This window comes from Streptomyces sp. So13.3 (genome assembly GCF_005860785.2).
Lineage (GTDB): Bacteria > Actinomycetota > Actinomycetes > Streptomycetales > Streptomycetaceae > Actinacidiphila > Actinacidiphila fildesensis.
Window position 1 is genome coordinate 3,831,028 of record NZ_CP048835.1, and the last position, 57,671, is coordinate 3,888,698.

40 protein-coding genes and 1 pseudogene (2 of these 41 only partly in view) are annotated in these 57,671 nt (G+C 72.1%); 28 read left to right on the forward strand and 13 right to left on the reverse strand.

Annotated features, from left to right (window positions below):
- The 3 genes from pepN (C8250_RS17370) to C8250_RS17380 form a co-directional block, all read left to right on the forward strand.
- A protein-coding gene (pepN, locus tag C8250_RS17370; RefSeq protein WP_138357654.1) for an aminopeptidase N crosses the window boundary here: on the forward strand, nt 1-967 show its end. Its footprint begins 1,610 nt before the window's first position; only the last 967 of its 2,577 coding nucleotides appear in the window; the start codon falls outside the window, past its left edge; its stop codon occupies nt 965-967.
- A 248-nt stretch (nt 968-1,215) separates the two neighbouring features.
- Nucleotides 1,216-2,223, forward strand: a complete 1,008-nt coding sequence (locus C8250_RS17375) for a hypothetical protein (RefSeq protein ID WP_138357655.1) — start codon at nt 1,216-1,218, stop codon at nt 2,221-2,223.
- Between the two features lie 155 nt (nt 2,224-2,378).
- Nucleotides 2,379-5,696, forward strand: coding sequence for a S8 family serine peptidase (locus C8250_RS17380; protein ID WP_232484966.1), 3,318 nt, complete (start codon nt 2,379-2,381; stop codon nt 5,694-5,696).
- 80 nt (nt 5,697-5,776) lie between these two features.
- On the opposite strand, the gene C8250_RS17385 is transcribed toward C8250_RS17380, so the two are convergent.
- Nucleotides 5,777-8,305 carry an FtsX-like permease family protein gene (locus C8250_RS17385; protein ID WP_244809176.1) on the reverse strand — a complete coding sequence of 843 codons (2,529 nt, stop codon included), beginning with the start codon at nt 8,303-8,305 and terminating at the stop codon, nt 5,777-5,779.
- The gene (locus C8250_RS17390) at nt 8,302-9,171 is read right to left on the reverse strand and encodes an ABC transporter ATP-binding protein (protein WP_138357657.1); all 870 of its coding nucleotides are present in this window, start codon (nt 9,169-9,171) and stop codon (nt 8,302-8,304) included. The genes C8250_RS17385 and C8250_RS17390 overlap by 4 nt, the downstream gene beginning before the upstream one ends.
- A gap of 185 nt (nt 9,172-9,356) precedes the next feature.
- Between C8250_RS17390 and pepN (C8250_RS17395) the strand changes: the two genes are divergently transcribed.
- Together pepN (C8250_RS17395) and C8250_RS17400 are read left to right on the forward strand one after the other, a co-directional pair.
- Nucleotides 9,357-11,936, forward strand: coding sequence for an aminopeptidase N (gene pepN, locus C8250_RS17395; protein WP_138357658.1), 2,580 nt, complete (start codon nt 9,357-9,359; stop codon nt 11,934-11,936).
- A 134-nt stretch (nt 11,937-12,070) separates the two neighbouring features.
- The gene (locus C8250_RS17400) at nt 12,071-13,492 is read left to right on the forward strand and encodes a DUF234 domain-containing protein (protein WP_138357659.1); all 1,422 of its coding nucleotides are present in this window, start codon (nt 12,071-12,073) and stop codon (nt 13,490-13,492) included.
- Here C8250_RS17400 and C8250_RS17405 read toward each other — a convergent pair.
- Nucleotides 13,476-14,417 (reverse strand): DMT family transporter, encoded by a 942-nt coding sequence (locus C8250_RS17405; protein ID WP_138357660.1) that lies wholly within the window; start codon nt 14,415-14,417, stop codon nt 13,476-13,478. The two genes, C8250_RS17400 and C8250_RS17405, sit on opposite strands and share 17 nt — an antisense overlap.
- Nucleotides 14,418-14,513: 96 nt before the next feature.
- On the opposite strand from C8250_RS17405, the gene C8250_RS17410 reads away from it, so the two are divergent.
- Nucleotides 14,514-15,188 carry a class I SAM-dependent methyltransferase gene (locus tag C8250_RS17410; RefSeq protein WP_203218435.1) on the forward strand — a complete coding sequence of 225 codons (675 nt, stop codon included), beginning with the start codon at nt 14,514-14,516 and terminating at the stop codon, nt 15,186-15,188.
- Between the two features lie 658 nt (nt 15,189-15,846).
- Here C8250_RS17410 and C8250_RS17415 read toward each other — a convergent pair.
- The 3 genes from C8250_RS17415 to C8250_RS17425 are packed head-to-tail and all read right to left on the reverse strand — an operon-like array spanning nt 15,847 to nt 17,125.
- Complete coding sequence (locus C8250_RS17415) at nt 15,847-16,047, reverse strand: DUF397 domain-containing protein (RefSeq protein ID WP_138357661.1); 201 nt, start codon at nt 16,045-16,047, stop codon at nt 15,847-15,849.
- A 9-nt stretch (nt 16,048-16,056) separates the two neighbouring features.
- The gene (locus tag C8250_RS17420; RefSeq protein ID WP_187144880.1) at nt 16,057-16,263 is read right to left on the reverse strand and encodes a DUF397 domain-containing protein; all 207 of its coding nucleotides are present in this window, start codon (nt 16,261-16,263) and stop codon (nt 16,057-16,059) included.
- A 10-nt stretch (nt 16,264-16,273) separates the two neighbouring features.
- On the reverse strand, nt 16,274-17,125 hold the full coding sequence (locus C8250_RS17425; protein ID WP_187144881.1) for a helix-turn-helix transcriptional regulator: 852 nt from the start codon (nt 17,123-17,125) through the stop codon (nt 16,274-16,276).
- 263 nt (nt 17,126-17,388) lie between these two features.
- Between C8250_RS17425 and C8250_RS17430 the strand changes: the two genes are divergently transcribed.
- Nucleotides 17,389-17,787 (forward strand): ATP-binding protein, encoded by a 399-nt coding sequence (locus C8250_RS17430; protein WP_346268802.1) that lies wholly within the window; start codon nt 17,389-17,391, stop codon nt 17,785-17,787.
- Here C8250_RS17430 and C8250_RS17435 read toward each other — a convergent pair.
- Both C8250_RS17435 and C8250_RS17440 read right to left on the reverse strand, forming a co-directional pair.
- The gene (locus C8250_RS17435) at nt 17,673-18,629 is read right to left on the reverse strand and encodes an EamA family transporter (protein ID WP_138357664.1); all 957 of its coding nucleotides are present in this window, start codon (nt 18,627-18,629) and stop codon (nt 17,673-17,675) included. The genes C8250_RS17430 and C8250_RS17435 overlap by 115 nt on opposite strands.
- 219 nt (nt 18,630-18,848) lie before the next feature.
- Nucleotides 18,849-20,144, reverse strand: coding sequence for an MFS transporter (locus tag C8250_RS17440; protein ID WP_138357665.1), 1,296 nt, complete (start codon nt 20,142-20,144; stop codon nt 18,849-18,851).
- A 116-nt stretch (nt 20,145-20,260) separates the two neighbouring features.
- Here C8250_RS17440 and C8250_RS17445 point away from each other — a divergent pair, with 116 nt between their 5' ends.
- Nucleotides 20,261-20,815, forward strand: coding sequence for a MarR family winged helix-turn-helix transcriptional regulator (locus tag C8250_RS17445; protein ID WP_138357666.1), 555 nt, complete (start codon nt 20,261-20,263; stop codon nt 20,813-20,815).
- 45 nt (nt 20,816-20,860) lie between these two features.
- On the opposite strand, the gene C8250_RS17450 is transcribed toward C8250_RS17445, so the two are convergent.
- From C8250_RS17450 to C8250_RS17460, 3 genes are all read right to left on the reverse strand, one after another.
- Complete coding sequence (locus tag C8250_RS17450) at nt 20,861-21,109, reverse strand: hypothetical protein (protein ID WP_138357667.1); 249 nt, start codon at nt 21,107-21,109, stop codon at nt 20,861-20,863.
- Between the two features lie 116 nt (nt 21,110-21,225).
- On the reverse strand, nt 21,226-23,292 hold the full coding sequence (malQ, locus tag C8250_RS17455; RefSeq protein ID WP_138357668.1) for a 4-alpha-glucanotransferase: 2,067 nt from the start codon (nt 23,290-23,292) through the stop codon (nt 21,226-21,228).
- 91 nt (nt 23,293-23,383) lie between these two features.
- Nucleotides 23,384-24,790 (reverse strand): amidase, encoded by a 1,407-nt coding sequence (locus tag C8250_RS17460; RefSeq protein ID WP_187144882.1) that lies wholly within the window; start codon nt 24,788-24,790, stop codon nt 23,384-23,386.
- 422 nt (nt 24,791-25,212) lie between these two features.
- On the opposite strand from C8250_RS17460, the pseudogene C8250_RS43550 reads away from it, so the two are divergent.
- Nucleotides 25,213-25,752: pseudogene (locus C8250_RS43550) on the forward strand (discoidin domain-containing protein); the annotation flags it as partial.
- A gap of 145 nt (nt 25,753-25,897) precedes the next feature.
- On the opposite strand, the gene C8250_RS17470 reads toward C8250_RS43550, so the two are convergent.
- Nucleotides 25,898-26,434 carry an HNH endonuclease gene (locus C8250_RS17470; RefSeq protein WP_138355113.1) on the reverse strand — a complete coding sequence of 179 codons (537 nt, stop codon included), beginning with the start codon at nt 26,432-26,434 and terminating at the stop codon, nt 25,898-25,900.
- Between the two features lie 233 nt (nt 26,435-26,667).
- Here C8250_RS17470 and C8250_RS17475 point away from each other — a divergent pair, with 233 nt between their 5' ends.
- The 15 genes from C8250_RS17475 to C8250_RS17545 all read left to right on the forward strand — a co-directional run bounded on the left by C8250_RS17475 (nt 26,668) and on the right by C8250_RS17545 (nt 48,595).
- Nucleotides 26,668-27,735, forward strand: a complete 1,068-nt coding sequence (locus tag C8250_RS17475; protein ID WP_138355112.1) for a mechanosensitive ion channel family protein — start codon at nt 26,668-26,670, stop codon at nt 27,733-27,735.
- 200 nt (nt 27,736-27,935) lie between these two features.
- On the forward strand, nt 27,936-29,174 hold the full coding sequence (locus tag C8250_RS17480; protein WP_138355111.1) for an ROK family transcriptional regulator: 1,239 nt from the start codon (nt 27,936-27,938) through the stop codon (nt 29,172-29,174).
- 157 nt (nt 29,175-29,331) lie between these two features.
- Complete coding sequence (locus tag C8250_RS17485; protein ID WP_138355110.1) at nt 29,332-30,660, forward strand: extracellular solute-binding protein; 1,329 nt, start codon at nt 29,332-29,334, stop codon at nt 30,658-30,660.
- Nucleotides 30,660-31,607, forward strand: a complete 948-nt coding sequence (locus C8250_RS17490) for a sugar ABC transporter permease (protein ID WP_138355109.1) — start codon at nt 30,660-30,662, stop codon at nt 31,605-31,607. Before C8250_RS17485 ends, C8250_RS17490 begins: the two co-directional genes overlap by 1 nt.
- Before the next feature lie 5 nt (nt 31,608-31,612).
- Nucleotides 31,613-32,518, forward strand: a complete 906-nt coding sequence (locus C8250_RS17495; RefSeq protein WP_138355108.1) for a carbohydrate ABC transporter permease — start codon at nt 31,613-31,615, stop codon at nt 32,516-32,518.
- Nucleotides 32,515-33,777: a 6-phospho-beta-glucosidase gene (locus tag C8250_RS17500; RefSeq protein WP_138355107.1), complete on the forward strand. Its 1,263-nt coding sequence runs from the start codon at nt 32,515-32,517 to the stop codon at nt 33,775-33,777. The genes C8250_RS17495 and C8250_RS17500 overlap by 4 nt, the downstream gene beginning before the upstream one ends.
- The gene (locus tag C8250_RS17505) at nt 33,768-34,766 is read left to right on the forward strand and encodes a BadF/BadG/BcrA/BcrD ATPase family protein (protein WP_138355106.1); all 999 of its coding nucleotides are present in this window, start codon (nt 33,768-33,770) and stop codon (nt 34,764-34,766) included. The genes C8250_RS17500 and C8250_RS17505 overlap by 10 nt, the downstream gene beginning before the upstream one ends.
- Before the next feature lie 245 nt (nt 34,767-35,011).
- Nucleotides 35,012-36,472, forward strand: a complete 1,461-nt coding sequence (locus tag C8250_RS17510) for a hypothetical protein (protein WP_244809177.1) — start codon at nt 35,012-35,014, stop codon at nt 36,470-36,472.
- Between the two features lie 38 nt (nt 36,473-36,510).
- Entirely contained in the window at nt 36,511-37,518 is a 1,008-nt protein-coding gene (locus tag C8250_RS17515) for a glutamate ABC transporter substrate-binding protein (RefSeq protein ID WP_138355104.1), read from the forward strand.
- 89 nt (nt 37,519-37,607) lie between these two features.
- A complete protein-coding gene (locus C8250_RS17520) occupies nt 37,608-38,927 on the forward strand; it encodes a hypothetical protein (RefSeq protein WP_138355103.1) in 1,320 nt (439 codons plus the stop codon).
- 142 nt (nt 38,928-39,069) lie between these two features.
- Complete coding sequence (locus tag C8250_RS17525; RefSeq protein ID WP_232485005.1) at nt 39,070-41,667, forward strand: serine/threonine-protein kinase; 2,598 nt, start codon at nt 39,070-39,072, stop codon at nt 41,665-41,667.
- 4 nt (nt 41,668-41,671) lie between these two features.
- Nucleotides 41,672-42,949 (forward strand): protein phosphatase 2C domain-containing protein, encoded by a 1,278-nt coding sequence (locus tag C8250_RS17530; protein ID WP_138355101.1) that lies wholly within the window; start codon nt 41,672-41,674, stop codon nt 42,947-42,949.
- 58 nt (nt 42,950-43,007) lie between these two features.
- A complete protein-coding gene (locus C8250_RS17535; RefSeq protein ID WP_138355100.1) occupies nt 43,008-44,351 on the forward strand; it encodes a VWA domain-containing protein in 1,344 nt (447 codons plus the stop codon).
- 32 nt (nt 44,352-44,383) lie between these two features.
- On the forward strand, nt 44,384-45,283 hold the full coding sequence (locus C8250_RS17540) for an FHA domain-containing protein (protein WP_138355099.1): 900 nt from the start codon (nt 44,384-44,386) through the stop codon (nt 45,281-45,283).
- 345 nt (nt 45,284-45,628) lie between these two features.
- Nucleotides 45,629-48,595 (forward strand): S53 family peptidase, encoded by a 2,967-nt coding sequence (locus C8250_RS17545; protein WP_187144884.1) that lies wholly within the window; start codon nt 45,629-45,631, stop codon nt 48,593-48,595.
- A 148-nt stretch (nt 48,596-48,743) separates the two neighbouring features.
- On the opposite strand, the gene C8250_RS17550 is transcribed toward C8250_RS17545, so the two are convergent.
- Nucleotides 48,744-49,907 (reverse strand): methyltransferase domain-containing protein, encoded by a 1,164-nt coding sequence (locus C8250_RS17550; RefSeq protein ID WP_138355097.1) that lies wholly within the window; start codon nt 49,905-49,907, stop codon nt 48,744-48,746.
- A gap of 255 nt (nt 49,908-50,162) precedes the next feature.
- Between C8250_RS17550 and C8250_RS17555 the strand changes: the two genes are divergently transcribed.
- The 4 genes from C8250_RS17555 to C8250_RS17570 form a co-directional block, all read left to right on the forward strand.
- Nucleotides 50,163-50,567: a globin gene (locus C8250_RS17555; protein ID WP_138355096.1), complete on the forward strand. Its 405-nt coding sequence runs from the start codon at nt 50,163-50,165 to the stop codon at nt 50,565-50,567.
- 157 nt (nt 50,568-50,724) lie between these two features.
- A complete protein-coding gene (locus C8250_RS17560; RefSeq protein ID WP_138355095.1) occupies nt 50,725-54,051 on the forward strand; it encodes an FtsX-like permease family protein in 3,327 nt (1,108 codons plus the stop codon).
- 1 nt (nt 54,052) lies between these two features.
- On the forward strand, nt 54,053-56,851 hold the full coding sequence (locus tag C8250_RS17565; protein WP_138355094.1) for an FtsX-like permease family protein: 2,799 nt from the start codon (nt 54,053-54,055) through the stop codon (nt 56,849-56,851).
- On the forward strand, nt 56,848-57,671 hold the 5' portion of the coding sequence (locus C8250_RS17570; protein WP_138355093.1) for an ABC transporter ATP-binding protein. Its footprint extends 172 nt past the window's final position; 824 of the gene's 996 nt are visible here — the first part of the coding sequence; it begins with the start codon at nt 56,848-56,850; the stop codon falls past the right edge of the window. Before C8250_RS17565 ends, C8250_RS17570 begins: the two co-directional genes overlap by 4 nt.

Consider the following 57,671-nt stretch of genomic DNA (forward strand, 5'->3'; position numbering starts at 1 on the left):
TCTGATCCTGGTCAACGACGAGGACCTGACGTACTGCAAGATCCGCTTCGACCCGGACTCCCTCGACACCCTGCGCAAGCACCTGGGCGACCTGTCCGACCCCATGGCGCGGGCGCTGGCCTGGTCGGCGGTGTGGAACATGACCCGGGACGCGCTGATGCCGGCCCGTGACTACCTCGGGCTCGTGCTGCGGTTCGCCGGACAGGAGTCCGACATCGGGGTGCTGCAGTCGCTGCACCAGCAGGCGCAGACCGCGCTGCACCAGTACGCGTCGCCGAAGTGGCGCGCCGAGGGCGCCAAGGCGCTGGCCGACGGGGCGCTGACCGAGCTGCGGCAGGCCGAGCCGGGCAGCGGGCACCAGCTCGCCTGGGCACGCTTCTTCGCCTCGGTGGCGTCGTCGGCGGCCGATCTCCAGCTGCTGAGCGGGCTGCTCGAAGGCAGCGCCAAGATCGACGGTCTGGAGGTCGACCAGGAGCTGCGCTGGTCGTTCCTGGAGCCGCTGGCCGCCGCGGGCGAGGTCGACGAGGCCGTGATCGCGGCCGAACTGGCGCGCGACGACACCGCCTCCGGGCGACGGCACCAGGTGCGCTGCCTCGCCGCCCGGCCGTCGGCCGCGGTCAAGGCACAGGTGTGGGCGTCGGTCGTGGAATCCGACACCCTCTCGAACGCGCTGGTCGAGGCGAGCATCGCCGGGTTCGACCAGCCGGGCCAGGAGGAGCTGCTCGCGCCCTACGCCGACCGGTACTTCGCCGTGATCGAGCGGATCTGGTCGCAGCGTTCGATCGAGATCGGCATGGCGATCGTGCGGGGCCTCTTCCCGAGGTACCGGATCGCCCAGGAGACCGTCGACGCGGCCGGCGCCTGGCTCGACGCGCACGCGGACGCGGCGCCCGCGCTGCGCCGGCTCGTCCTGGAGGCCAGCGACGACCTGTCCCGCGCGCTGCGTGCCCAGGCGACCGACGGCTGACCCCCATCCCGGCGCACATCCCGGACCCCGCCGCGTCACCCCATCGAACGGTGACGCGGCGGGGTTCCGCCGTGTCATGGGCAGACTTCGACCGCTCGCCCACCGCACGGCTGCGGGATCGTCATCCGAATAGGTGAAAACCGCCCATCGGCATCCGAACGCCTGAACTTTAGTGCGGAGTTGTCCCGGTTTGTCGACGGCTGTGTAACAGCGGTTAGCGGGCGGTCCGGCGGCGGAACCAACCCGACATGAACCACAACGCACCGCACACCCCGCGCCCCCTGGACCACCTCTCCCGCACCCAGCAAAGGATCTTGACGACACGTCAGCTGCGCGAGCACGGCGTGACCGCGAGCACCCTGGCGGAACGCTGCCGGCCCGGCGGCCCGTGGCAGCAGCTGCTGCCGCAGGTGTTCCTGCTGCACGCCGGACCGCCCACCAGTGACGAACGGCTGCGGGCGGCGCTGCTGTACGCGGGCTGCGAGCCGGGCGGCACGGGCGGTCCGGGCGACGGCGAGGCGATGGTCACCGGGCTGGCGGCGCTGGCCCTGCACCGGTTCTCCTCGGTGCCGCCGCTGCTGGGGATCGACCGGATCGACGTCCTGGTGCCGCGCCAGCGGCGGCTGCGGGACGCCGGGGACGTGGCGATCCACCGGGCGCACACGCTGCCCCGGCCGCAGCAGGTGACCGGACTGCCGTGCGCCCCGGTGCCGCGTGCGCTCGCCGACGCGGTGGCGGACCTCGACGACGCCGAAACCGTACGGCGGCTGCTGACCGAGGCGGTGCGCGGCGGGCACTGCGAAGCCGCCGCGGTGGTCCGGGAGCTGAGCCGGGCCCGGCTGCTGTCCCGGCCGCACGTGGTGGACGCGGTGGACGCGCTGCTGGCGGAGGGACGGGCGCTCGCCGAGGGCCGGCTGTACGAGATGGTGACCTGCTACGGCCTGCCGGACCCGGTGTGGCACGTCGATCTGCGGCTGCCCGGCGGGCCGTCGCTGGGCGGCGTGGACGCGTACTGGCCGGAGCACGCGGTGGCGCTGGAGATCGACGCGCGCGGACCCCGCCAGGACGACGACGCCCTGTGGTCGCAGTACGCGCAGAAGCGCGAGCACCTGGAGGGACTCGGCATCACCGTCGTCCACCTCACCCCGAAGAAACTGCGGGACGCTCTCGAGCAGCAGGCGACCGTCGTGCGCACCGCGCTGATGGCTTCGTCGGACCGGACTCCGGCCGCTTACGTGGTCGTGACCCCGAGTTGACCGGCGCTTTACTCCTTTACGCGTGCTTTGCCGGTCATGGCGTATGGCGGAAATACGTCATGTCCACATCCTGCCTCGGACAACTCTCCACAAACACCGGTCGCTTACGTGACTCTTAGCGGTCAACCGGCACCGTTTTCCGAACAAGGATGCCCATGCCTCTCGATCACATACGCGCCAAGAGACGCGTGGCCCGCGTCGCGCTCGCCGCGGGCCTGGTGGCCGCACTGGCCGCGACCGGGTCCGCCACCGCGTTCGCCGACAACACCCCCAGCGGCACTCCGACCGGCGGCCCCGCTTCCGCCCCGGTCAAGGCTTCCACCGACAAGCTCGGTTCTGCCGACGCGGAGCTCCTGGCCAAGGCCAAGTCCGACGGCGACAAGACCGTGACGATGATGATCGCCACCGCTCCCGGCACCACCAAGCAGGTCGTCGACCAGCTCGGTGCCTCCGGTGCCTCGGTGGGGAGCACCTACGACAAGCTCGGCTACGTGCGGGCGACCGTCCCGACCGCCAAGGCGGACGCGGCGATCGCCAAGGCGCAGAAGCTGACCTCGGTCCACGGCATCGACCTCAAGCAGGAGATCGCGCTCGACGACCCGACGCCCGTGGCGGACACCGCCAAGGGCGCGAAGGCCAAGGGCAAGGCCGCAGCGAAGACCTACCCCGGTCCCAGCGCGAGCACCCCGGTGAAGAACCCGTACCAGCCCGCTTTCGAGACCGGCGCGGTGGACTTCGTCAAGAACCAGCCCAAGGCCGACGGCCGCGGCGTGACCATCGGCATCCTGGACTCCGGTGTCGACCTCGGTCACCCGGCGCTGCAGAAGACCACCACCGGCGAGCGCAAGATCGTCGACTGGGTCACCGCGACCGACCCGATAACCGACGGCGACGCCACCTGGCGCCGCATGACGGCAGCGGTCTCCGGCCCCACCTTCACCATCGCGGGCCGCACCTGGACCGCGCCGGCCGGTTCGTACATGTTCAACACGTTCTCCGAGGCCGCGACGGTCGGCGGCGACATGGCGGGCGACCTCAACCGTGACGGCGACACCACCGATGTCTGGGGCGTGCTCTACGACGCCGCCGCCGGCACCGTGCGCGTCGACCTGAACAACAACGGTGACTTCAGCGACGACGAGGCGCTCAAGCCGTACAAGAACGGCTTCCAGATCGCGCACTTCGGGACGGACAACCCGGCGACCGCCATCTCAGAGTCGATCCCGTTCGTCGTCCAGATCCGCAAGGACGTCCCGACGGACCCGTACGGCGGCGACTGGGTCGGCAAGAAGGCCGACTTCGTCAACATCGGCCTCGTCCAGTCCGAGCACGGCACCCACGTCGCGGGCATCACCTCCGCGAACGGCCTGTTCGGCGGCAAGATGAGCGGTGCGGCTCCCGGCGCGAAGATCGTCTCCTCGCGCGCCTGCACCTGGAGCGGCGGCTGCACCAACGTCGCGCTCACCGAGGGCATGATCGACCTCGTCGTGAACCACGGCGTGGACATCGTCAACATGTCCATCGGCGGCCTGCCCGCGCTGAACGACGCCAACAACGCGCGCGCCGAGCTGTACACGCGCCTCATCGACACCTACGGCGTCCAGCTGGTCATCTCGGCCGGCAACAGCGGCCCGGGTGCCAACACCATCGGTGACCCCGGCCTGGCCGACAAGGTCCTGAGCGTCGGTGCGTCGATCTCCAAGGACACCTGGGCGGCCAACTACGGCTCGCAGGTGGACAAGGCGTACCAGATGATGCCGTTCTCCTCGCGCGGCCCGCGTGAGGACGGTGGCTTCACGCCGACCATCACCGCGCCCGGCGCGTCGATCAACACGGTCCCGACCTGGGAGGCCGGCAGCCCGGTCGCCGAGGCCGGCTACAGCCTGCCGCCCGGCTACGCGATGCTGCAGGGCACCTCGATGGCCTCCCCGCAGGCCGCGGGGGCCAGCGCACTGCTGATCTCCGCCGCGAAGCAGAAGAACATCGCCCTGAACCCGGCCGCCCTGCGGACCGCGCTGACGAGCTCCGCGAAGCACATCGCGGGCACGCAGGCGTACGAAGAGGGCTCCGGTCTGATCGACATCAACGGCGCCTGGAACCTGATCAAGGCGGGTGTCTCGGCCAACGAGTACACCGTCAAGGCTCCGGTCGACACCGCGCTGTCGGCGTTCCTGAAGACCCCGGGCTTCGGCACCGGCATCTACGACCGGGAGGGCGGCCTCAAGACCGGCCAGACCCGGACGTACGACGTCACGATCACCCGCACCACCGGCTCCGACCGTCCGGTCAAGCACGCGCTGGCGCTGGTGAACAACGACGGCACCTTCAAGCTCGCCGGCAGCAGCGAGGTCTCGCTGCCGCTGAACGTGCCGGTCACCGTCAAGGTCACCGCGAAGGCGAAGACCACCGGTCTGCACAGCGTCATCCTGACCGTGGACGACAAGCGCACCAAGGGCACCGACCAGCAGATCCTGGCCACCGTCGTGGTCTCGAAGCCGCTGGCCAAGCCCGCCTTCTCCACCAAGGAGTCGGGCGTGGTGCAGCGCAACAGCACCACCTCGTACTTCCTGAACGTGCCGGCCGGCGCCAAGTCCCTGGAGATCGCCCTCGGCGGCATCCAGGCGACCAGCCAGACCCGGTTCATCGCGATCAACCCGTACGGCGTTCCGATGGACGACACGTCCACCCCGTCGTGCTACCTCAACTACGTGAACCCGAACAACAAGTGCCGTCCGGACCTGCGGTCGTACACCGACCCGCTGCCGGGCGTCTGGGAGATCGAGGTCGAGGCGCGCCGTACCTCGCCGCTGCTGAACAACCCGTACGCCGTCACGGCGTCGGTGCTGGGTGTGTCCTTCGACCCGGCCGTGCAGACCCTCGACGAGGCCACGGTCGGTACCCCCGCCGCGGTCAACTGGAAGGTCACCAACGGCTTCGCCGCCCTTGACGGCAAGCTGAAGGGCGGCGCCCTCGGCTCCGCGCTGACCGCCCGCCCGACCATCGCGCAGGGCGAGACGAAGGAGACGACGCTGGTCGTCGGCCCCGGCGCCTCCCGGCTCGACGTGGCGATCGGTTCCACCTCGGACACCGGCGCCGACCTCGACCTCGAGGTCTACCTCGGTTCCACCAAGGTCGGTTCGTCCGCGGACGGCGACTCCGAGGAAGCGGTCAGCGTCGCCAACCCGGCGGCCGGTACGTACACCGTCGTCGTGACCGGCTACTCGGTCCCGGCGGGCACCACGGAGTACAACTACAAGGACGTGTACTTCGCCGCCTCGCTCGGCCAGGTCAAGGTCGACGAGACCAAGACCGTCTCGCTGGCGAACGGCGCCTCGGCGTCCTTCTCCGCGCAGGTCGTGGCCGCGTCCCCAGCCCCCGAAGGACGTCAGTTCTTCGGTGAGGTGCAGCTGCTGAACTCCCGCGGCACCATCGCCGGAACCGGCAGCGTCATCATCAAGAAGGTCACCGGCTGACCGCCGGCTGATCAGCTGTAGAACCGCCTCGGGGCGGGTGCTCCCACGAGCACCCGCCCCGTCGTGTTCCCCGGCGTCCGCTACTCGCGGCCCGCGCCCGCCTCGATCGGGCGGGTGCGGAGCAGCGCCCGGGCCGGCAGGCCGGTGGCGGCCAGGCCCAGCAGGAGCACACCGCCGGCGATGGCGGCCGCCACGGTGGGCGGTACGTAGGGGGCGCCGCCGGTCAGCCCGCGGGCGATCGGGCTGAGCGTCGCCCAGGCGATGGCCGTTCCGATCACCAGCCCCGCGGTGCCGACGAGCAGCGCCTCCCAGCGCATCATCCCGAGCACCTGGCGGCGGGTGGTGCCCGCCAGCCGCAGCAGGGCGACCTCGCGGCGCCGGTCGAGGACCGTCATGACCAGGGTGTTGGCGGCAGCGACGGCGGCGAACCCGCCGAGCACCGCGGCCATCACGCGGTTGGCCCAGGCGTTGAGCTCCAGGTCCTTGTCGACCTGGGCGGTGTAGCCGGCCCGGTCGGTGACCGCGACGCCGGGGGCGTCGAGCCGCTGCAGCGCACTCGCGACGGCGGCCCGGTCGGCGCCCTCCATGTCACGGACCAGCACCTGGCTGTCGTACGCGACCGACACATGTCCGGCGACCGCGGCGCGCGGCATCAGTACCTCGCCGAGGCCCAGACCGCGCTCATAGAGGGCGACGACCCGGGGGTGCACCGTTGTGCCGTCGCCGAGCCACAGTTCCATACGGTCGCCGACCGAGACCTTGGCGGTGTCGGCGAGCAGGCTGTTCAGCGCGACGGTGTCGTTCGCCGCCAGCCCGGTCAGCGAGCCCTCCTTGACGCCGACGTCGAGCACCTTGGCCAGGTCGGCCGGGTTCCCGGAGACCCCCAGCGTGGAGGCGCCGATGAAGGAGCCGGCCGAGCGGTAGAGGACCCCGGTGCGCAGGACGCCGACGGCCGCGTCCACGCCCTTCACCCGCGCCGCCTCGGCGGCGGTCGTGGACGGCAGTCCCGCGCCGGTGCCGCTGACGATCTGGTCGGCGACCACGCCGTCGCGCACCTGCTCCGCGGAGACGTGCTTGATGGTGCTCTGCATGAAGACCAACGTGCCGCAGAAGGCGATGACCAGCACGATCGGGGTGATCGCGGAGGCCAGCCGGCGGGAGTTGGCACGGGCGTTGGCGGCGGCGAGCGCAGCGGGCGCGGCCCCCGCTCGCAGCGGCAGTCCGAGGACGGTGGCGGCGAGCCAGGCGACGACGGGTCCGAGCAGCGCGACGCTGAGCATGAAGAGCATCACGACGCCGAGCGCGATGTTGGCCGCGTCCTCCCCCGTGGCGTGGGCCGCGAGCGACGCCACGACGATGCCGCCGGCGAGGGCCGCCACGCCGAGCACCGTACGGACGGGCCCGGGGCGTCCCCGCTCCACCGCCGCCTCGCCCAGCGCCTGGCTGGGCCGGGCCTTGGAGGGCCGGCGGGCGGCCAGATAACCGGCGACGAGCGAGCCGAGCAGGCCCGCGCCGACCGCGCTGACCATGGGGATCCAGCCGGTGGAAACCTCCAGTCCGGCAGGCACCGCGCCGCGGTCGGCGAGCTGGCCGAACCACCAGTGGGCGAGCGCCAGTCCCGGCAGGATGCCGGCCGCGCCGGCGAGCGGGGCGACGATCATCGCCTCGGTGGCGACGGTGCGGCGGATCTGCCGTGGGGTCGCGCCGATCGCCCGCAGCAGGGCGATCTCCCGGCTGCGCTGGCCGATGGCGAGGGCGACGGTGCCCATGACGACGAAGATCGCGGTCATGGCGGCGATGCCGCCGAAGGAGCCGCCCAGTCCCACCAGCATCTCCTTGCCCCCCGCGAGTTCGGGGTGTTCGACCTCACCGCGGTCGTCCCCGGTCTGCACCAGGGCGTGCCCGCCGACGGCGTGCTCGACCTGTCCGGCGAGCTGCTCGGTGCTGACACCGGTACGTGCGTAGACGGCGATGGCGTCCGCCTGACCCTGGTGGCCGGCGAGCCGGCCCACCGCCGCGTCCTCGAACCAGGCGGTGGCGGAACCCGACCCCTCCGCCGTCAGACCGGAGATCCGGTAACCGCCGGTGCCGGCGGGCGTGACGAGGGTGACGGTGTCGCCGGTGCCGAGCTTCGCGGCGTGCGCCGTCGCGGCGTCGAGGGCGACCTCGCCCGCCGCCGGGGCGCGACCCTCGGCGAGCGGTTTCGCGGCCGGGGCGGTGCCGATCGCGGTGGCCGACCAGTCGCGGCCGGTCAGCGCCGGCAGCGCCTTGCTCTGCACGGGGAAGGCCACGTCGGGCACGGCCGCGGCGACGCCCGGTTCACGGGCGATACGGTCCGCGAGCCCGGCGTCGACGCGGGCCCGGTCGGGCAGCGGCTCGGCCTCCTCGTCGCGGTCCTCGCCGTGGCCGACGGTCATCCGGGCGTGCTGGTCGGCGGCGACGACCACCGGGGCACCGGCGTAGCGCTCGGGCGTGAGGTGCGCCACGATCCCGGTCTGCAGCAGGGTGCCGCAGGCGGTCATGATGGCGGCGGCGAAGAGCAGGGCGATGAACGTGCCGGCGAAGGACGCCGGCCGGAAGCGCACGGAGGCGCGGGCGAGACCGTTCACGCGGCGGCCCTCGCAACGCGCTCCGGGCGGCCGCCGGTGGTCAGCGCGACCATGTGGTCGGCGATCTCCGTCGGCTCCGGGCGCTCCAGGTGGCCGGCGAACGAACCGTCGGCGAGGAAGAGCACCCGGTCCGCGAAGGAGGCGGCGACCGGGTCGTGGGTGACCATGACGACGGTGGCGCCGAGCCGGTCCACGGCGTGCCGCAGCAGACCCAGCACCTCGCGGGCGGTGTTGGTGTCCAGGGCGCCGGTCGGCTCGTCGGCGAACACCACCTCGGGCGCGGTGATCAGGGCGCGGGCGATGGCCACCCGCTGCTGCTGGCCGCCGGACAGCTGTCCGGGCCGCCGGCTTCCGTACCCTTCGAGGCCGACCTGCGCGAGCAGCTGGGCCGCCCGCCGCCGGTCGGGGCGGCCTCCGGCCAGCCGCTGCGGCAGCAGCACGTTCTGCTGCACGGTGAGCGACGGCAACAGGTTGAAGGACTGGAAGATGAAGCCGATGCGGCTGCGGCGCAGCTGGGTGAGCTTGTTCTCGTTGAGACCGGTGATGTCGGCGCCGCCGAGGTGCACGGTGCCGGCCGTCGGCTTGTCGAGCCCGGCGGCGCACTGCAGGAAGGTGCTCTTGCCGGAACCGGAGGGGCCCATCACCGCGGTGAAGCTGCCCCGCGGCAGCGCCAGGTCGATGCCGCGCAGCGCGTGCACGGTGGAGTCGCCGCGGCCGTAGGTACGGCGGACCGAGCGCAGCTCGACGGCGGCACCTGAGCCCGTCCCGTTACGGCCGGGCGCGGTGTCACCGCTGGTCCGCGGCGGGTACTGCGGCGCCGCGGGGGCCGTGGGGGCGGTGCTGGAGTGCTTCGACCGGAGTCGCATGATGTCCTCTGTTTCGGTTGCCGACGACCCTTCCGAAGTTACGGATCACCCGGGGTCCCGGACCATGCCGGTTCCCGGCGTCTTGGGGGTGGGGAAAACCCGAGGCCGGAGCTGGTGCAGACCCTGATCCCGGCCCGCGCAGCGTGCGAGGATGGCGGTCAGTCTTCATTAAGGAGTGGCCTACCGTGCCTGGCACGAACCTCACCCGCGAGGAGGCGCAGCAGCGTGCTCGCCTTCTCACCGTGGACGCGTACGAGATCGACCTCGACCTGAGCGGCGCGCAGGACGGGGGCACCTTCCGCTCGGTGACCACGGTGCGTTTCGATGCCGCGACGGCGGGTTCCTCATTCATCGACCTGGTCGCCCCGACCCTGCACGAAGTGGTGCTGAACGGCACCGCGCTCGACCCGGCGGAGGTGTTCGCGGACTCGCGCATCGCCCTGCCGTCGCTGCCGGCCGGCCGTAACGAGCTGCGGGTCTTCGCGGACTGCGCCTACACCAACACCGGTGAGGGCCTGCACCGTTTCGTCGACCCGGTCGACAAGCAGGCATACCTGTACACCCAGTTCGAGGTGCCGGACGCGCGCCGCGTCTTCGCCAGCTTCGAGCAGCCCGACCTCAAGGGCACCTTCCGGTTCACGGTGAAGGCCCCGGCGGGCTGGACGGTCATCTCCAACTCCCCGACGCCCAAGGCCGAGGACGTCAAGGACAACGTCTGGCGCTTCGAGCCGACGCCGCGCATCTCCTCGTACATCACCGCGCTGATCGCCGGCCCGTACACGGCCGTGCACAGCACGTGGGAGGGCGAGGGCCGCAGCGTCCCGCTGGCGATCTACTGCCGCCCGTCGCTGGCCGAGTTCCTGGACGCGGACGCGATCTTCGAGGTCACGCGGCAGGGCTTCGACTGGTTCGAGGAGAAGTTCGACTTCCCGTACCCGTTCGCCAAGTACGACCAGCTCTTCGTACCGGAGTTCAACGCCGGCGCGATGGAGAACGCGGGCGCGGTCACCATCCGTGACCAGTACGTCTTCCGTTCCAAGGTGACGGACGCGGCGTACGAGACGCGCGCCGAGACCATCCTGCACGAGCTGGCCCACATGTGGTTCGGCGACCTGGTCACCATGGAGTGGTGGAACGACCTCTGGCTGAACGAGTCGTTCGCCACGTACACCTCGATCGCCTGCCAGGCGTACGCGCCGGGCAGCAAGTTCCCGCAGTCGTGGACCACGTTCGCCAACTCCATGAAGACCTGGGCGTACCGGCAGGACCAGCTGCCGTCCACCCACCCGATCATGGCGGAGATCAACGACCTCGACGACGTCCTGGTCAACTTCGACGGCATCACGTACGCCAAGGGCGCCTCGGTGCTCAAGCAGCTCGTCGCCTACGTCGGCATGGACGAGTTCTTCGCCGGCGTGCAGGCGTACTTCAAGCAGCACGCCTGGGGCAACACCCAGCTGTCCGACCTGCTCGGCGCGCTGGAGAAGACCTCCGGCCGCGACCTGAAGAGCTGGTCGAAGGCGTGGCTCGAGACCGCGGGCATCAACATCCTGCGCCCGGAGATCACCCTCGCCGAGGACGGCACGATCACGTCCTTCGCGGTCCGCCAGGAGGCCCCGGCACTGCCGGCCGGCGCCAAGGGCGAGGCCGTGTTGCGGCCGCACCGCATCGCCGTCGGCTGCTACGACCTCCAGGACGGCAAGCTGGTCCGCACCAGCCGTATCGAGCTGGACGTCGACGGCGAGCTGACCGAGGTGCCGTTCCCGCAGAACACCGCGCGCCCCGCGGTGATCCTGCTCAACGACGACGACCTGACGTACGCCAAGGTCCGCCTCGACGACGAGTCCCTCGCCGTCGTCCGCGACCACCTCGGCGACTTCACCGAGTCCCTCCCCCGTGCCCTGATCTGGTCCGCGGCCTGGGACATGACGCGTGACGGCGAGCTCGCCACCCGCGACTACCTGGAACTGGTGCTCTCCGGCATCACCAAGGAGTCGGACATCGGCGTCGTCCAGTCGCTGCACCGCCAGCTCAAGCTCGCGCTCGACCTGTACGCGGACCCGGCCTGGCGCGACACCGGCCTGGCCCGCTGGACGGAGGCCGCGCTGGAGCAGCTGCGCGCCGCCGCCCCCGGCAGCGACCACCAGCTCGCGTGGGCCCGCGCCTTCTCGGCGACCGCCCGCACCCCGGAGCAGCTCGGGCTGCTCGCCGGGCTGCTGGACGGCACGCAGGTCATCGACGGCCTGGCCGTCGACACCGAGCTGCGCTGGTCCCTGCTGCACCGGCTCGTGGCGACCGGTCAGGCGGACGAGGCGGCCATCGCGGCGGAGCTCGCCCTCGACCCGACCTCGGCCGGCGAGGAGCACGCGGCCGGCGCCCGCGCCGCCCGTCCGACCGCCGACGCCAAGGCCGCGGTCTGGGCCGCGGTCGTCGAGGACGACAAGCTCGCGAACTCCCTGCAGGAGTCCGCGATCGGCGGCTTCGTCCAGACCGACCAGCGTGAGCTCCTCGCGCCCTACACCGAGCGGTACTTCAGCGCGGTCAAGGGCGTCTGGGACTCGCGCAGCCACGAGATCGCCCAGCAGATCGTGATCGGTCTCTACCCGGCCCTCCAGGTCTCCCAGGACACCCTGGACGCCACCGACGCCTGGCTCGCCTCGGCGACCCCGGTGCCGGCCCTGCGCCGGCTCGTCATCGAGTCCCGCTCGGGTGTGGAACGCGCCCTGAAGGCCCAGGCGGCGGACGCGGCGGCGGCCACCGCGTAGTACCGGCTCCGCGTGAGGCCCCGGACCCCAGGTCCGGGGCCTCACGCGTGTCCTGAGTGACGCAGAACACATCCATTTCTGGTATGTTCAATTTTGGTTGTACCACATATGGACCTATTGATCAGGTGGCCGCAATGGACAACTTCATCGGCCGGGAGCCGGAGCTCGCCGCGCTGAACCGCATGCTGCGGCGCGTCGCGGACGGCGGGCGGACCGGGCGGCCGGGCAAGGCGATGCTGATCCGCGGCCGCCGCCGGGTGGGGAAGTCACGGCTGGTCGAGGAGTTCATCGAGCGCTCCGGGCTGCCGAGCGTCTTCTTCACCGCCTCGCAGCAGTCCAACCCGGAGGCGGACCTGCGGATGTTCGTCGAGACCGCCGCGGCATCCGACCTGCCCGGCGCCGCCACCCTGATCGGCCAGTCGCCCAGGGACTGGGACGCCGCCCTGCGCCTGCTGGTCGCCGCCCTGCCCGACGACCGGCCGAGCGCCGTCGTCCTCGACGAGATGCCGTACCTGATAAAGAACGACGCCGGCTTCGAGGGCACCCTCCAGAAGCTCTTCGACCGGGAACTGTCCAGGAAGCCGGTGCTGCTGCTCTGCGTCGGCTCCGATCTGGCGATGATGGAGCGGCTCAACGACTACGACCGCCCGTTCCACCAGCGCGGCACCGAGATGGTGGTTCCCGCGCTGAGCCCCGCCGACGTGGCCGAGATGCTGCAGCTGCCGCCCGCCGACGCCTTCGACGCCTTCCTCGTCTCCGGCGGGCTGCCGCTCGTCCTGGAGGAGTGGCCCCGGGGCGCGGGGGTCTTCGACTACCTCGCCGAGGTCGTCGAGGACCCGACGTCGGCGCTGCTGGTGAGCGGGGAGCGGTCGCTGGCCGCCGAGTTCCCGGCCGACGCACAGGCGCGATTGGTCCTGGGGGCCATCGGTTCGGGTGAGCGGACCCGCACCCTGATCGGCCGGGCGGCCGGCGACCTCCCCCCCACCAGTCTCAACCGTTCGCTCCAACTGCTCACCGCCAAGCGGGTGGTGGAGGCCATCACCCCGCTGTCGACCCGCCCCTCCAAGGAGACCCGCTACTACGTCGCCGACCCGCACCTGCGCTTCTGGCTCGCTCTGCTCGGACCGTACATGTCCGAGATCGAACGCGGCCGGGGCGATCTGACGTTCGCGCGCATCCTGCAGACGTGGACCTCGTGGCGCGGGCGGGCGATCGAACCCGTGGTGCGTGACGCCCTCTTCCGCATGCGGGTGGGCGGCGTGCCGGACGACACCGGCGCGGTCGGCGGCTACTGGACCCGCAACAACGATCCCGAGATCGACATCGTCGCGGCCGACCGGGGGCCGATCGCCAAGCGCATCACGGCTGTCGGCTCGGTCAAGTGGCTGGAGAAACGGCCCTTCGACGCGCACGACCTCGCGAAGCTGATCGTCCATCGCTCCCGGCTGCCCGGCGCGGACACCTCGACGCCGCTGATCGCGGTGGCGCGCAGCGGCGTGTCGGTGGACGGCGTCCAGGCCGTGGTGCCCGAGGAACTGATCACCGCCTGGCGGTGACCGGACCGGAGGCGCCGAGCGCGACACCGGCCAGGATCAGCGCCATGCAGAGGATCTGCAGCGGGCCGGTGCGTTCGCCGAGCAGGGCGAACGAGAGCAGTGCGACGCAGACGGGCTGCAGGTAGTAGACGATTCCCGCGCGGGCCGGGCCGATGAGCGCGATGGCCTTGTTCCAGGCGAAGAAGGCGACAGCCGAGGAACACACCCCGACGTAGAGCAGCGGCCCCACCGTCCCGGTGGAGGGCGCGAAGCCGCCCTGCGTCACGAGACTGACGACGTACACCGGCGCCAGGAGCGTCGCCCCGAGCGCGAAGGTGGCCAACAGGAACGGCAGTTGGCCGATCCGGGCCGGCTTGCGGCGCAGCAGCGCGCTGTACCCGGCGAACGACAGGGCGGCGGCGAGCATCCACAGATCGCCGGTGGTGAAGTCGAGGCGGAGCAGCGCCGCCGGGGAGCCCTTGCACAGCAGCGTGAGCACACCCACGAGCGCGATCACCAGCCCCACGGCCCGCCGTCCGCCGATCCGCTGCCGGGCGAAGACGGCGATCAGCACCGGCGCGGCCGCCATGATCATGCCCATGTTGCTCGCGGAGGTGGTGACCCCGGCCTGGTTGACCAGCGTGTTGTACACGGTGATGCCGAGCAGTGCGGCGAGCGCGACGTACCCGAAGTGACGTCTCAGCAGCGCCCGTTCCCGCCACGCCTGCCGCACCGCGAACGGCGCGACCGCGACCAGCGCGATCACCCACCGCCAGAACGCCGCCTGCACGGGCGGCACACTGTCGTGCAGCGCCCGGGAGACGACGAAGCTCCCGGACCAGACGACGGCCGCGAGGAGGAGCCCGGATCCGGATCCGGATCCGGATCCGACTGGGGTGCGGGTCGGGCGGGTGGCGCTCGTGCGGGAGTGGTCCAGGACGGTCACGTGGCTCCTTCGGTGGGCGGTGTCCCCACTGTCACCCCGGCCAACCGATCAGGTCCATCGAATGTTTCTGACGAATACGTTCAGTAGACCTAAACAATGCACCACTCCCCCTCCGGTGCCATCCTGGAAGAGGACGCGGAGGTCGTGATGGGAATCTATGGCGAACAGGTCGTGCCGCGGATCATCAACTTCGCGTGCGGGATGAAGGTGGCCGTGCCGCTGCGACAGCGGGTCTGCGAGGGCCTGGAGGGCGAAGTCATAGAGATCGGATTCGGCACGGGGCACAACGTTCCCTACTACCCGGCGACCGTCACCGGCGTGACCGCGATCGAGCCCTCCGACGTCGGCTGGCGGCTCGCCGCGGACCGGGTCAGGGCGGCAACGGTCCCGGTACGCCGCGCCGGCCTGGACGGCCAGTCCCTGCCCTTCGCCGACGACAGCTTCGACGCCGCCCTCTCCACCTGGACCCTGTGCACCATCCCCGACGCCGACGCCGCCCTGCGCGAGGTCCGCCGCGTCCTCAAGCCCGGCGGAACCCTGCACTTCGTCGAACACGGGCTGGCTCCGGAGACGGACGAGAACGTCCGCCGCTGGCAACGCCGCCTGGAGCCGATGAACAAACGCCTCCTCGGCGGCTGCCACCTCACCCGCCCGACCGTCGAGATGCTGACGACCGCCGGTTTCACCATCAGAGAAGTCGACACCTTCTACGAAGAAGGCGCCCCCAAACCCATGGGCGCCGCCGCACTGGGTGTGGCGGTGGCGCCGTAGCGGGCGCGGCCTGCGGCAACGGGTTCGACCTCTTGCGGTCATGTGGTGGCTGGGGCCAGAGCAGTACGGAGTGGTTTTCTGCGTCGCTTCGCGCCTTGACCGGGCGGAGGGGGAGGCCCCGGCGCTGCGCGCCTGCCAGTGAGTCCGACCCGCTGCGCGGCCCGGCGTCGCGCAGGGAATCCGGTCCGCTGCGCTCCCCGGCGCGAAGTGAGGCCGGTCCGCTTCGCTCTCCGGGCGGGGCACGCTCCCGCGCCCGGTGGGTGGGGGCGTACCCCCTGGCCGCCCGCAAAGGATCAGTCCGTGTGGGCGGAGTTCCGCCATCTTGAGTTCTGGCCGTCGTTAGTGATCCACGTCTGCCGGTAGACCGCCCCACACGTCCCGTTGGACATCACTCGTCACACCCGCCCCACATTCCGGCTTGGAGAGCGGTTCAAGCTCCGCCCCTGCCCAAGAGCACCACCCGCAGGGCACCCCGGCCCCAACTACCCCACCACCCGGCAAGGGGAGCGCAGCGGACCGCCCCCACTCCGCTCCGGGGCGCGCAGCGAACCCGGCCCCACTGGCAGGCGCGCAGCGCCGGGGCCCTCCCCTCCGCCCGGTCAAGGCGCGAAGCGACGCAGAAGGGCACTTCGCACTGCTCTGACCCCAGCCACCAGGTTCACCGCAGGATGTCGAACGCTCCGGCCCTGACATCCCGCAGGAACGCGCGGAGCGCGGCAGGGGTTGTGGTGACGATGACGCCGGGATCGTCGCTCTCCCGGAGGAGGACCGCGCCGGCTAGGGACGCGAGCTCGACGCAGCTGTTGCCCTCATCGGCGCCGGAGAAGGACGACTTCTGCCAGGCGAGCTGGTCGATCATGAGGACCCCTCAGGTGAGCAGGAGATCGTCGAAGGCCCCATCCTTGAGCGCGTCGAGGAAGGCGCCGACGGCCGCCGGGTTGGTGGTGACGATGACCCGGGGATCGTCGCTTTCACGAAGGAGGACCGCGCCGGCTAGGGGCGCTAGCTCTACGCAGTTGTTGCCTTCGTCGGCACCGGAGAAGGACGACTTCCGCCAGGCTGGCTGGGCTACCACAGGGATCCCCTCACATCTCTTGGACGATTGCGCGGATTCTCTGCCTCGACAACTCCGTGCTGAGTGCGGCTTGTTCCATGGCGGCGAGCAACGCTCGATACTTGGCCAGCTGTGCCTCAGCGTCAAGAAACCCGCTGCCGATGACGGCATCAACCTGCACTGTGTCCATCTGCGGGATCGGGCCGCACGCGTAGAACATCGACTGTGCGGATCCACTGAGTTCGTCAGCATCGAAGGGGATGAGGCGGACGGTGATGTTCGAGCGCTCAGCCATCTCGGCGAGGTAGCTGAGCTGGGCGCGCATGATCTCGCGGCTCCCGTAGCGGATGCGGAGGGCTGCTTCATGAATGATCAGCTCGAACTCCTTGAGCGCGGCCTGATCGAGGACTTCTCGCCGTCGCATACGAAAATCCACGCGTAGGTCGATTTCGGCGGGAGGGAGTTCCGCCACGCCACCGGCGAACACCGCCCGAGCATAGGCCTCGGTCTGCAGCAGGCCTGGCATGTAGAGCATTTGAACCGTGTGCATACGCGTCGCGTGATGTTCCAGTTCGGCCAGATCGAGGAACCCGGCGGCCAGGGAGTCCCGGTACTCCTCCCACCAACCCTTCCCGCGCTCCTCCGCCATCGCCACCAGCGCTTCGACCAGAGCCTGATCCGTAGCCGAGTAGTGCGCGGCGAGCTGGCGGACTCGGGTGCCGCTGACGCCGTAGCGGCCCGACTCGATGTGGCTGATCTGGATCTGGTTGCCGCCGAGGGTGGAACCCGCCTCGCGGCCCGTCATACCGGCGCGCTCGCGGAGCTTGCGGAGCTCCGCGCCCAGGCGCTGCTGGCGGGCGGTGGGGAAGCTCCTCGGTGGCATCGCTGACCCTTCCGGTCCGATCAGTGCGGAGTGCAGCGTAACTCTGTCACGGGCGCACTCGTGGGGGCGAAATTCACGTACCAGACTTGTGCCGTAACGAAGTTGGGCCCTACCGTCGGTAACGACCCACCCACTTCAGGGAGTTGAAGGCTCTCAGCTGCCCAGTCGAACCCGACGCCACGGGAGACCCTCATGATCGCTGCACTCGCCCCCAAGGCTGACCCCGGCTGGAGTTACTCCCTCCAGTTACCGAACAACCTGCGCTGCGCGGGCGTTGCCGCGTCGCTCTGCGGGCGATGCTCGCCGCCCATGGGCGGCCGGAGCTGACCGAAGTCGCCGAGCTGCTGGCGTCCGAGCTCGTCGGGAACGCGCTCGAGTACTCCGACGGAGTCGTGACGCTGCGCGTGCACTGGCGGGAAGAGACGCTCCGGCTCGCCGTATTCGACGACTCGGCCGAGCCACCGGTGTACGAGGCGGTGGACCCGGCCGAGTCGGAGAGAGGGCGAGGGATGCATCTGGTGCGGGAGCTGGCGGAGGACTGGGGGTACTACCTGGTCGGCGAGGAGATCCTCGGTGTCTCCGGGAAGCTGGTCTGGTGCGACATCGGCACGGAGACCAGCACCGGCACCGACGCCGGCACCGGCGCCACCCGCCGCTGGTAGTGCAACTGTCCCAGCGGCGTTCCGGTGAACGCGATGGCCATGCCGAGGAGTTGGACGGGAGTCAGGGACTGGTCCAGGATCGCCCAGCCGATGGCGGCGGCGGAGAGCGGGCTCAGGAAGCCGAGGAGGGAGACCGAGGTTGCGGGGAGGCGGCCGATGCCGCGGAACCAGAGCCAGTACGCGGCGGCGGTGTTGGCGACGGCCAGGTACGCGTAGCCGGTGACGGCGCGGGCGTCGAGGGCGGGCGGGAGGCCCTCGACGAGGAGGGCGACCGGGGCGATCAGCAGGCCGCCGGCGGTGAGCTGCCAGCCGGTGAAGGCGAGCGGGCCGACGCCTTCCGGGCGTCCCCAGCGCTTGGTCAGGACGGTCCCGGCCGACATGCTCGCGGAGCCGGCGACGCCGGCGAGCAGGCCGAGGGCGTCGAATCCGGCACCGGCCCGCAGGACGACAAGGCTGACGCCGACCGCCCCGATGACCGCGGCCGTGAGCGTACGGGCGCTGGGGCGTTCGCTGAGCAGGGCCGCCGCGAGGCCTGCCACGAACAGCGGGCCCACCGAGCCGACGACGGAGGCGACGCCGCCGGGCAGCCGGTAGGCGGCGAGGAACAGCAGCGGGAAGAAGGCGCCGATGTTGAGGGTGCCGAGCACCGCCGACTTCCACCACCAGGCCCCGCGCGGCAGCGCCCGGGTGGCGGCGAGCAGTACAAGCCCGGCGGGCAGCGCCCGCATCAGCCCGGCGAACAGCGGGCGGTCCGGCGGAAGGAGCTGGGTGGTGACCGCGTAGGTGGAGCCCCAGGCCAGCGGGGCGAGGGCGGTGAGGGCGATGGTGGAGAGACGGGACATCTGCGGACTCCTCACAGGAACAGTGGTCACAGCGGTCACAAGGGCAGGGGCCGCGAGAACGAAAGCCGGGCGACGACCAGGCGATGAAGCGGTCAGGCGAGCGGGCAAGCGGGCGGGCGAGCGGACGACCGGACCGTCAGCCGAACAGGCGATCTGACGGGCGGGCCATCAGGCGAGCGGGCCATCAGGCGAAAAGGCGATCAGGCGAACCCGCAGCGATCAGGCGGCCGGCACAAGGTCCGGCTTCGGGGAGGCGGCCACCGGGCGCGGGGCCGCCGGGTGGACAGCGTCCGATGCCAGGTGCGGCTCCAGCCGCACCAGGAGGAGCGCCGCGCCGAGCGTGGTGCCGATGAGCAGCAGCCACGGGAGCCGGCCGTCGACGGCCATCAGGCCGGTGAAGAGCGACGGGGCGATGGCCCGCACCAGCTGCCAGGAGAACTGGTAGGCGGCCATGTACCGGCCGCGTACCGCGTCCGGGGCGGCGGCGATGGCCAAGGCGCCGGCCGACGGGTTGTGCACCATCTCGCCGATGGTGTGCACCGTGATGATCACGGCGAGGCCGGCGCCGATCGCCCAGCCGGCCTGCGGGCGCACCGTGCCGAGCACGATCTGTCCGGCGAAGGCCACCGCGAAGAGCACCGCGCCGAGCGCCGCGGACCGGTTGCGGCGGGCGCCGCGGCGGCGGACGAAGGACGCGACCAGGACGCCGCCCGCGGCGCACAGCACGGTGTTGACGGTGAAGGCGGCGCCGGTCAGGGACTCGGGGCCGTGCAGCCAGGTGGAGATGTAGAGCGGGTACAGGACGGGCAGCGCGGTGTAGCCCAGGGCGATGAGGAAGTTGGCCGCGGTCAGACCGAGGAACGGGCGGTCACGGAGCACCAGCCGGTAGCCGGCCTTCTGACGGGCGACGGCGGCCGCGTCCCTGACCACCATGACCGGGCGCACCCGCCACATCAGCAGCGCCGAGAGGATGAAGCTGGCCGCGTTGAGCCAGGCCGCCGCGGTGAAGCCGGCGTCGCCGCCGAAGCCGACGACGAGCGAGGCGAGCAGCGCGCCGGCGCCCATCCCGCCGTTGCTGAGCGCCCGGGAGGCGGCCTGCAGCCGGTCCCGGTCGGCGCCGCGGGCGATCTCGCCGAGGAAGGACTGCTGGACGGCGGGGAAGGCGCCGTCGCCGATGATCGTGACCAGGGCGACGACGGCGAAGGCGGGCACCGACTGCGCGAACGGGTAGAGCGCGAAGCCCAGCCCCCGCACCCCGAAGAGCACCAGCTGGACGCGGCGCGCCCCGAAGCGGTCGACGGCGGTGCCGGCCAGCGGCAGCGTGGTGAGCCCGATGAGCCCGGCCACCGTGAGCACCGCGCCGACGGCGGCGAACGACAGGCCCGTGACGTGGTGGAAGAAGATCAGGGTGAAGGGGAGGTACATCCCGGAGCCGACCGCGTTGACGGTCATCGCGGCGAGCATGGACCGCTCGCCGGGTATCCGTGAAGTGCGTGTTCGCGAGGTGCTGGCCATGTCCGCTCCTGGGATCGTCGCCCGAAGTAGCTCGGTGATAAGTAGCTTACTCCTAAGCGACTTACCGTCAAGCTACTTTCTTGCCAGCGACTGTTCTTCGTCCGATACTGATGTGTATGACCACCCCGGCCCCGGACTCCCCGGACCTCCCCGACGCCCCGGACCCCGCGAACACCCCGGATCCGGATCCCCTGGACAGGATCACCGCGCAGTGGAACGAGGTCCGCCCCGACCTCGACACCGTGCCGATGGCGATCTTCGGCCGCATCTACCGCATCGCGCGGGCGGTCGGCGACCGGATGGAGAAGGAGTACGGGCGCTTCGGCATCAGCCGCGGCGAGTTCGACGTACTGGCGACGCTGCGCAGGGCCGGTGAGCCGCACACCCTGTCACCGCGCGAGCTCTCCTCGACGCTGCTGCTCACCACCGGCGGCATGACGGGACGGCTGGACAAGCTGGAGCGCGCCGGCCTCGTCGAGCGCAGCCCGGACCCGCACGACCGGCGCGGCCTGCGGGTCACCCTCACCGAACGCGGCCTCACGCTGCTGCACGAGGCGGTGGGCGCCGGGCTCGCCGTGCAGAAGGCGGCTCTCGGCGCGATGGACGACGAGCAGGCGGCGCAGCTCTCCGGTCTGCTGCGGCAGCTGCTCAGCTCGTCGGAACAGCACTGAGCCCCCTGCCGCGCATGCGGTCAGGGGGCCAGCAGGAGAAAGGCGTCAGCCGCGCTCTTGCTGCTGCTTACGGGTCTTGTCGGTCGCCATCACCACGCCGGCGATGATCGCGAACAGCGCGATCGGCGCGAGCACGAAGAGGCCGAGGGTCTGTACGACACTCAGGCCGGAACCCGGGTCGTCGCCGTCGTCGCGGGAGACCGCGAACGCGGGGGACGACATCAGCAGCATCAGCGTCGTCCCGGCGGTGATGACCCCGGCGCGCACGGCCTTCTTGTTGAGCTTCTTGTCCACGCCCTCAATGTAGTGAACGACCTCCGGGCCCGCACGCCCGGGGTGTCCTTATGGGGGTCCTTGCCCATGTCTTTACGCGCCCATGTCCCTGCGACCTGCGGCAACGGCAGACAGCGTTACTCAGGTCCGGTCTCCGGACCGGCCGCCAGCGCGGCCCGTACCTCGTCCAGCAGCGCGTGCAGCCGCGGCGATCCGGCCAGCTGCTCCAGCGTGACCGGCCGGCCCGCCGCGTCGGCCACCGGCAGCCGCCAGTTCGGGTACTGGTCCCAGGTGCCCGGCAGGTTCTGCGGGCGGCGGTCGCCGACCGCGTCCGGCAGCCAGACGCCGACCATCGCCGCCGGGGTGCGCGCCAGGAACCGGTGGACGGCCTTGACGACGGCCTCCTCGTCGGCCGCCCCCTCCGGCAGCAGCCCCAGCCGGCCGAGCAGCGCGATCCACTCCGCGACCTCCGCCGCGTCCTCCGCCTGCTCCTCGGCCAGCGGCCGGGTCAGCAGCCCCAGCCGGTAGCGCAGCTCGACGTGCTCGCCCGTCAGCCGGGCGGCCGTGCTGGGCAGATCGTGCGTGGTGACGGTGGCCAGACAGGCCGGCCGCCACGCCTCCGGCGCCAGCGGCTTGCCGTCCCCGTCGTGGTTCCGCTCGAACCACAGCACCGACGTGCCGAGGATGCCGCGGTCGGACAGCTCCTCCCTGACCCCGTTCTCCACCGTCCCCAGGTCCTCGCCGATCACCACCGCGCCCGCCCGGTGCGCCTCCAGGGCGAGCACTCCGAGCATCGCCTCCGCGTCGTACCGGACATAGGCGCCCTCGGTCGGCGGCCGGCCCTCCGGCACCCACCACAGCCGGAACAACCCCATCACATGGTCGATCCGCAGCGCCCCCGCATGCCGCAGCAGCCGGCTCAGCAGATCCCGGTACGGGGTGTACCCGGTGGCCGCCAGCGCGTCCGGCCGCCAGGGCGGCAGGCCCCAGTCCTGGCCGCGCGAGTTGAACGCGTCCGGCGGTGCGCCCACCGACATGCCCCGCGCCAGCGCGTCCTGCATCGCCCATGCGTCCGAACCCGACGGATGCACCCCGACGGCCAGGTCGTGCACGATCCCGATCGGCATCCCGGCGGCGCGCGCCGCCGCCTGTGCCGCGCCCAGCTGATCATCCGTCAGCCAGGTGAGCCAGCAGTAGAAGTCCACCCGGTCGAGCAGCTCGCTGCGTGCCCGCGCGACCTGCGGGGACCGCGGATCGCGCAGCCCGGCGGGCCACGCGTGCCAGTCCGGACCGTGCACCTCCGCGAGCGCGCACCAGGTGGCGTGATCGTCCAGCGACTGTCCCTGCTCGGCCAGGAAGTCGGCGTACCCGGCCCGGCGCCCCGGCTGCAGCGGCACCTTCCGCACCAGCCCCAGCGCCTCCAGCTTCAGCTCCCACACCGCGTCCCGGTCGATCAGCGCGTCCTTGTACAGCACGCCCGCCCGCAGCGCCGCCGCCCGGCCGGCCAGCTCCACGGCCTGCACCCGGTCGTCCGGCGCCAGATACGCGTACTCCGGGATGTCCTCGACCCGCAGATACACCGGATCGGGGAACCGCCGGGACGACGGACGGTACGGCGAGGGATCCGTCGGCCGCCCCGGCACCGCGATGTGCAGCGGATTGATCTGCAGGAACCCGGCCCCCAGCGCCCGCCCCGACCAGGCCGCCAGATCCGCGAGATCGCCGAGATCGCCCATCCCCCAGGAGCGCTCCGACAGCGTCGAGTAGAGCTGCGCCATGAAGCCGAACGTGCGCCCCGGCGGACCCGGCAGCCGCTCGGGCGCGATCACCAGATCGGCCCGCGCCGTCCGCCCGTCCAGCGCGGTCGCCCGCACCACGTGCCGGCCGAGCGGAATCCGCTCCCAGTCACCGGCGTCGAACACCTCGCCCGACTCCGCCTCGATCAGCACCCGGGTCCCCTCGGGGAGCCCGAGCGGCAGCGGCCGGCCGGTCCGCACCACCGTGCACGGAGGCAGCAGCCGCTGCCGGTCGCGGTGCTCGTACGCGGCCAGCGCGTCCCGCACCGCCTGCGGCGTCGAGGCGTCCACCCCCAGCGCGGCCAGCACGGCCACCACCGTCTCCTCCGGCACCCGGACCTCCCGGTCGGGCCCAGGGCGGTACGTCGTGTCCACGCCGTGCAGCGCGGCCAGCCGCTCCCGGTCCATCGGGCCTCCAAGATCACAGTGCGGGGTGGGGGTCACCCCAGCCTTACCCCACCGGACACCCCGTCAGACGCCGCCACCCCGCCGGGCAGCGCTACCAAACCACCGGCCGCCGCTCCCGCCACGGCGCCGCCGCCTCCACCTGGGCCGCGAGCGCCAGCAGCGGGCCCTCCGCACCGTGCGCCGCGCCGAGCATCATCCCGACCGGCAGCCCGCCGTCCGTCCACTCCACCGGCAGCGAGACCGCCGGCAGCCCCGCGATGTTCCACGCGCCCGTGAACGGCGTGAACGCGTACTGCGCCGCGAAATCCGCCGCCGGATCCGCGTCGTCGCGCAACGCCCCCACCGGCTGCGGCAACTGGGCCAGCGTCGGCGTCAGCACCGCGTCGAACGGCGCCACCGCCGCCGCGAACTTCCGCCCCACCGCCTGCATCGCCCCCAGCGCCGTCGCGAACCGCTCCCCCGAAGCCATCCGGCCGCGCTCCCGCAGCCACCGCGTCAACGGCATCAACTCGCCCTCCCGCTCCGCGGGAACCGGCGCCAGCAGCGCCATCACCTCCCACACCGGATCGAACGACCCGTGGTCCCCGGGCCCGAGCGGCTGCTCGACGTCCACCACCTCGTGGCCCAGCCCCGCCAGCAGCGCCGACGTCCGCTCGTACGCCGCCAGCACCACCGGATCCACCGGCACATCGACATCGGGCCGCGCCCACCGCCCGATCCGCAACCGCCGCGGCTCCCGCTCGCACCACTCCAGGAACGACGTCCCCGACGCCGCCAGCGGCACCGGATCCCCGGGCACCGGCCCCGCCATCACATCCAGCAGCGCCGCGGTGTCCCGCACGTTCCGCGCGATCGGCCCCGTCTCCGCCAGCCCCGTCACATCCCCGTACGGCGCCGGGCTCACCCGCCCCCGGCTCGGCTTCAGCCCCACCACCCCGCAGCAGCTCGCCGGGATGCGGATCGACCCCCCGCCGTCGCTCCCGTGCGCGGCGGGCGCCAGCCCGGCGGCCACGGCGGCCGCCGCTCCCCCGCTCGACCCGCCGGCCATCAGCGCCGTGTCGTACGGGCTCCTCGCCGGAGGGGCCACCCGGCCCTCGGTGTACGCCGGCAGCCCGAACTCGGGCGTGTTCGTCTTCCCGAGCAGCACGGTCCCGGCGGCCCGCAGCAGATCCCCGACGTGCGTCCCCGACTCGGCGACCTGGTCCGCGAACACCGCCGACCCCGCCGTCCACCGCACCCCCGCCACCGGCGTCAGATCCTTCACCGGCACCGGTACCCCCAACAACGGCGGCAGCACCCCACCCTCCGCCAACCGCCGCTCCGCCCGCCGCGCGTCCTCGAGCGCACGCTCGGGCGTCACGGTCACATACGCCCCGACGGCATCGTTCAGCCGGTCGATCCGCCCGAGGTAATGCCGCGCCAACTCCGTTGGCGAGAGAATCCTGTCCCGGACCGCGGCGGCCTGCTGCAGCATCGTCAACTCATGAGGTTCGCCCATCCGGGCAGGTTAGTTCGGTACCGGCGGAAGCACGGGTACGCCGGCCCGTGCGAGCCGCTTCCGCCTACGGCGGGCTGTTCCACCCACCCGCCCTCTTCGCCTCACGGCGGGGCTCGGCCGCCCCGGGACGGCCGTTGCGCCACACGCCCCGGGGGGGTGGTGCGGGTACGCGGGCGCCAGCGGCACCGTTGCGCCTGCGGCGGGCTTTTCCCCACCCACCCGCCCCGTCTACGCCTACCGGCGGTGCCGAAAGGGCGGCGCCCGCGTACTCCGGGCCACGGAGGTCAGCGAGCCGGTGGGCCGACGGGCTGGGGGTGACCGGAGGGGGCGGTGGTAGGGCGCTTTACGCCTACCGGCGGGGGGGGGGCGGCGCCCGCGTGGAGGTGCCCGCCTCCGTCGTGGTGCGGCGCGGCGCGGCCCCGGTCGTGCCGGTGCGCGTGTCGGTGCCGCCGGGTTCCGCGCCGGGCGGGTACTCCATCCCGGTGCGTTTCACGGTGGACGGCCGTTCGGCCGAGCAGTGGATCACCGTACGGGCCCGCCCGCGGACCGGCGGCCCGGACCTGGTCAGGGGCGCGCGGGCGATGTCCTCCGGGGACGAGACCCCGGACTTCCCGGCCGCGGCGATCGCCGACGGCGACCCGGAAACCCGCTGGTCATCGCCGGTACAGGACGATGCCTGGGTCCAGCTCGAGCTGACCGCGCCGGCCCGGGTGGGCCGGGTGCTGCTGCACTGGCAGGACGCGTACGCCGCCCGCTACGAGGTGCGGACCTCGGCCGATGGGGTGACATCGCACACCGCGGCGACCGTGCGCGACGGCAAAGGCGGTACCGAGTCGGTCCGCCTGGACGACGCGTCCGCCCCCCGGGCGGGGGCGAAGTTCCCGCGGGTCCACGGCGTGCAGCGCGCGACGAAGTACAGCTACAGCCCGTTCGGGGTGGAGGCCTACGCCGTCCTGCCGTGACCAGCCCACGCGAGACGGGCGCCCGACGACCGGGGGCCGACGACCACGACGCAGCAAGGTGCCGGCCGGGCCGAGCCCGGTCGGCACCACCACCGCCGAAACAACCAGCCTCGCATCCGCCTCCGCAGACACGAAAGCCCGGATATCAGGCAGAGATGCCGTCAATCCGGGCCAGGGCGTCGTCCGCGCCGAATGGTTGCAGGTACGGCAGCCAGCGCGGGTCTCTGTGTCCCGTTCCGATGATCCGCCAGGCCAGGCCCGCCGGTGGTGCGGGTGTATGGCGCAGCCGCCACCCCAGCTCCGCGACATGGCGGTCCGCCTTGACGTGGTTGCAGCGTCTGCACGCGGCGACGACGTTCTCCCAGGCGTGCTGACCGCCGCGGCTGCGCGGGATGACGTGGTCGACGCTGGTTGCGGCGGCTCCGCAGTACGCGCACTTGCCGCCGTCGCGGGCGAAGAGTGCCCTACGGGTCAGCGGGACGGTGCCTCGAAAGGGGACTCGCACAAATTTGGTGAGTTTGACGACACTGGGCGCCGGAAGAGCGCAGGACTCGCTGTGCAGATAGGCGCCGGTTTCCTCGAGGCACACGGCCTTCTTGTTCAGTACGAGGACAAGCGCACGGCGGAGCGGTACGACGCCGAGCGGCTCGTACGACGCGTTGAGGACCAGGACATGCGGCACGGGTGCCTCCTTATACGCCGGCGGCGCGTGGCTCGCGCCGGGACGATCTGCCCTCAGTCTCTCCGGAAGCCGGGTGGCGGCGCCACCATGACCAGGTAACGGACTCAGGGTGTTTTCGACCACACTCCTTTACTTCCCCACCTTTCGGGCTGTTGGCCCTCGAACATGGCAACGAGGCATATCCGTTAGCCCGTTAGTGTGGAGGGTCTGTCCCACAACGGAGGTTTTCCACCGTGTCCACCCCCGCACCGTCCCCGAGTGCTCCTGCAACCAGCTTCGACGACGCCCAGAAATCCGCGACCGAGGCCGCGGGCTGGGTCGAGGCCAACTGGGCGGACTGGCTCGGCGCGGGCCTGAGAATTCTGCTGATCATCGTCATCGCGCTGGTGCTGCGCGGTCTGGTCCGGCGGACCATCAGCAAGCTGATCGACCGCATGAACCGGGGCGTGGAAGTCGCGCAGGGCACCACCCTGGGCGGGCTGCTGGTCGTCAACGCGGAGCGGCGCAAGCAGCGCAGCGAGGCCATCGGGTCGGTGCTGCGCAGCATCGCCTCGTTCACCATCCTGGGCACCGCGGCGCTGACCGTGCTGTCGGTGCTGCAGATCAACCTGGCGCCGCTGCTGGCGAGCGCCGGGGTCGCGGGTGTCGCGATCGGTTTCGGTGCCAGGAACCTGGTGACGGACTTCCTGTCCGGCGTTTTCATGATCCTTGAGGACCAGTACGGCGTGGGTGACGTCATCGACGCCGGGGTGGCCAGCGGCACGGTGATCGAGGTCGGGCTGCGGGTGACGAAGCTGCGCGGCGACAACGGTGAGATCTGGTACGTCCGCAACGGCGAGGTCAAGCGGATCGGCAACCTGAGCCAGGGCTGGGCGACGGCCGTGGTGGATGTGCAGGTCGGCTACGCGCAGGATCTGGACCGGGCACGCGCGGTGATCGAGGCCGCCGCCGAGGACATGGCGAAGACCGATCCGTGGGACGAGGCGCTGTGGGAGCCGGTGCAGGTGCTGGGCCTGGAGTCGGTGAGCGCGGACTCGGTGGTGATCCAGGCGCAGGCCAGGACGATGCCGGGCAAGGCCACGGCGGTCGCGCGGGAGCTTCGCTGGCGGATCAAGCGGGCCTTCGACGAGGCGGGCATCACGATCGTCGGCGGGACCCCGACCGCGGCCGTGGACGACACGGGTGTGCCGGCCGACCCGATGGTGGCGGTGGCGGCCCCTTCGGCGCACTCCAACCCGGATTCACCGCAGGCGCTGGCGGCCCGTCCGGTGCCCTCACAGGGGGCGGAAGGCGCCAAGTAGCCAGGCGCCCCTTGGGTCTCCTCCTTTCGGCGGTCTTGACAACTGCCGCCTCCGGCCTCTGGCGCACTGCGCCGGAGGCCGCTTTCATGGAGGTAACGCTTTGGTCGACCTGTGGCCGAGCCCCCTTGACGCTCCGCCGAAAGCGGGCCTACCTTTCGTTTCACCAATAGGAAAGTTTCCTAACAGTGAACTGAGGGAGGATGGCGCGCATGGCTGGCACCCCTGGAACCCCGCGCGTACTGCGCGCCATGAACGACCGCGCGGCGCTCGATCTCCTGCTGGAGCACGGGCCCCTGTCGCGAACCCGGATCGGTAAGCTCACCGGCCTCTCCAAGCCGACCGCCTCCCAGCTGCTGGCGCGGCTCGAAGCGGCCGGACTGGTACTGGCGACCGGCACCACGGCCGGCCGGCCCGGGCCCAACGCCCAGCTGTACTCGGTGAACCCGGCCGCGGCGCATGTCGCGGGGCTGGACGTGACACCGATACGGATCAAGGCAGCCGTCGCGGACATCACCGGCCGTACCGTCGGCGAGTTCGAGCTGCCGACCCCGGGCCGCCGCGCGCAGGGCACCGTCGAGCAGGTCGTACAGGCGGTGGACGAGGCGGCCAAGGCCGCCGGGCTGAACCGCTCGGACCTGCACCGGGTCGTGATCGGCACGCCCGGCGCCTTCGACCCGAGCACCGGCCGGCTGCGCTACGCCAGCCATCTCCCGGGCTGGCACTCCACCACGCTGCTCGACGAACTGGCCGCCGCGCTCGCCGTACCGCTGGAGTACGACAACGACGTGAATCTCGCCGCGGTCGCCGAGCAGCGGGTCGGCGCCGCCCGTGACCACGAGGACTTCGTCCTGCTGTGGAACGAGGAGGGCATCGGCGCCGCCATCGTCATCGGCGGCCGGCTGCACCGCGGCTGGACCGGCGGCGCCGGCGAGGTCGGCTTCCTGCCGGTGCCGGGCACGCCCCTCGTACGGCACGTGACCAAGGCCAACAACGGCGGCTTCCAGGAACTGGCCGGCTGCGACGCGGTAGTGCGCGTCGCGCGGGAACTCGGCCTCACCCCGGTCAGCGGGGCCCCGCTCGCGGATCTGGCCGCCACGCTGCTCGCCGAGGCGGTGCGGTCCGCGGAGACGGCCGAACGCGACGGCACCCCGGACACCGGGCCGCACGCCGAGCTGCTGGCGCGGATCGCCACCGGGCTGGCCACCGGCCTGGCCTCGATGGTCGCCGTCCTCGACCCGGAACTCATCGTCCTCACCGGCAGCGTGATCGTCGCCGGCGGGGAGCACCTCCGTGCCCTCATCCAGGCCGAACTGGCGGAACTCGCCGTGCCCAGGCCCCGGTTGGTGATCGGTGCGGTGCAGGAACACCCCGTCCTGTGCGGGGCGCTGCAGAGCGCCCTCGCCACCACACGCGACGAGGTGTTCGACACCTCGCGCTGACCCCCGCTCCCCCGCCGACCACCCCTCGACACACCACACCCCGCACCCACACACCACAGCGTCACCGTTCCGGACCGGCCCCGACAGCCGGCCCGTTGGCTCCGCACACCCTTCGCCCGCCCGTCAACGACCCCTCTCATCCCCCGGAGGAAGCGCAGTGTCCCGTACCAAGAAGGTGGCCGCCGCCGTCGCGGCCACGGCCGCGATAACGCTGTTCGCGAGCGCCTGTACCAGCCAGAGCACCACCCAGGCGAACGATGACGCCACCAAGGACGTCACCATCACCTTCTGGCACGGGTGGACCGCTCCCAACGAGCTCAAGGCGATCAACGACAACGTCGCCCGCTTCGAGAAGGCGCACCCGAACATCCACGTCAAGGTGCAGGCCAACATCACCGACGACAAGATCAACCAGGCGGTGCGGGCCGGCGGCGCCACCGCCCCCGACGTCGTGTCGTCCTTCACCACCGACAACGTCGGCAAGTTCTGCTCCTCGGGCGCGTTCGCCGACCTGGCGCCGTTCCTGAAGAAGGACAACATCGACCCGGCGAAGGTCTTCCCGAAGCCGATGCTCGAGTACACCCAGTTCCAGGGCAAGCGCTGCACGCTGCCGCTGCTCGGCGACGTCTACGCCCTCTACTACAGCCAGAAGGCCTTCAGGGAGGCCGGCATCGCCGGCCCGCCGAAGACCCTGTCGGAGTTCAAGGCCGACGCGGTGAAGCTGACGAAGTCCAGCGGTGCCTCGTACTCCCAGCTGGGCTTCATGCCCAACTTCCACGGCTACGAGTCCACTCCCGGCCACTTCGCCGCCCAGTGGGGCGCCAAGTACTTCGACGCCAGTGGCAAGGCCCAGCTCGCCAAGGACAAGGGCTTCGCGGAGATGCTCACCTGGCAGCGGGACATGGTGAAGTCCCTCGGCGGCTTCGACAAGCTGGAGAAGTACCGCAACACCTTCGGTGACGAGTTCGGTGCCAAGAACCCGCTGCACACCGGCCAGGTCGCGATGGGCATCGACGGCGAGTGGCGGCTGGGCATGGCCAAGGAAGCCAACGCGACCTCCGACCTCGCCGTGGCGCCGTTCCCGGTCCCGGACGACCAGGCCGACACCTACGGCCGCGGCTACCTCTCCGGCACCATCGTCGGCGTCGCCAACACCAGCTCGAAGAAGAACGCCTCGTGGGAGCTGGTCAAGTTCATGACCACCGACACCCAGGCCGTCGTGTCGTTCGCCAACGCCATCCACAACGTGCCGTCGACGTTCGAGGCGCAGAAGTCCCCCGAGCTGACCGGTGTCCCGAAGGTCTTCCTCGACATCGCCCAGAACCAGTACAGCAACACCACCCCGGCCAGCCTCAACGGCGGCGCCTACCAGGTGACGCTGCAGGACTTCGGATACGCCTTCGAGTCCGGTAAGAAGACGGATGTCCAGGCCGGTCTGCAGGGTGTCGACGCTCAGGTCGACAAGGACATCGCGCAGGCCAAGTGATGACAACCATCCATCCCCTGCTCAAGGCGAAGCGCAGGAAATCGACCCTCCGCACCCTCGGCTTCCTCTCGCCGTGGCTGATCGGCTTCACCGTCTTCTTCGTCTACCCGCTGCTGTCGACCGTCTACTTCTCCTTCATGCAGTACGACGGGTTCAATCCCCCGACGTTCGCGGGATTCAAGAACTGGTCGTACGTCTTCAACGACTACCCCCTGTTCTGGCCGTCGCTGCGGAACACCCTGTGGCTGGTCATCGTCATGGTGACGCTGCGAGTGGTCTTCGGACTCGGCATCGGTCTGCTGATCACCAAGATCAAGACCGGCGCGGGCTTCTTCCGCACGGCGTTCTACCTGCCCTACCTGGCCCCGCCGGTCGCCGCCACCATGGCGTTCGTCTTCCTGCTCAACCCGGGCACCGGACCGGTCAACCACATCCTGGACTCGGTGGGCATCCCGACCACGGGCTGGTTCACCGATCCGGCGTGGTCCAAGCCGGCGCTGACCATCCTGGCCGTGTGGGGCATCGGTGACCTCATGGTCATCTTCATGGCCGCGCTGCTCGACGTACCGAAGGACCAGTACGAGGCGGCCGAGCTGGACGGCGCGGGCGCGTGGGCTCGGTTCCGCTTCGTCACGTTGCCCAACATCTCGCCGATCATCATGTTCGCGGTGGTCACCGGCGTCATCCAGACCATGCAGTACTACACACAGCCACTGGTCGCGGGGAAGATCGCGTCCGGCATCATCGGCAACTCGGGCCAGCAGCTCGAGCCCGGTTACCCGGACAAGTCGACCCTGACCCTGCCCCAGCTCGTGTACAACCTGGGCTTCCAGCGCTTCGACTACGGCTCCGCCTGCGTGATCGCGCTGGTGCTCTTCGTCCTGGCGATGGCGTTCACGGCGCTGCTCATGCGACGCCGCAACGGCTTCCTGTCGGCGGAGGACTGATCACCATGACCCACGCAACTCTCGCCCCGCCGGCCCAGGCGCCGGCCCCGCACGCCACCGCGGTGGCGGCCAGACGGACCGCGAAGCGCAAGGACGTACTGCACTGGATCGCGGTGCACTCGCTCGGCCTCGCGGCGGCGCTGTTCTTCGTCCTGCCGTTCGTCTTCGTCTTCCTGACGGCCGTGATGAGCGACAACCAGGCGCTCAGCCGCGACCTGTGGCCGCACGACTGGCAGTGGAGCAACTTCCGGCAGGTCTGGGACACCCCGGGCTTCCTCACCTGGTGGCGCAACACCCTGGTGTACGCGGTGTCCGGCACGGTGCTGACCGTCGTGTCCAGCCTGCCCGTCGCCTACGCGCTCGCGAAGTTCCGCTTCCGCGGCCGCAATCTGGTGATGGTGCTGGTCATCTCGACGATGATGCTGCCGCCCCAGGTCATCATCATTCCGATGTACCTGTTCTGGACCCGGCAGCTGGGCATGGACGGGACGCTCTACCCGCTCATCATCCCGATGGCGTTCGGTGACGCGTTCACCATCTTCCTGCTGCGGCAGTTCCTGCTGACGATCCCGAAGGAGTACACGGAGGCCGCCAAGGTCGACGGCTGCGGCGAGCTGCGCACGCTCCTCACCGTGATCGTGCCGATGATCAAGCCGGCGATCGCCGCCGTGGGGCTGTTCCAGTTCTTCTACTGCTGGAACGACTACTTCGGCCCGCAGATCTACGCCAGCTCCAACTCGGCCGCCTGGACCCTCAGCTACGGCCTGGAATCGTTCAAGGGCGCCCACCACACCAACTGGAATCTCACGATGGCCGCCACCGTTCTGGTGATGGCTCCCGTGATCGTGGTCTTCTTCTTCGCCCAAAAGGCCTTCATCGAAGGCGTGACCCTGACTGGAGTCAAGGGATGAAACTGGCAGTTGTCGGCGGTGGCTCGACCTACACCCCCGAACTCATCGACGGTTTCGCGCGGTTGCGCGACACGCTGCCGATCGAGGAGCTGGTGCTGGTCGACCCGGCCGCCGAGCGCCTCGAACTCGTCGGCGGACTCGCCCGGCGGATCTTCGCCAAGCAGGGACATCCCGGAAAGGTCACCACCACCGCGAACCTGGAGGCCGGCGTCGCCGGCGCCGACGCGGTACTGCTGCAGCTGCGCATCGGCGGACAGGCCGCGCGCAACCAGGACGAGACCTGGCCGCTGGAGTGCGGCTGCGTCGGCCAGGAGACCACCGGGGCCGGCGGTCTCGCCAAGGCGCTGCGCACCGTCCCGGTCGTGCTCGACATCGCCGAGCGGGTCCGCAGGGCGGCGCCCGACGCCTGGATCATCGACTTCACCAACCCGGTCGGCATCGTGACCCGCGCCCTGCTGCAGGCCGGCCACAAGGCCGTCGGGCTGTGCAACGTCGCGATCGGCTTCCAGCGGAAGTTCGCCGCCTTCCTCGACGTGGCCCCCGACGCCGTCCACCTGGACCACGTCGGCCTCAACCACCTCACCTGGGAGCGCGGGGTGCGCCTCGGCGGCCCCACCGGCGAGGACCTGCTGCCCAAGCTGCTCGCCGAGCACGGCGACGCCATCGCCGAGGACCTCCGCCTGCCGCGGGTGATCCTGGACCGGCTCGGCGTCGTCCCCTCGTACTACCTGCGGTACTTCTACGCGCACGACGAGGTGGTGCGCGAGCAGAAGATCAAGCCGTCGCGGGCCTCCGAGGTCGCGGCGATGGAGAAGCAGCTGCTGGAGATGTACGGCGACCCGACGCTGGACGAGAAGCCGGAGCTGCTCTCGAAGCGCGGCGGCGCCTTCTACTCCGAGGCGGCGGTGGCCCTGGCCTCCTCCCTGCTGCGGAACACCGGCGACATCCAGGTCGTGAACACGTACAACAACGGGACCCTGCCGTTCCTCCCGGACGACGCGGTGATCGAGGTACCGGCGACGGTGGACGGCTCCGGCACCAAGCCGCTGCCCGTCGCCCCGCTGGACCCGCTGTACGCGGGCCTGATCGCCAACGTCACCGCCTACGAGGACCTCGCCCTGGAGGCCGCGATCCACGGCGGCCGGGACCGGGTGTTCAAGGCACTGCTGTCGCACCCGCTCATCGGCCAGTACGAGTACGCCGAAGCGCTGACCGACAGTCTCGTCGCGCACAACCGGGAGCACCTCGCGTGGGCCTGAACGAACCGCTCGTGCCGGGTGGCGTCCTCGCCATCGACGCGGGCAACAGCAAGACCGACGTGGCGATCGTGGCCGCCGACGGGACGGTGCTCGGCACCGCCCGCGGCGGCGGCTTCCAGCCGCCGGTCGTCGGTGTCGACGCGGCCGTCGCGGCCCTGGCGGCCATCGTCGGCCGGGCCGCCGCCGAGGCCGGCCTGACCCTCGGCGAGCGCCCGCTGACCGAGCACACCTCGGCCTGTCTGGCCAACGCCGACCTGCCCGTGGAGGAACAGCAGCTCGAACTGGCCGTGCACGCGCAGGGCTGGAGCCTGAGCACCCGGGTCGCCAACGACACGTTCGCGATACTGCGCGCGGGCGTCGACGAGCCGCGCGGCGTCGCGGTGGTGTGCGGCGCGGGCATCAACTGCGTCGGCATGCTGCCGGACGGCCGGACGGCCCGCTTCCCGGCGATCGGCAAGATATCCGGCGACTGGGGAGGCGGATCGGGTCTGGCGGAGGAGGCCCTGTTCCATGCCGCACGGGCCGAGGACGGCCGCGGCGGCCCCACCGAACTGGCCGTCTCGCTGCCCGCGCACTTCGGCCTCACCTCGATGTACGCGCTGATCGAGGCGCTGCACCTGGAGCACATCCCGCCGTCCCGCAAGTACGAGCTGACGCCCGTGCTGTTCCGCACCGCGGACGGGGGCGATCCGGTGGCCCGGAAGATCGTCAGCCGGCAGGCCGACGAGATCGTCGCGCTGGCGAGCGTGGCGCTGGGGCGGCTCGGACTGCTCGACGAGGAGGCCGACGTGGTGCTCGGCGGCGGTGTCATGGCGGCCGGGAATCCGACCCTGATGGACGCCATCACGGAGCGCCTCACCGCCCGCGCGCCGAAGGCCGTCACCCGTGTGGTGAGCGCCGCCCCGGTGCTGGGCGCGGCGCTTCTCGGCCTGGACCACGTCGCCGCGGAACCCGCGGTGCACGCCAGGCTGCGCGCGCACTACGCGTAGTGCCGTACCCGAACGCCGGACGGGCCCGTTCCACGGGCCCGTCCGGCTTTTCACGGGTGCCCCCGGAACCGGGCGCGGGTCCCGGGCGTGATGGGATACGGGTGAAGTTCGTACGGCAGGGCCGCATAGCGGGCAGTTCGCGCAAGATCCACGCAATCCCTAGGTGGATGACACCGCGTACGGCCATACTGCTGGCCAAGAGCTTGACTGCCGTGCGCAGGGGAGTTGTTCCGGGGGAGGGTTCAGTGACACAAACGCCGACGGGGAGCGGAATCCCGGCCGCGCAGGGCTATGGTGCCCCGCCCGCGCCGCGCGTTCCCCAGCCGCCCGCGAGGCCGCCGGCCGTACCGCCGCCCCCGCCGCCACGGCGGCGGGCCTGGAGCGAGGGCGCGGACCGGCTGCGGGCCGCCGCGACGACCGAGCCCGGCCGGCTGCGGATCATCGGCGCGGTACTGGCCGTGCTGGTCGTGGCGTTCGGGGCGGTGACGGCGTGGCAGATCACCGACCGCGCGTCGGCGGCGAGCGACGTGGTCAACCACAGCGCCCCGCTGAGCGCCAAGGCCGCCGAGATCTACCGGTCGCTGGCGGACGCGGACACCACCGCCTCCGGCGGCTTCCTCATCGGCGGCCAGCAGCCGAAGTCCGTCACGGACCGGTACGACAACGACCTGCGGACGGCGTCGAAGCTGATCGCCGAGGCGGCCGGGAACGCCCAGGGGTCCGCGACGACCCTGGAGCAGATCTCGCTGCTCAACCAGCAGCTCAAGGGGTACACCGAAGAGGTGGCGCGGGCCGGCGTCAACAACCGGCAGGGCTTCCCCGTCGGTGGCGCCCATCTGCGGTACGCCAACGAGCTGATGCGCCAGGACGGCGGCCTGTTGGACACCGCCGACAAGCTGTACAAGGCCGAGACGGCCCGGCTCGGCGAGGACTACGGCTCCGCCAAGGCGCTGCCGTGGCTCGCCTGGTCCCTCGGAGCGATCGCGCTCGGCGCCCTGCTGTGGGCCCAGCGCCGCTCGTACCGGCGCACCAACCGCGTCTTCAACCAGGGGATGCTGGCCGCCAGCGCGGCCTCGGTGGTGGTGCTGCTGTGGGCGGTGGTCGGCCACACGGTCGCCGCCTCCCAGCTCGACACGTCGTACGACCACGGGGCGAAGTCGCTGCAGGTGCTCAACAGCGCCCGGATCGGCGTGCTGCAGGCCCGCGGCGACGAGAACCTGACGCTGGTCGCCCGCGGCTCCGGCGCCTCGTACGAGACCAACTTCCAGGGCGGCATGTCGACCCTGGCCGGCAAGGACCCCAAGGGCGTCGGCGGCGAGATGGCGCAGGCCCTGGCGCTCGCGGACGACGAGGCGGGCCGCAGCCCGGTCAACGACGCGATCAAGGGCGTACAGGCCTGGCGGGGCCGGCACACCGCGGCCCGCGCCAGCGACAACGAGGGCAACTACGCGGACGCCGTCGCTCAGGTGATCGGCGGCAAGAACCAACAGGGCGAGGTGGTCACCGCGACCACCGGCCAGTGCTTCGACGTGGTGGACGCCAGCCTGCGCAAGGCCGTCGACCATGAGCAGCAGGAATTCGTACAGGCCGCGAACGACGGCCGCGGGGCGCTGACCGGGCTTCCGGCGGGTGCCGCGCTGCTGGCCGTGCTGGCCGCGGCCGGCGCCGCGCTCGGCATCGGACGCCGGCTGTCGGAGTACCGGTGACCGGGGTGACCGGCCAGGCCGGTGGAGGGAAGCGGACCATGCGCGAGGACACGCCACGGACGCGGCGGACGCGCCGCAGTTGGCGCGGCTGGGGCGGAGTCGCGGGGATGGCGGCCGCCTGCGCGCTGGTCGTCACCGCGGTGGCGGTCCCGCTGCGCGGTGCCGGCGCGGCGGACGGCGCGCGGTCGGCGACGCCCGGCGGCGTGCTGAGCGCCAAGTACGCCTCCACGGACGACACCTGCGACCACCCGGAGGCCAGCGGTCAGCGGCCGTCGACGGTGGACGGTGACGCCGTGCGGCGGATCAAGGAGCACGGCAAGCTCATCGTCGGCGTGGACCAGAACAGCTATCTGTGGGGCTTCCGCGATCCGGCCACCGGCCAGATCACCGGCTTCGACATCGACCTGGTGCGCGCCATAGCCAAGGACATCCTCGGCGACCCGGAGAAGGTCCAGTTCCTGACGGTGCCGACCGACCAGCGCATCCCGATGATCAAGGCAGGGAAGGTGGACATGGTGGTGCGCACCATGACCATCAACTGCTCACGGCTGAAGGACGTGGCGTTCTCCACCGCGTACTTCGAGGCCGGGCAGCAGCTGCTCGTGCCGCTGCAGGGCACCCCCATCACCGGCTTGGACACCTCCCTCAACGGCCGGACGGTCTGCACCGCGAAGGGCTCCACGGGCGAGACCAAGCTCAAGGAGGACTCGCACGGCGCCAAGGTCGTCCTCGTACCGAACCAGCTGGACTGCCTCGTGCGGCTGCAGCTGAACCTGGTGGACGCGGTGTTCACCGACAACGCGCTGGCGGCCGGCCAGGCCGCGCAGGACCCCTCGGTCCACCTCATCGGCCAGAAGGTCACCACGGAGCCGTACGGGGTGGCCATGAACCTCAGGGACACCGATCTGGTGGCCCGCGTCAACAAGGTGCTGGAGGATTACCGCAGCGGTGGCGTCAACAGCCCCTGGATGCAGGCGTACCGTCATTGGCTGGCCGCCAAGCTGCCGGATGTGACCGGACCGCCCGCACCGCTCTACAAGAACTGAACCACCTGGCCCCCGGGGCCGGAACACCAGGGCCGACCAGCAGGACTGAGCTCCGCACACGACGTGCCGGTTACGGGAAAGAAGGTTCGATGGCGGAGGGGGCACCTCCCGGCCGGAGGTCGGTGGAGGGACCGTCCGGGCCGGTGATGGGCCGGGAGGAGGTCGACCGTGCCCTGGCGCGGATCGGCGCGGACCACGAGGCGATCGAGTCCTCGCTGCTCGCCCTCCAGGACCACTCCGGCCGCCGGCTGCTCGAAGGCGCCGAGCTGGCTGGTGTCACCAAGGAGCGCTGGGCCGAGACGGATTCGGCGATCACCCTGCTGTGGTCGCACTTCGAGGCCTACACCGCTGCCCTGAACTCCGCGCGCGAGCTGCGCGGCCGCCGCCGCTGGCCCACCCAGACCGATCTGAACACGCTCACCGAACTGCTGCGCGGCACCGGCGTCACGGTGTCCGGCGGCGCGGTCCCGGACGCGGCCCGCAGTCTGACCGGCCCCGCCGTGCTCACCGAACGGTTCAGCCTGGAGCAGCTGCTGGACCGGATGAACGGCTGGTACGAGCAGGCCATGGCGATGGTCGCCGGCGCCGACTCCGTCTGGTCCGCGCTGCCCGCCCGTATCGATCTGCTCGCCGCGGACGTGCAACGGGTCCGCTCGCTGGCCCACTCGGTGGGGGTACGCCCCGGCGCCCACCCCTCGGGGGACGAGCTGGAGCGGCTCATCACCGACCTGGCCGCGCTGCGCGCCCAGGTGGTCTCCGACCCGCTGGCGTTCTGGCTGCCGGAGCCGAAGCCGGGCCGCGCGGACACCGCCCGCTACGAGCAGGCCGGCCGCCGGCTGGAGGAGCTGCGCCGTGAGGTCGACGCCGTGCTGCACGTGCGCGACGACGCCGACCAGCGGCTGCTGCACCTGCGGGACGTGCTGTCCCGGGCGGACCGTACGCTCACCGAGGCGCGCAGCGCACGCGTCGAGGTGCTGGCGAAAATAGCGGCGTCGGAGGTCCCGGCGGTCAGCGGCCCGTCGTCCGCGCTGCACGAGCGGCTCGCGGCGGCCGACGACTACCGCAGGACCGGTCAGTGGCACCGGCTGTCCCCGCTGCTGGACGGCCTGGAGCAGCGCGCCGACGAGGAGTTGCTGCGGGCCCGCGACTCCCTGACGGCGGTGACGGCGCCGCTCGCGGTCCGCGCCGAGCTGCGCGGCCGGCTGGACGCCTACCGCGCGAAGGTGGCGCGGCACGGCATGGCGGAGGACCCGCTGCTGATCGAACGGTACGACCAGGCGCGCCGCATGCTGTGGAGCGCGCCCTGCGATCTGCGGGCCGCGGAGTCGACGGTGCTGCGCTACCAGCAGGCGGTGGCCGAGGTGCTCGGGCCGAGGCAGTCGCAACCCGCGGACAGGCGGGAATCCTGATGCGGAACCATCTGCCGGTGGGACCACAGAAGAGGGTTGGATGGAAGAGGGCTGGACGGCTACGGGCCGGCCGCACGATGGAACGAGGGGGGACACCGTGAGCAAGTGCCAACGGCCCGGCTGCGGCGGGGCTCTGGAGGACATGGGCGGCGGCGAGCTGTACTGCGACACCTGCGGGCTGGCTCCCGTGGCCGTCGCGGCGGCGAGCAGTTCGGCACGGTCGGCCGCCGGCGGCGGCCTGGACTCGGGGCGCTCGTCGGCGCACTCCTCCCGTTCGTCGAAGTCGTCCTCGCGGTCCTCGCGCCGTTCGGTGTCCGGGCGGCTGTCCCGCGCCCTCAGCGGCTCCACCACCGGACGTTCGGTGTCGGTGCGCAGCTCCCGGAGCACGGGCAGCGGCTCCACCCGCGGCAAGCTGGGCGCCGGGCTGGTCTCCGTACCGCCCATCCCGCGCCCGGATCCGGCCGCGGCCGTCCTGGACAACCCGCAGGTCCCCGAGCGCAAGCGGTTCTGCAGCAAGGGCGACTGCGGGGCGCCGGTGGGCCGCAGCCGCGGTGACAAGGCCGGCCGCACGGAGGGCTTCTGCACCAAGTGCGGGCACCCGTACTCCTTCTCGCCGAAGCTGCGGGCCGGCGATGTCGTGCGCGGCCAGTACGAGGTCGTGGGCTGCCTGGCGCACGGCGGGCTCGGCTGGATCTATCTCGCGGTGGACCGCGCGGTCTCCGACCGCTGGGTGGTGCTCAAGGGCCTGCTGGACACCGGGGACGAGGACGCGCTGGCCGCGGCCGTCTCCGAACGGCGGTTCCTCGCCGAGATCGAGCACCCGAACATCGTCCGCATCTACAACTTCGTGGAGCACCTGGACCAGCGGTCCGGCACTCTCGACGGTTACATCGTGATGGCCTACGTCGGCGGCAAGTCGCTCAAGGAGATCGCCAACGACCGGCGCGGTCCCGACGGCAAGCGCGCGCCGCTGCCGGTGGCGACGGCCATCGCGTACGCCATCGAGGCGCTGGACGCGCTCGGTTATCTGCACAGCCGCAACCTGCTGTACTGCGACTTCAAGGTCGACAACGCCATCCAGCAGGAGGACCGCCTCGAACTGATCGACATGGGCGCGGTCCGCCGGATGGACGACAACGACAGCGCGATCTACGGCACGGTCGGCTACCAGGCCCCGGAGGTCGCCGAGCTGGGCCCGTCCGTCGCCTCCGACCTGTACACCGTCGCGCGCACCCTGGCCGTGCTGACCTTCGACTTCCAGGGCTACACCAACGTCTTCGCCGACAGCCTGCCCGACCCCGACAACATCGAGGTCTTCTCCCGCTACGAGTCCTTCTACCGGCTGCTGGTGCGCGCCACCGACCCGGACCCGGACAAGCGCTTCGCGTCCGCGGAGGAGATGTCGGACCAGCTGCTGGGCGTGCTGCGCGAGGTCGTCGCACTCGAGACCGGCAAGCCGCGGCCCGCGCTCTCCACCCTCTTCGGGCCGGAGATCCGGGTGGTGGACACGGAGTTGGTGCACCCGCTGCCCGGCGACGCGTCCCGGCTCGGCGCGGACCGCCGCCGCAAGCCCGGCGCGGTCGCCGCGGGCGCTGCCAACAGCTTGAACGGCGCGCCGCCCGCGTTCATCCCGCCGCAGGGCGGCGCACAGCAGGGAGCCCTGGCGGGCACTCCGGGCGCACCCGCCCTGCCGCCCGGCGCGCCCCTCCCGTACAGCGCGACCGTCGTCGGCACGGTGCCCATCGCCCCGGCCGCCCTGCCGGGTGCGGCAGGACCGGCGGGGGACGGCACCGGATTCGGCTTCCCGTCGGTCACCCGGCTCGACGCACCCGCCGCCGTACTGGCGCTGCCCGTGCCGCATGTGGACCCGTCCGACCCCAACGCCGGTTTCCTGGCGGGTCTGTCGTCGGCGGCGCCCTCCGAACTGATCTCCGCGCTGCAGTCCTCCCCCGTCGAGTCGGTCGAGCGGCGGCTGCGCGATCTGCGGGCCCGGCTCGAACTGGGCGACGGCGGCGCCGCGCTGCTCGTCCTGCAGGGCCTGGCCGACGACGACCTGGAGGACTGGCGCGTCGTCTGGCACCGCGGCCTCACCGCGCTGACCACCGGCGACCACGAGACGGCCGCGCTCTCCTTCGACGCGGTCTACGACGCGTTCCCCGGCGAGTCCGCGCCGAAGCTCGCGCTGGGCATCTGCGCCGAGGTGCTGGGCCAGCTGGACAACGCGACCGAGTACTACCGCCTGGTGTGGACCACCGACCAGAGCTACGTCAGCGCCGCCTTCGGCCTGGCCCGGGTGCGGCTGGCGGCGGGCGACCGGCCCGGCGCCGTACAGGTCCTGGAGTCGGTGCCCGAGTCGTCCATCCACTTCACCGCGGCACGGGTCGCGGCGATCAGGGCCCGGCTGCGCGACCGGTCCCCGCACGAACCGTTGCTGGACGATCTGACGGCCGCGGGCCGGCAGGTCGAGCAGTTGCAGCAGCAGGGCCTCGACGCCGACCGGCGCGAGCAGTTGTCCGCCGAGGTGCTCGGCAGCGCGCTCGACTGGGTGCTGGCGGGTGGCCAGGGTGCGCAGCCCGCCGCCGCCCATCCGGTGCTGCTGGGCAGCGCCCTGGACGAACGCGGGCTGCGCTTCGGCCTGGAGCGCTCGTACCGGGTGTTGGCCCGGCTGGCCCAGAAGGACCGCACAAGGATCGAACTGGTGGAGCGGGCCAACCGTTTCCGCCCCCGGACGTGGGTGTAACCGAATGCCAGGACTGCCGGAGTCGGCCCAGTCAGCTCAGTCGATCAGCTGCCCCAGCTGCGCGGAACCGCTGGAGGAGGGCGACAAGTTCTGCGGCGTATGCGGCGCGGACGTGACCGCGCCGCTCCCCGCCGCGGGCGCCGACCTGCCCGGAACCGGGCCCTCCGGCAACGGCTCGGCGGCGGGCACGGGGAACGGTGAGTTCACCGATCCCTTCGCGCTCGCTCCGCCCCGAAGCCCCGCTGCGGCCCCCGGGCAGACCGCACCGGGGCAGCCGCCGGCGAGCGCCGACGCACCCGCTCCGCCGCAGCCCGCCGCGGAGGTCACCGACCCGCGCGAGGAACTGCTCGCCGGACCGGCGCCGCAGGGGCGGACCTGTGTGGCGTGCGGGGTCGGCGGGGTCGACGCCGACGGGTACTGCGAGCACTGCGGGCACGCGCAGCCGCGGCTGCGCGACCACCAGGAGCGCGAACTCGAAGGCGTGGCCGCGGTCAGCGACCGCGGTCTGCGGCACCACCGCAACGAGGACGCGTTCGCCGTGGCGGCGACCTCGCTGCCGGACGGGACACCCGCGGTCATCGCGGTGGTGTGCGACGGCGTCTCGTCGGCGTACCGCCCGGACGACGCCTCGGCGGCGGCCGCCGCGGTGGGCAGCGAGAAGCTGCTCGACGCGCTGGAACACGGCAGTCCGCCGGAACAGGCCATGCACGACGCCCTGCTGGCGGCGGCCCACGCGGTGGCGGTGCTCGCCGAGGAGGACGACGTCCGGCAGGGCCCGCACCACAACGCCCCGGCCTGCACCTGCGTGAGCGCCGTCGCCGCGGGCCCGGTCTTCACCGTCGGCTGGATCGGCGACAGCCGCGCGTACTGGGTCCCGGACGACCGGAGCACCCCGTCCGCCCGCCTCACCGAGGACGACTCGTGGGCGGCCCGGATGGTGTCGGCGGGGCTGATGTCCGAGGCCGAGGCGTACGCGGACGAGCGCGCCCACGCGATCACCGGCTGGCTCGGCGCCGACGCCGTCGACATCGATCCGCACACCGCTTCCTTCCAGCCGGAGGGAACGGGTGTAGTGGTCGTGTGCACCGACGGGCTGTGGAACTACGCCGAGTCCGCGGCCGAACTGGCGGCGGTGGTACCGGCCGACGCCCGCACCCGGCCGCTGCACTGCGCGCAGACGCTGGTGGGGGTGGCGCTCGACGGCGGGGGCCACGACAACGTAACAGTCGCCGTACTTCCGTTCCCGGCCACGGTGGGGCGGGCAGGATCCGAACCTGCGTAGAACCGGTCCCTCTCCGGGGGATGTCTTTGTGGACTGAGGAGCGCGAGGAGCTCACGCGATGGCCAATTTCTCCAAGTCGAACGTGCCGCAGTTTTCGGTCGACATCTATCAGAACGAGTACCTGCCCGAGGGCGGCCGCGAGGTCAATGCCATCGTCACGGTGACGTCGACCGGCGGCGGCACCTCCGGCGGTCACCCGCTGGCGGCTCCCGGTTACGCCACCGACGGCGCCCCGGGCGGAGCTGTGGTGATCATGGTGGACTGCTCCGGTTCGATGGACTACCCGCCCACGAAGATGCGCAACGCCCGTGACGCGACCGCCGCCGCGATCGACACGATCCGCGACGGGGTGGCCTTCGCGGTGGTCGGCGGCACCCATCAGGCCCGCGAGGTCTACCCCGCCAACGGCGGTCTCGCGGTGGCCGATGCGCAGACCCGCGGCCAGGCCAAGCAGGCGCTGCGCAAGCTCACCGCGGGCGGCGGCACCGCGATCGGCACCTGGCTGCGGCTCGCCGACCGGCTGCTGGCGACCGCCGATGTGCCGATCCGGCACGGCATCCTGCTGACCGACGGCCGCAACGAGCACGAGAAGCCGGAGGACCTGCGGGCCACTCTGGAGGCATGCGCCGGCCGCTTCACCTGTGACGCGCGGGGCGTGGGGACGGACTGGGAGGTCAAGGAGCTGACCGGGATCGCCTCCGCGATGCTCGGCTCCGTCGACATCGTCGCCGACCCGGCCGGGCTGAAGGCGGACTTCCAGGCGATGATGGAGACCGCGATGGGCAAGGAGGTCGCGGACGTGGGGCTGCGGCTGTGGACCCCGCAGGGCTCCGAGATCAAGTTCGTGAAGCAGGTCGCGCCGACCGTCGAGGATCTGACGGCACGCCGTACGGAGGCCGGTCCGCGGGCCGGCGACTACCCCACCGGCTCCTGGGGCGACGAGTCCCGCGACTACCACGTGTGCGTCCAGGTGCCGAACGCCGGTGTCGGCCAGGAGATGCTCGCCGCCCGGCTCTCGCTGGTCCTGCCGCAGCCGGACGGCACCTCCCAGGTGCTCTCCCAGGGGCTGGTGCGGGCGGTGTGGACGGACGACATGGCCGCCTCGACCCGGATCAACCCGCAGGTCGCGCACTACACCGGCCAGGCGGAGCTCGCCTCCGTCATCCAGGAGGGCCTGGAAGCACGCAAGTCAGGCGACATCGACGGGGCGACCGCGAAGCTGGGCCGCGCCGTTCAGCTCGCGAGCGCCTCGGGCAATGACGACACCGCGAAGCTGCTGGCCAAGGTGGTCGACGTGGTCGACGCGCCGAGCGGTACCGTACGGCTGAAGGCGCGGGTCGCGGACGCCGACGAGATGACCTTGGAGACGCGGTCGACGAAAACCGTACGCGTCAAGAAGTAACCGCGCTCGCAGGCGGAGGGGGAGCCAGCCGTATGTCGACTTGTCCGAACGGTCACCAGTCGGGAACCGACGACTGGTGCGAGGTGTGCGGCCACCGCATGTCCGCACCCGCCGTGCCGTCCTCCTCCGCGGCCTCCGGGCCCGCCGGGCCGGTGGTCTCCGGCTACGATCCGGACGCCACGGCTGCGGCCGAGCCGTGCCCGACCTGCGGTACGCCGCGGGAGGGGCTGGCGCTGTTCTGCGAGGAGTGCCGCTACAACTTCCAGACGCACACCGCCACCACCTTCGTCGCGCCGCCGTCCCCTCCCTCGCCGGGGTTCCCGCCCTACCAGCGGTACGAGTCGCAGCGCTCGCGCCCGTCCCAGATGAACCGCCCGGCGGAGCCGCTGGCTCCCGAGGCGATCATCCCGGGCGGCTCGGGCGACTTCCTGCTCACGCCGCCGAGCGCGCCCTCCACCCCGTCGGCGCCGTCCCGGCCCGAGGCCGTCGTGCCGGAGCCGGCCGTGGCCCCGGTCGTGCCCGAGGTGACGGCCTGGACCGCCACCGTCGCCGCCGACCGTGACTACTTCACCGCGATGATGGCCCGCAGCGGACCCGACGCCACCGGTCTGTACTTCCCGTCGTACTCCCCCGAACTGCGGCTGCCGCTGGTCGGCAACCAGATCACCATCGGCCGCCGCCGGCACAGCACGGGCGAGGCTCCCGACATCGACCTGTCCCGCGCCCCCGAGGACCCGGGCGTCTCGCACCAGCACGCCGTTCTGGTGCAACAGCCCGACGGCGGCTGGTCCGTCGTCGACCAGGACTCGACGAACGGCACCACGGTCAATGGGGCCGCTGACCCGATCCAGCCCTACCTCCCGGTACCGCTGAAGGACGGCGACCGCGTCCACGTCGGCGCCTGGACGACGATCACGGTCAGCCGCGGCTGATGTCACTCCCGCACCACCTTTACCAAGGATGAGCAAACTTCGTACACCTGAACGACGCTCGCGTTCGCACAGCTGATAGAAAGCCTTGCTGGCTGTTCTCATCCGGTGAAGGGGTTCGGTCACCCTTCGCCCGGTGATCCGCCGGGGGGGCTCTTTCGCAGGTCCGGTACGGGTCGTGCCCGTACCAGGGGGGACCAACTCTTCTCTGCCGCCGTCCGCCGCGCTCCGCGCGGTGCCGGGGGCGCCCTCTCGCGGTATCGCCGTGGCCGCACGGCCGTTCGACGCAGATCTTGAGGGAGTTGACGCATGGGCATTGCAGCCCGTGAAAAGGTTTTTCGCATAGGCATGGTGACCGCCACCGCGGTCGCCATGATCGCCACCGCGGCGCCCGCCGCCCTGGCCGACACCACCCCGGCTCCGGCACCGAAGCGGATCGGGTCCGCCCCGGTCGCTCCGCACGGCGCCTTGCGCACCGGTACTCCCGACGGGGACGCGGCGCTGGACCTGAGCGTGTCGCTCAGCCCGCGCGACCCGGCCGGCCTGAAGAGCTTCATCGCGGCGGTGTCCGACCCCGCCTCGCCGCAGTACCACCACTACCTCAAGACCGGTGAGTTCGGCCCGGCCTTCGGCCCGACGCGAGCCACCGTCGACCGGGTGCGCGCCGCCCTCACCGCCCAGGGTCTCGACCCGGGCGAGGTCTCGGCGGACGGCTTCTCCATTCCGGTGCACACCACCGTGAGCGCGGCCGCCAAGGCGTTCGGGACCAGCTTCTCGGACTACCGGCTGGCGGACGGCCGCACCGGCCTGACGAACAACGCGGCGCCGGCCGTGCGGGCCGACATCGCGTCGGCGATCACCGGTGTCGTGGGGCTGAACACCCTGACCACCGTGAAGCCGAAGCACGTCACCTCCAAGGGGCAGTTCACCGCGAAGTCGAAGGCCTCGGCGGCCACGGTCGCCCCGCACGCCGCGGGCAAGTCCCCGCAGCTGTGCGCTGACGCCAAGTCGCTGTTCAGCGACAACTTCCTCACGGACACCCAGCAGTACTGGAGCGCCGGCGAGCTCTCCAAGGCCTACGGGATGAACAACCGGCCGATTCCGACCACCGGCGTGTCCGTGGCGCTCTTCGAGCTGGAGAGCTACGACCCGAAGGACATCGCCGCCTACCAGGCGTGCTACGGCACGAAGGTCCCCGTTACCGCGATCAATGTCGACGGCGGTCCGACGGCTCCGGCCGACTCCACCAAGAACATCGGCGGGGAGGCGGCCCTCGACATCGAGGACCTCATCGGCCTGGTGCCGGAAGCCTCGATCCTGGTCTACCAGGGCCCGGACGCCAACAAGGCGACCTGGAACCAGGTGCTCGACACCTACCAGCGGATCGTCACGGACAACCGCGCCCAGGTGATCTCCACCAGCTGGGGCTCCTGCGAGATCGGCACTCCCTCCGCGGTCATGGCCGCCGAGAACGTGATCTTCCAGCAGGCGGCGGCACAGGGCCAGACGGTCACATCCTCCGCAGGTGACAGCGGTTCCACCGACTGCTCGCGTCCGGGCGCGCCCGACCCCACCGTCGGGACGGACGACCCCTCCAGCCAGCCGTACGTGCTCGCCGTGGGCGGCACCAACATGGTCGGCGCCAACGAGTCGGTCTGGAACGACGGCGACGGCGCCACAGGCGGCGGCGTCTCCTCCATCTGGAAGTCGGCCACCGCTGCCGGCTACCAGAACGGCTTCACCGGCCCCGGCTACAACAACGCCTGCGGCGCAGCCGCGGGCGAGACCTGCCGCCAGGTACCGGACGTGGCGGCTCTGGGCGACCCGAACACGGGTTACCCGATCACCTGGGGCCGTGACTCCCAGGGCTACCCGATCTGGCACATGTTCGGCGGCACCAGCGCGTCCGCGCCGACCTGGGCCGCGCTGATCGCCCAGGCCGACATGGACCTGGCGTGCGCCGCCGACGGCCCGCTCGGCTTCGTGAACCCGGCGCTCTACAAGCTCCCGGCGTCCTCGTTCCGTGACGTCGTCACCGGCAACAACGACCTGCTGAGCTCCGGTTACACCGGCGGCCTCTACCAGGCCGGCTCCGGCTACGACCTCGCCACCGGCCTCGGCGCCCCGCACGGCCGGGCCATCGCCACCGGCCTGTGCAAGGCGCTGCCGGAGAAGCCGGCCGGCACCTTCACCCCGGCGAACCCGGCCCGTCTGCTCGACACCCGGTCCGCCATCGGCGTCCCCACCACCACGCCGGTCCCCGGTAACACCACGGTGAACCTGAAGATCAAGGGCGCTCCGGGTGCCCCGGCCAGCGGTGTGACCGCGGTGGTCCTCAACGTCACGGTCACCGCGACCACGCAGCCCGGCTACGTGACCGCCTGGCCGCACGGTGCGACCCGGCCGACCTCGTCCAACCTCAACTGGGTGAAGGGCGACACCGTCGCGAACCTGGTGACGGTTCCGGTCGGCGCCGACGGCTCGGTCGACCTGGGCAACGTCACCAGCGGAACGACGCACCTCATCGCCGACGTCTTCGGCTACTACTCGACGAACCCGTCGGGTTCCACCTACGCCTCCGCGGGTCCGGCGCGACTGCTGGACACCCGGACCTCGATCGGCGTTCCCACCACGACGCCGGCCGCGAGCAAGGGCACGGTGAACTTCAAGGTCGCGGGCGCCCAGGGCATCCCGGCGACCGGCGTCACCGCGGTGGTCCTCAACACCACCGTCACCGCCACCGCGCAGGGCGGCTTCCTGACCGCGTGGCCGCACGGCACGACCCGGCCGGCCTCCTCCAACCTCAACTGGGCGAAGGGCCAGACGATCGCCAACTCGGTGATCGTCCCGGTCGGCGCCGACGGTTCGGTGGATCTGTACAACGGCAGCGCCGGAACGGCCCACATCATCGCCGACGTCTTCGGTTACTTCACCGACTCGGGGACCGGCAGGACGTTCCACACCGCGGGTCCGACCCGGCTGCTCGACACCCGTTCCGGAGTCGGCTCGACCGGCAACGGCGGTGCGATGGCGCCCAACTCCCAGCTGGCGCTGAGCCTGAACGACGGCAATGTCCTGGCCAACGCCAAGGCCGTCGTCCTGAACGTCACCGTCACCGGCGGCACCGGCCTCGGGTTCCTCACCGTGTGGCCCGACGGGACGACCCGTCCCAACGCCTCCAACATCAACTGGGTCCCCGGACAGACGATCCCCAACCTGGTCACGGTCCCCGTGGTCAACGGCAAGATCGACTTCGGGAGCACCAGCCCGGGCACCGTCCAGGTCATCGCCGACCTGTTCGGCTACTACAGCTGATCCCGGCGGTCCGGTAACCCGGACTCCGGCTCTCGCAGCAACACGAGGCAACACGAGGCAGGCCCCGCACCCGGCAGTTCCGCCGGGTGCGGGGCCTTCTCGCTGCCCTTCTCGTTGCCCTCTCGCTGCCCCTGTTGCCCCGAGCCCTTCAGGCGGCCGGGACGTCCCAGACGTGCGCCCCGTCAGGAGCGTCCAGCCAGGTCCACTGGCGGTCTCCGTCGACGGAGAGGCCGTAGCGGTCACGCGCCGGCCGGGACGCGCGCAGCCACAGCTCGTGGGCGTCCTCCGCGATCGCCCACAGATCGCGGGGCCCGGCCAGCAGGACCCTGCCGTCGCGGTCGGCGCGGGCGCTGGAGCCGTCAGGGGCGGTGATGGCGACGCCGCGGTCGCCGGAGGCCCAGCGGACCTCCAGCGCGCCCGTCCGGAGGGTCAGCAGGAAGCGGAAGAGATCGTCCTCCAGGACCCGCGGCGGCGTGCCGGACCAGCGGACCGTCTCCGGGGCCTCGTCCGGCGGCGCGTCCGGTGACCCGTCGTCCGGCCCGTCCGGTACGGGATCCCGCCGGTGGGAGGCGGCCGCTCCGCGCAGCGGGACGAAGTAGGCCGCGGTGTGCAGGAAACGGCCCTCCGCACGGTCGGGACCGGTGACGGTCAGCCGGATCAGCCCGCCCGCGAACGGCGCGAGGATCCGGCCGCCGGGGCGGCACTGGCGCAGCCACTCGACCGGCACGGACGGCAGCTCGCAGGTCGCGACGATCCGGTCGTAGGGCGCCCGGTCCGGGTGGCCGAGGGCTCCGTCGCCGGTGACGACGGCCGGTGCGGCGCCCGCCGTCGCGAGGTGCGCGCGGGCCGCGTCGGTGATCTCCGGGTCCAGGTCGACGGTGGTGACGGCGTCGTCGCCGAGGCGGTGGGCGAGCAGCGCCGCGTTGTAGCCGGTGCCTGCGCCGATCTCCAGCACCGTCCGCCCCTCCCGTACCTCCAGTGCCTCGGCCATCGAGGCCATCAGCGACGGCTGGCTGCTGGACGAGATCAGCCTTCCGTCCTGTACGTGCGTGACCAGCGGAACGTCCTCGTAGGCGCCGGTCAGCCAGCGGGCGCGCTCCTTCGGATCGGGGTCGTCCGCGGTGAGCCGTTCGTATCCGCCGGGCCGCGGACTGTAGTACTCGGGGACGAACAGATGGCGCGGCACCTGCTCGAAGGCCGCCCGCCACCCGGGGTCGGCCAGCCCGCCGGCCGCGACGATCCGGCGTACCAGCAGGTCGCGCAGCGCGTCCGCCGCCTCGGTGCGGTGATCCTTCCGGTCCGCGTCCTCCATAGCTCCACTGTGCGGCGGCCGGGCCCGATCCGCGACGCCCCGCGCCCGCACCGGGCGGCCGGAGACCGTTCCCGCCCCCCCGTCGCGCCCTCGTCCCGCCCCCGTCGCGCACCGGGTCGTAGGTCCCAGGTCCTCCGCCGGGTCGTCTGAGACCATGGAGGAGTGCCGCGCGCTTCCCGGGGGCGACCCCGGTGCCCCGTGCGCGCACCACGTCGACCGGCGCCGGGCCGGTGCGACATCTTGAGGTGGAGCTGAGTGAACGAGACCCCGCAGGACACGGCGCCGCAGCAGACGTTCTACGACGCCGTCGGCGGCGAGCAGACGTTCCGGCGGCTGGTGCACCGCTTCTACGAGGGTGTCGCGGCCGACCCCGAACTGCGGGCGATGTACCCGGAGGAGGACCTCGGCCCGGCCGAGGAGCGCCTGACGCTCTTTCTCATGCAGTACTGGGGCGGCCCGCGCACCTACAGCGACAACCGCGGCCACCCGCGGCTGCGGATGCGCCACGCGCCCTTCCAGGTCGACCAGGCCGCGCACGACGCGTGGCTGCGCCACATGCGGGACGCGGTCGACGATCTGGCCCTCGCGCCTGAGCACGAGCGGCAGTTGTGGGACTACCTGGTGTACGCCGCCGCGTCGATGGTGAACACCGCGGGCTGAGCGGACCGCCGTTACCGTCTGACCGTGCTGCGACCGTCCGCTGACCGGACATCGGACAACGGACAACGGGTCACGATCGTATTGCGACAATCTTCTACACTTCCTCACGCCCGATCTGTTTGAGAGCATCCGAACAGCGGTCGAACGGGGGATAAGCGTGACGGGGTTTGTGTTTCTGCGTGTCCGCGCGCACCGATTGCTGCTGACCGCCGCCCTCCTCACCGTGGTTCTCACCACCAGCGTGCTGGCCACCCTCGCCGCGTTCACCAGCGCCATCGGCGATGCCGGGCTGCGCCGCACACTCGAACACCAGTCGGCGGCGCGGACCACCGTCAACGTCCAGATGACCGTCACGGCCGACGCCTGGCGGACCTCGGACGCCGGGATCCGCAAGAACCTGGGGAGCGCGTACGACGGGCTGCCCGCGGAGGTGCGGTCCAGCACCCGGTCCGGGCCGTACGCGCTGCCGGCCACGCTGGGCGGTGCCGCGTCCGGCGCCCCCAAGGGCGCCGACCCGGACCTGACGCTGCTGGCCACCTTCGACCGGGCGCACGTGACGCTGGTCCAGGGCGGCTGGCCCACCGCGGTCGACCGCGGCACCGGCGTCGTGCCGGTGGCGGTCCCCGAGCCCGTGGCCCGCTCCCTGGGCGTGCGGCCCGGCACCCTGGTCGACCTGACCAGCCGGCTCGGCGGCCCGGTGCTCCACATCCGGGTCACCGGCACCTACCGCCCGACCGACCGGACCGACCCGTACTGGCAGCTCGACCCGATGGGCGGCCACGGCATCCGCACCGTGTCCTTCACCACCTACGGGCCGCTGCTCGCCGACCCGAGCGTCTTCGCCTCCGACCGCCTCACGCCCGCCGAGATGTCCTGGCAGAGCACCGCCGACTTCCGGAACCTGGACGTGGCCGGGATCCCCGGGGTGCGGGACGACGTGCGGCGGACCATCGACGCCACCGCCAAGGACCCGGCGAATTCCGGCATCCAGATCTCCTCCGAGCTGCCCGACCTGCTCACCGGGGTGCAGCGCACCCTGCTGGTGACCCGCTCCACGCTGCTGATCGGCGCACTGCAGCTGCTGATCCTGGCCGGTTTCGCCCTGCTGCTCGTCGCCCAGCTGCTGTCCGAGGAACGGGCCGGCGAGACCGCGCTGCTGCGGGCCCGCGGCGGCTCGCGCGGCCGCGTCGCCCGGCTGGCCGCCACGGAGTCACTGCTGCTCGCGGTGCCCGCGGGACTGGCCGCGCCGCTGCTCGCCGGGCCGGTCATCCGGCTGCTGGCCGGGCAGGGTGCGCTGGCCAGGTCCGGCACCGACCTGGGCGGCGCGATCGGTGCGGCCGCCTGGTGGGTGGCCGCCGGAACCGCGCTGGCCTGCGCCTTCGCCGTCATCGTGCCGGCCCTGCGGAGCGCCGGGAGCTATGTCGAGGAGCGCTCGGCACGCGCCCGGCGCGGGGCGCTGCCCGCCGCGGTACAGGCCGGGGCCGACCTCGGACTGCTGCTGCTCGCCGGCATCGCCTACTGGCAGTTGTCGAGCCGCGCCTCGGACACCGGGGTGCTGAGCGCCGACACCGGCGGCAGCCTCGGCGTGGACCCGGTGCTGGTCGCCGCGCCCGCGCTGTGCCTGCTGGCCGGCACCGTCCTGATCCTGCGGCTGCTGCCGCTGGCCGCCCGGCTCGGTGAGCGCAGGGCGGCGCGGGGCAGCGGGCTGGCGCTCGCCCTCGCGGGCTGGCAGCTCTCCCGGCGACCGCGGCGCGGCGCCGGAGCCGTGCTGCTGCTCGTACTGGCCGTCGCCATGGGCATGTTCGCGATCGGACAGGGCGCCAGCTGGGACCGGTCCCAGCGCGACCAGGCCGACTTCGCGGTGGGCGCGGACCTGCGGGTGACCGGCGCCACCACCCCGCCGTTCGGACAGGCGGGGGTGTACGAACACACTCCCGGCATCGCCACCGCCGCCCCCGCGGCGCGGTCCCAACTGACGCTGCCCGAACAGCGCGTGGCCTCCGTCCTCATGATCGACACGGCGAAGGCCGGCGAGGTGATGCGGTTCCGCCAGGATCTCGCCGACCGTCCGCTGCCGGAGCTGCTCCGGCCGCTGCGGGCCGATCCGTCCGGCGGAGCGAAGGAGACCGCGGGCTTCCCCGTCGACGCCACCGCCCAGCAGTTGCGCTTCACCGCGCGGCTCGACTCGGACGGGCAGGGCGGGGTCGTCGACTCGCTCACCGCGGTCCTCAAGGACGGCAACGGCATCACATACGCGTTCCCGCTCGGCGATGTCCCGGCCGACGGAAAGCCGCACCTCCTGGTCCTGGACCTCGCCGACGCGGCGGGCCGGACGGGCGGGTCCCCGGCGGGACCGCTGCGGCTCACCCGCGTCGAAGTCGACTACGCGGCCCCCGAGTTCGTCGAGAAGCACCGGCTCACCCTCGCCCCGGCGACCGTCACCGCGGACGGCGCCGTCCGCCCGCTGACGGCCGCCGCCGGCTCGTCCTGGGCCGCGAAGGCGCAGATGCAGCGGGCCGACACCACGCTCGGCAGTGACCCCGCCCTCCAGCCGAACGCCGGCACCGTCACCAGCACCCAGGCCGGGGCCGCGCTGACCGTGGACTACTCGACCGGGGCCACCGACCCGACCCTGGCGGACTCCAAGGGCGCCCACCTCTCCGTACGTGTCGCAGAACCGGCCGCCCCGCCGCTCGCCGGGGTCGCCACCGACGCCTTCCTGCGGGCCACCGGCAGCAAGGTGGGCGGCGATGTCCGCGTCGAACTGAACGGCATCGAGACGACCGTGCGCATCACCTCCGCGATCCGCGCGCTGCCCGGCACCACCGCACCGCCGTCCTCCCTGAACGACGGCGGAGCGCTGCTGCTGGACCTGCGCGCCGTGAACCGGACGCTCAACGCGACGGGCGGCCGCGGCATGGAGCCCAGCGAGTGGTGGCTGGCCGCCCGGCCGGGCGCCACCGGAAAGATCGCCGCCGCGCTGCGCGACCGGGCCGACATCGATTCCCTGCTGGTGCGTGACGAGACCGCGTCGGAGCTGCGGGCCGACCCGCTCGGCGCCGGGCCGCAGTCGGTGCTGCCGGCCGCCGTGATCGCCGCCGCGGTGCTGGCGGCGGTGGGCTTCGCGGTCAGTTCGGCCGGCGCGATCCGCGAGCGCAGCGGGGAGTTCGCGGTGCTGCGGGCGCTGGGGGCGCCCCGCCGCAAGCTGGCCCGGATGATGGCCGCGGAGCAGGGCCTGCTGGTGCTGCTGGCCCTGGTGGTCGGGGTGGCGCTGGGCGCGCTGCTGACCCGGCTGGTCGTACCACTGATCGTTCTGACGGCGCAGGCGTCCCAGCCCGTTCCGGGACTGCTGGTCACCCTGCCGGTGGGGCCGCTGGCCCAGCTGATCGCCATCGTGCTGGTCGTACCGCTGCTGGTGGTCGTCCTGACGGCGGTCCGGCGCGGCGACCCGGTCACCGCGCTGCGCAGGCAAGGGGAGGACTGACATGACGAACGGGACCGAAGGTCTCCCGGCGGCTCCACGGGCCGCCGCGCTCTCCTGGGTGCGGGTCCGGCTGCGCGCCGCTCCGGCCGCCGCCATCGCGATGGCCCTGCTCGTGCTGGTCACCGCCTTCCTCGCGGCCGCGCTGCCGCGGGCGGTGGACCGCTACGAGGTCAAGGCGCTGCGCGGTTCGCTCGCCGACGCCAAGCTGCGCGACCGCACGCTGTCCCTCAGCGACACCTCGTCGGGTCCGGACACCGAGGGCGCCTCCGGAGCGTCGCGGTTCGCGCCGGAGTGGATCGCCGGCGTGGAGTCGGAGTTCCAGAAGCTCGTACGACCGCCTCTGCGCCTGCTGCCGGGTCAGTCCGTGATCGGGGTCAGGACCGGCAGCGACTCCGCGGCGCTGGATCCCGGACTGCCCCGGCCGACCAAGGTGCTGAACCCGATGGCCGACCTCGTCGCCCAGCAGGGTCTGGAGCAGCACTCCCGGCTGGTGGCCGGCAGCATGCCGCGCGGTCCCGCTCCCGCCGACGCGTCGGGCGGGTCGAACCGCGTCGATGCGGCGGTCACCGAACAGACCGCCAAGGTGATGGGCCTGCGTCCCGGCTCCGAGATCCACCTCAGCACCCTGCGCACGGCGTTCACCGTCCATGTGACCGGCATCGTCTCACCCACCGAGCCGGGAGGCGCGTACTGGAACGAGGAACCCGACGTCCTCGCTCCCCAGTTGACGTCACCTCCCCCGCGACCCGGCGAATACCCCACGTTCTACTGGCACTTCACCGTGCTGATCGCGCCGGAGGCGGCACCGGCCCTGCTCAGCCTGGGCAAGGGCGCGTCCTTCTACTGGCACCACCCCGCCGACGCCGGCCGGCTCACGGCCCAGGACGTGGCCCCGCTCCAGGCGCAGCTGGCCTCGCTCGACAGCGGCCCGGCCGCGACCGCGCTGCAGGAGGGCACCGGGAGTTACATCCACATCACGACCGGGCTCGGCCGGCTGCTCACCGCCTACGAACGCGACCGGGCGGCGGCGCTGCCGCTGGTCCTGGTCGCCGCGATCGGTGTCGGCGCCACCGCGTTCGCCGTCCTGCTCATGGCCGGCGGGCTCGCGGCCGAGCGGCGGCGCGGCGAACTCGCCCTGCTGCGCTCGCGCGGCGGCTCCCTACGCGGCATGGTCGGACGGCTGCTCGGCGAGACCACGGCGGCCGCCGTGCCGGCCGCGCTCGCCGGAACCGTGCTCGCCCTGGTCCTGCTGCCGACCGACCGGTACACGCTGTCCGTGCTGCTCGGCTCCGCAGTGGCCGTGACCGCCTCGCTCGCCCTGCCATTGCGGGCCGTCGCCGTCCACCGCAGGCCGCGCCCGGCCGCACGCGAGGACGTGGCCGCCGCCCGGCCCTCCCGGCGCCGTACGGTGGCCGAGCTGACGGTCACCGTCCTGGTCATCGGCGCGGTCGTCGCCCTGCGCCGGCGGGGCACCGTCAGCGGCGCCGACCCGTTCCTCGCGGCCGCACCCGTCCTCGTCGCCATCGCCGCCGCCCTGATCCTGCTGCGCCTGTACCCGCTGCCGCTGCGGCTGCTGGCCCGGCCCGCGGCCCGGCTGACCGGCGCCGTCACCCACCTCGGCCTGGCCCGCGCCGGCCGCTCCCCGGCCAGCGCCCAACTGCCGCTGCTCGCCCTGCTGATGTCGCTGACGGTGGCCTCGTTCGGTGGATCGGTGCTCGCCGGGGTCGCGGACGGCCGTGACGAGGCGGCCCGCGCGGCCATCGGCGCGGACGCCAGGATCGACGCCAACTTCGTCCTGCCCGAGAAACTCGCGGCGAACATCCGGCAGGTGCCCGGCGTCGCCGGGACCACCGGCGTCCGGGTCGAGCCCAGCGCCCCCACCTCCGGATTCGGGATGCCCTACAGCGTGCTCAGCGTCGACCCGGTCGCCTACGCCGCGCTGACCCGCTCCATCGGGCTCCCCGGCTTCCCCGCCGACGCACTCCTGCACGACGACGGCACCGGCCCGATGCCGGCCGTCGTCTCCCGCAAGGTCGCCGCGAAGCTCGCGGGCAGCACCCTCTCGGTGCAGCCCGCCATCGGAACGACCGAGATCAAGGCCGCAGCGGTGCTGGACCTCACTCCGGCGGCACCCAACACCGATTTCGTGATCGTCTCGTCCGCGCAACTCGCCAAGCGCCACCCGGACATGAACTACAGCCAATACACCGGCCCCACGGTGCTGATGATCACCGCGAACGGTCCCATCGACGGCAAGGCGCTGCGCGCCGCCACCGCCGCGTCCGGCTCCAACATGTTCGTCGCCCTGCTGAGCGAGGAGCGCGGCGTACTCGCCGACTCGGCCCTGCAGTCCGGGGCGCGGGGCATCTATCTCGCCGCGGTCGCGGGCGGCGCCGGTTACAGTGCGCTCGCGCTGCTGCTGTCCCTGCTCCAGGCCGCCCCCCAACGCGCCGCGCTGCTCGCCCGGCTGCGGACGATGGGCATGGGGCGGCGCGACGGACGACGGCTGGTGTTCCTGGAAATGCTGCCGCAGGCACTGCTGGCGGCGATCGGCGGCGTGCTCGTCGGCCTCGCGGTGATCCCGCTGCTCGGGCCCGGCGTGGACATCACCGCACTCGCGTTCGGCAGCGACCCCGGCACGAACGTACCCGCCGGCCTCGGGCTGCGCGCCGACCCGCTCTCGCTGGCGCTGCCTTCGGCCGGACTGCTGGCGCTGGCCTGTGTGGTGCTGCTGGCGCAGGTCTGGGTGACCGGACTGCGCCGTGAGAGTACGGACCTGAGAGTAGGAGACCGCTCATGACCCATACCACCGAGGGCGGCGCCGGCGGCGCCACGACCACCCTGGCCGATCTGGAACAGCGGGCGGCGGCCCGCCGCGAGCAGCCCGCCTACGGGCAGGACGCGCTCATCAGCTGCGACCGGCTGGTACGGATCTTCACGGCCGACGGCGTCGAGGTCCAGGCGCTGCAGGGCCTGGACCTGCTTGTCGCCAAGGGTGAGCTGATGGCCCTGGTCGGCGCCTCGGGCAGCGGCAAGTCCACCCTGCTGAACATCCTCGCCGGCCTCGACGTCCCGACCGCGGGCGCTGCTTCCGTCGGCGGCTACGACCTGCTCGACATGGACGCCAAGTCCCGGCTGCGCTACCGCCGGGAGGTCGTCGGCTTCGTCTGGCAGCAGACCGCCCGCAACCTGCTGCCCTATCTGACGGCAGCTCAGAACGTCGTGCTGCCGATGCAGTTGTCGGGGCGTGACGGGTTCCGCGCCAAGCGGCTGCACGCGGCGCGCGCCACGGAGCTCCTCACCATGCTCGGCGTCGGCTACTGCCACGACCGGCACCCCGGGCAGATGTCCGGCGGCGAGCAGCAGCGCACGGCCATCGCCGTCGCACTCGCCAACTCCCCGTCCCTGGTGCTGGCCGACGAGCCGACCGGCGAACTGGACTCCGCCACCGGCGAGCAGGTCTTCGCCGCGTTCAGGACCGCCAACGAGGAGCTCGGCACCACCGTTGTCGTCGTCACCCACGACCACGCCGTGGCCGACGCCGTACGCCGCACGGTCGCGATCCGGGACGGCAGGACGGCGTCCGAGGTGCTGCGCCACACCGAGATCGACGAACACGG

Bases quoted from the DNA above. Each gene is read 5' to 3' on its own strand.
- C8250_RS17375 (WP_138357655.1), top strand. From the start codon at position 1,216: ATGAACCACAACGCACCGCACACCCCGCGCCCCCTGGACCACCTCTCC.
- C8250_RS17380 (WP_232484966.1), top strand. From the start codon at position 2,379: ATGCCTCTCGATCACATACGCGCCAAGAGACGCGTGGCCCGCGTCGCG.
- C8250_RS17390 (WP_138357657.1), bottom strand. From the start codon at position 9,171: ATGCGACTCCGGTCGAAGCACTCCAGCACCGCCCCCACGGCCCCCGCG.
- C8250_RS17400 (WP_138357659.1), top strand. From the start codon at position 12,071: ATGGACAACTTCATCGGCCGGGAGCCGGAGCTCGCCGCGCTGAACCGC.
- C8250_RS17410 (WP_203218435.1), top strand. From the start codon at position 14,514: ATGCACCACTCCCCCTCCGGTGCCATCCTGGAAGAGGACGCGGAGGTC.
- C8250_RS17415 (WP_138357661.1), bottom strand. From the start codon at position 16,047: ATGATCGACCAGCTCGCCTGGCAGAAGTCGTCCTTCTCCGGCGCCGAT.
- C8250_RS17425 (WP_187144881.1), bottom strand. From the start codon at position 17,125: ATGCCACCGAGGAGCTTCCCCACCGCCCGCCAGCAGCGCCTGGGCGCG.
- C8250_RS17435 (WP_138357664.1), bottom strand. From the start codon at position 18,629: ATGTCCCGTCTCTCCACCATCGCCCTCACCGCCCTCGCCCCGCTGGCC.
- C8250_RS17440 (WP_138357665.1), bottom strand. From the start codon at position 20,144: ATGGCCAGCACCTCGCGAACACGCACTTCACGGATACCCGGCGAGCGG.
- C8250_RS17445 (WP_138357666.1), top strand. From the start codon at position 20,261: ATGACCACCCCGGCCCCGGACTCCCCGGACCTCCCCGACGCCCCGGAC.
- malQ (WP_138357668.1), bottom strand. From the start codon at position 23,292: ATGGACCGGGAGCGGCTGGCCGCGCTGCACGGCGTGGACACGACGTAC.
- C8250_RS17460 (WP_187144882.1), bottom strand. From the start codon at position 24,790: ATGGGCGAACCTCATGAGTTGACGATGCTGCAGCAGGCCGCCGCGGTC.
- C8250_RS17480 (WP_138355111.1), top strand. From the start codon at position 27,936: ATGGCGCGCATGGCTGGCACCCCTGGAACCCCGCGCGTACTGCGCGCC.
- C8250_RS17490 (WP_138355109.1), top strand. From the start codon at position 30,660: ATGACAACCATCCATCCCCTGCTCAAGGCGAAGCGCAGGAAATCGACC.
- C8250_RS17495 (WP_138355108.1), top strand. From the start codon at position 31,613: ATGACCCACGCAACTCTCGCCCCGCCGGCCCAGGCGCCGGCCCCGCAC.
- C8250_RS17500 (WP_138355107.1), top strand. From the start codon at position 32,515: ATGAAACTGGCAGTTGTCGGCGGTGGCTCGACCTACACCCCCGAACTC.
- C8250_RS17515 (WP_138355104.1), top strand. From the start codon at position 36,511: ATGCGCGAGGACACGCCACGGACGCGGCGGACGCGCCGCAGTTGGCGC.
- C8250_RS17520 (WP_138355103.1), top strand. From the start codon at position 37,608: ATGGCGGAGGGGGCACCTCCCGGCCGGAGGTCGGTGGAGGGACCGTCC.
- C8250_RS17525 (WP_232485005.1), top strand. From the start codon at position 39,070: ATGGGCGGCGGCGAGCTGTACTGCGACACCTGCGGGCTGGCTCCCGTG.
- C8250_RS17530 (WP_138355101.1), top strand. From the start codon at position 41,672: ATGCCAGGACTGCCGGAGTCGGCCCAGTCAGCTCAGTCGATCAGCTGC.
- C8250_RS17535 (WP_138355100.1), top strand. From the start codon at position 43,008: ATGGCCAATTTCTCCAAGTCGAACGTGCCGCAGTTTTCGGTCGACATC.
- C8250_RS17540 (WP_138355099.1), top strand. From the start codon at position 44,384: ATGTCGACTTGTCCGAACGGTCACCAGTCGGGAACCGACGACTGGTGC.
- C8250_RS17545 (WP_187144884.1), top strand. From the start codon at position 45,629: ATGGTGACCGCCACCGCGGTCGCCATGATCGCCACCGCGGCGCCCGCC.
- C8250_RS17550 (WP_138355097.1), bottom strand. From the start codon at position 49,907: ATGGAGGACGCGGACCGGAAGGATCACCGCACCGAGGCGGCGGACGCG.
- C8250_RS17565 (WP_138355094.1), top strand. From the start codon at position 54,053: ATGACGAACGGGACCGAAGGTCTCCCGGCGGCTCCACGGGCCGCCGCG.